Here is a 56,761-nt window from a genome sequence, read left to right on the forward strand (position 1 = left end):
TCTCCAGCGGGTCGGTGGAGTATTCGCGGGTGAGGTGCAGGCCGCGGCGGGCGATCTTCTCGGTGAGCACGGACCGCTTGAGCACCAGGGCGGACAGGGCGTAGGCGGCGGTGGCGGAGACCACGAGGGGGAGCAGAGCCCCCCAGGCGTGGGTGAGTTCGAGGGTGAAGATGACGCCGGTGAGCGGGGAGCGCATGACGCCGCCGACGACGGCGGCGAGGCCGAGGATGGCCCAGAAGCCGGGGATCGCGTGGGGGAAGAGCATGCCCTCCCAGGCGCCGAGTGCGCCGCCGATCATGAAGACGGGTGCGAGCACGCCGCCGGAAGTTCCGGAGCCGAGCGAGAGCGCCCAGATGAGCGTCTTGACGGTGAGGATGCCGATGATCAGGCCGAGTGTGGCGCGGCCGGTCAGCAGTTGGTCGATGACGTCATAGCCGACGCCGAGGGCGCGCGGCTCTATCAGGCCGCCGAGGCCGATGATCAGGCCGCCGATGGCGGGCCACCACATCCAGTGGAACGGCAGCTTCCCGAAGGCGTCCTCGGCGCGGTAGACCAGCCAGGTTGCGGTCACGGCGAGCGCGCCGCCGGTGAGGCCGACGACCGCGGCCAGCACGTCCAGGGTCGGGGTCAGGTGCAGGCCGGCGGCGCTGACCGGGAAGACGGGCGTGGTGCCGAGCAGGTAGCCGCGGCAGACGGTGGCCACGGCGACGGCCGCGACGACGGGGACGAAGCTGCGCGGGCGCCACTCGAAGAGCAGCAGCTCGACCGCGAGCAGGATCGCGGCCAGGGGTGAGTTGAAGGTGGCGGCCATGCCGGCGGCGGCGCCGGAGACGAGCAGCGTCTTGCGCTCGTTCGCGGTCAGGTGCAGCAGCTGGGCCAGGATCGAGCCGATCGCGCCGCCGGTCATGATGATCGGCCCCTCGGCGCCGAACGGTCCGCCGGTGCCGATGCTGATCGCGGCGGAGACGGGCTTGAGCACCGCGACCTTGGGCTGGACCCTGCTGCCGCCGGTCAGGATCGCCTCGATGGCCTCGGGCATGCCGTGCCCGCGTATCTTCTCCGACCCGTAGCGGGCCATGACGCCGACCACCAGGCCACCGAGGACGGGCGCCCCCAGCACCAGCCACCAGGGGTGGTGCACCGCGCCGGGGGCGATCAGGGCACTGTTGAAGCGCTGGTAGAAGACGAGGTTGGTGACCAGGCCGATCAGGCGCAGCAGGGCGAGTGCGGCGAGTGAGCCGAAGCCGCCGACGACGAGCGCGAGGGCGGTGATCAGCAGCATCCGGGGGCGGGCGGTGAAGTCACCGAGATGGACGGGCTTGGAGGCGTGCGCGGTACGCATGTTGCTCCGGTTCTTTTCAGGGGCAGGGGTGAGCTGGGCAACGTCGTGCGGTGGTCGACGTCGTGGGCCCGGCCGACTGGGGGTCGGGCGGGTCAAAGCGGGACGGGGCCGTGCAGGTCGGCCGCGTAGTCCTCGCCCACGACGTGGTGGAAGGCGTCCAGGCCGTCGGCGGTGGCGGCGCGGAGCTCTGCCGGGATCCGCGACAGGATCCGGGCGAGCTCCTCCTCCCGCCACCGCAGCACCTGGTCGACCAGGGTCTGCCCGAGCGGGCTGAGTTCAAGGGTGACGACGCTGCGGTGCTGCGGGTCCGAGCCGCGCAGCACATGGCCGGAGCCGACCAGGCGGTCCGCCAGTCGGGTGACCGACGACGCGCCGAGTCCGAGGGTTCGGGCCACGGCCGAGGAGGGGCAGCGCCCGAGGTCGTCGAGCGCGAGGACCATCCGCATCTGCGGCAGTGATATGCCGCCTCCGGCAGCCTCCAGGCTCCGGAGTGCGACGCCGATCAGATCGCGGGTCGCGCGCTGGAAGGCCTGGATCTCGTCCGCACTCGGGGTGGTCTGCGGAATTCGAGCCGTTGGAATCGCCATAGCAGAAGTATTGCATGCATCAAGAGTTGCTGAGAGGCAGACTTGTCTTAAGCAAGGACGATGCGGGAGGCGGTTCGCATGCTCCGGTCTTCTTCGACTCGGTCGCGACGCTGTCGCCGCGGGTATGACGCTCGGCGCCCTGCTGCGGGCGCTGCCGGGGATGGGCCCGATCACGGCCCACGAGAGGCAGCTTGCCGCGTGCGGCGTGGACCATCGCGATGGAGTGCTCGACGGTGACGAACCGGTCGACGCCGTCCTTGACGTCCCGTTCGGTGCGGCCCGGGCGCGGGAGCAGTAGCGCCTCGGCGCCGTGGCACGCGAGGTCGCCGTTGATCCGGGTGGGCAGGTGGCGGTCGGTCAGCTGGGTCCCGGGTCCGGCCAGACCGCAGACGTTCTGCGGGTTGTGGAAGCGTCCGAAGCCGGCCTCGGGCAGCGGGTTGACGGCGATGATCTTCGCGCCGCGGCGTTTGGCCTGCTCCAGGGCGGTGAGCATGCGCGGGTGGCAGGTGTCGGGGTTCTGGCCGACGATCATGATCAGGTCGGCGTGGTCGGCGTTGTCTTCAAGGGTGACCATGCCCTTGCCGACGCCGATCGTCTCGGACAGGGCGGCGCCGCTGGACTCGTGGCACATGTTGGAGCAGTCAGGCAGGTTGTTGGTGCCCAGGCGGCGCGCCAGCAGCTGGTAGACGAAGGCCGCCTCGTTGCTGGTCCGGCCGCTGGTGTCGAAGACGGCGCGGTTCGGGTCGGGCATCTCCAGTAGCCGGTCGGCGACGAGCGCGAGCGCGTCGTCCCAGGAGATCGGGGCGTAGTGCGTGGCGCCGGGGGCGAGGTGCAGAGGTGTCGGTGCCCAGGAAGTGGAAGTCGCCTCCGCCGCGGCCAAGCGTGCTGGACCCGCGACCAACTCTGCAGTGCGCCCTGGCGTTCAGTCGTCGCGGGGCGGTGGGGAGGTGAAGTCGCCGGAGGCGCCTGCCGAGCCGGAGACAACAGTTAAGTGAATGCCGAGCAGAATTTTCCGGGGTGGTCAAATTTCTTCTCCCTGACCAGACTTCCATCGATTCGTCAAGGAAGGATTCGCGATTTATCTCGGCAATCGTGGCAGGAAGTGCGAGATTGGTGGAGAACAGCACATCAGGGGGCTGGCCTGCTGCCCAGTGGCGGGGCGGTGTATCCTTTCAGGGCACACGAAATTGCCTCCCGGTTGGTAGTCCGGACCGCAGCTCGCCGGTTTTTCGATCTGCGTCAATGCCCTCCCCTTCAGGGGAGTCCTGGTGTGCTCCGAGTACGAGAAGAACTCTTCACTGGGAGTACTGTGTCTGGAATGCGTATCGTCATCGCCGGCGGCGGGCTCGCCGGGTTGACGGTGGCCCACTACCTGAACCGGAACGGCCTGGACGTGGCCGTCTACGAGCGCGACGCCGACGTGGCGGCACGCGAGGCCGGGTACCGAATCCACATCAACTCCACCGGCACCTCCGCGCTGCACGCCGCCCTGGAGCCGCGCCTGTGGGAGCTGTTCCTGGCGACCTGCGGCATGCCGAGCGAGGACATGCTGCTGTTCGACGAGCAGTTCAATCTCCGTCCCGGCCGGGACAAGTCGGCCACCGAGGGCACCGGTGTGCCCACCGACATCCCCGAGCACCTGGTGGTGTGCCGCTCGACCCTGCGTCGCATCCTCTACCTCGGCCTGGAAGACGTCGTGCACTTCGGCTCCCGAGTCACCGGCTACCGCACCCACCCCGACTCGACCATCACCGTGCTGCTGGAGGGCGGAGCCACGGCCGAGGCCGACGTGCTCATCGCCGCGGACGGCATCAACTCCTCAGTCCGCGCCCAGCGCCTGCCCCAGGTCCAGGTCGCCGATCTCGGCGCGCGACACATCGCCGCGAAGATCCACCTCACCGGCGAGACCAAGGCCAAGCTGCCGGCGCAGATGTTCAACGCCTTCTCGCTGGCCTACGACGCCGACTTCACCGGGCTGACCCTGGGCCCACTGGAGCGCACCGACCCCACCTCGCCGCTGATCGCCGAACAGGAGCCCAACTTCCAGCATGAGGCCACCGCCGACTACGCGCTGAGCATCTTCAACTCGCTCGCCGACCACATGCTCCCCGACGCCGAACTGTTCACTGCCGGCCCCGACAAGCTCAAGGCGTATGCCCTGCAGCGCGTCGCCACCTGGCACCCCTCCCTGGTCGACACGGTCCGACTGTGGGACACCTCCACCATCCAGGCCCTCAAGCTCCGCAGCTGCGTGCCCGTCGACGCCTGGGAACCCTCCAACGTCACCGTCATGGGCGACGCGATCCACGCCATGAGCCCCGCCCTGGGCATCGGCGCCAACACCGCGCTGCGTGACGCACACACCCTGGGCGACGAACTGCTCGCCGTCCACCACGGCGACAAGCCACTCCTCGACGGCATCAGCGCCTACGAGGACACCATGCGTGACTACGCCTACCACGCCCTACGGATGTCCGCGTTCGTCGGCCAGAAGGTGATCGGGCACCTCCCCCTGCCTGAATAGTCACCGCGCCGCTGCTCGGGCGGTGCATAGGACGTACCGCCCGAGCCCGCACAGCTCCCAGGTCGGCAGCCCCGCGATGACCTCACCGGACACTCTGCCCCGGGGTGTGGGGCACGTCATGGCTGACCTCCTACGGCATGGGCGGGGCATGGGTGGCCGCGGCGGTCTGGGCCGCAGTCGCAGCGGCGACGGTCCTTGGGGCGGCCCGCCGCAGGGTCGCTCCCGCCGACCCCGCGTCGTTAGCCCGGACGGTGCCCGACGGCGTCGGCCGGCCTCGCCGACGGACACGTGGCCCTGGCAGGCTGGTTTCGGCAGGCCGATCGGCGTCCCGGCGCCTTGTCGAAACTCGGGGTGAGAACGGCGTCGTGGCCGTGCCCGTCGTGGACTGCGCGTTCGGTTCGCCTTCCTGTTCGCGCTGGGTGTTGTCGAGTTCCGGCCGGTCGAGTTCTCACGGTCACGGCGGCGCCCCGAGCCGGTTCCTCACCGGCCGTCTGAACCCTACCCGCGTCATCGCAGCCGAGGGTTGGTGCCGGATGAGTTCGCGTCCTGCTGTTGCGGCGCGGGGGCGCCGTCCGGACGGGCCCGGATGGACAGACCCGGACGGCGGCGGTGGATGGTGAGGTAGGACAAGCCGTCCGGACCTGCGGCAAGGGCACGCCTCGAGCCTCGTGGGAGCCAGAACAAAGCTCCCACTGTCATCGCCTGGTCGCGGTCCGGGCTGGTGAGGGTCCCGTCGCCCGCCATGACGAGGAGGAGGACGTCCAGGTCCGGCTCCGCGTGCGCGTCCACGTGCCGTCCGGGCGTCAGGCGGATGAGGTTGGCATCGAGCTGGCGTCCGCGTTCGGCGAGCTTCCAGACAGCCCCGGTCGCCTCGGCTCCGCTCTCGACAAGGTCTTGGGTGTTGCACAGGAGCCGGGCCAGCGGCCCGTCGGACGCGAAGGCCATGGCTGATGCCTCATCGGACATGGGTTGCCACCCGGCCGATGCGCACGCGCCACCGCTCGGGGCCCGATTCGAGGTAATCCCAGGTGAACCCGTCTGGGTGGGCGGCCTCGAATTCGCGGCGCAGCGGCTTGGGGTCGTGGTTGTTGACCAGGGTGAAGGCCTCGCCTGGGGCGAGTCGTGCGTAGCGGGCGAAGATGCGTGGGTGGCGCTGGTCGTGCGGGATCCGGGCGACGTCGACGACATCGGGCCGATCGAGGTGGCCGCCGGCCTGCATGGTGCTCCAGGCTGCGGTCAAGGACTCCATGTCGGCGCCGCCTGGGAGGGCGGCGAGCGCCGGCAGCAGGACCGTCTGCTCCGCCTCGAGATGGGCGGCCGTCAGGGCTTCGATGCCGTGGGCCAGAGCGTCGACCGTGTCCGCATCGTCGGTGCGGGAGAGCGCCTCGATGCGCTCGTCGAGTGATCTCACCTGCAGTCGAAGGGCTCTGACCAGCAGGCGGGTCTCGGCCGCACCTGCGGCAGGCGCGTACAGGACCTGGTCGGAGGCGGCGAGATGGCGGCGCAGGTCTCCGACGCAGAACGCCACGAGCGCCGCCCACGCCTCTTCCAGGGCATCGTGGGCAAGGTCGAGTTCGGTCGACAAGGCGACCTTGGCTCTGAGGGTCGACAGGAGTCGGCGGCCGGCTTCCTCGATCGCTTCCCCGGCCTTGACGGCCGGGGCGGCCCCTGTCACTTGGATGTCGATCTCCGTGGACGGTGTCATGACCTCGCTCCTCTCGGGCAGCCCCTCCAGGTATAACCTATTTCTCCATGTAGGATTTGTAAAAACACTCGCGGTGGCAGATGTTGAGGAGGCCGTTGTGACCTACGTGATCGCGCAGCCGTGCGTGGACGTGAAGGACAAGGCGTGCATCGAGGAATGCCCGGTCGACTGCATCTACGAGGGGCGGCGCTCGCTGTACATCCACCCGGACGAGTGCGTGGACTGCGGCGCGTGCGAGCCTGTCTGCCCGGTGGAGGCGATCTTCTACGAGGACGACGTGCCTGCCGAGTGGCAGGCGTACACCCCGGCCAACGCGGAGTTCTTCGACGACCTGGGCTCTCCCGGCGGAGCGGCGAAGCTGGGACGGATCGACCACGACCACCCGCTGGTCGCGGAGCTGTCCTCGGCCGTGAACGAGGCCGCGCAGGAGGGCGTGTGATCGCGGTGGAGCGTTCGCGCCGACAGCAGATCCTGGACCTGCTCCGGGCGGTGGCCGAACCGCTGGGAGCGGCGGAGGTGGCCGAGCGGCTGGGCGTCCACGCCAACACCGCCCGCTTCCATCTCGACGCCCTGGTGTCGCAGGGCGTGGTCGAGCGTGGCTCGGAGGACCGGTCCGGTCCGGGACGTCCGCGCACCGTGTACTCCCCCCGCCAAGGCATGGACCGGGGCGGGGTGCGCAGCTACCGGCTGCTGGCGCAGATCCTCCTCAGCCAATTGGCGTCGTCCGGGCCGGACGCGGGCGAAGCAGTCCGTCAGGCAGGGCAGGACTGGGGCCGCTACCTGGTCGAGCCCCCGCCGCCGCACCGCGTGGCGACCGCCGAGGAGGCGGCAGCCCGGCTGATCGCGCTCCTGGGCGATCTCGGGTTCGACCCCGATCCGGGCGCACCCGGTCCCACCGTGCCGGGTGTGATCCGGCTGCGCCACTGCCCGTTCCTGGAGCTTGCCGAGGAGTACGGGCCCCTTGTGTGCCAGTCCCACCTGGGCCTGATGCAGGGCGCGTTGCACCAACTGCGGGCACCGGTCACCGCAGCCGGCCTGGTGCCGTTCGCCGAGCCGGGCGCCTGTCTGGCCCATCTGTCACCCGTCGCGGCCTGACCCCGATGCGACGCCAGGCCACCGGCAACGAGCCGTTCACGCCCTACCTGTAGGAGGCCTCTCATGCACATCGCCGACATCGGCGCCACGGCTCGCCGCCAGGCTCCGATCCAGGGCGGCCCCACCGCCGCCCTGCTCATCCCGTCCGGGACGTCCGACCAGGTGGCCGTCTTCCACCTGGAGATCCCGCCCGGCGGGGCCATGCCCGAACACGACCACGGCCCCTCGCAGATCGTCCTGGTCCCGCTCGCGGGCCTGGTCGAGGTTCACCACGACGGTCGGGCCACGACCCTGTCTCCCGGTATGACCGCCCACGTCGGAGTCGGCGAGCGCGTGCGTCTGGCCAATCCCGGCACCGAGCCCGCGTCCGTGGTCGTGGTGGCGAGCCCGGCCGCGTTCGCCGACCGCCTGGCCTCCTGGCCGGCCGTCTCGTGACCGCCGATGCCGCCGGCGCGCTGGTCTTCCTCTGGCTCGGCATGGTGCTGGCGATCTCCTTCCTGGAGGCGCCGCTGAAGTTCCGAGCGCCCGGCGTGACGATCCCGATCGGGCTCGGCATCGGGCGCCTGGTGTTCCGGGCCCTGAACCTCGTCGAGGTCGCGCTCGCCGTCACGGTTGTCGCGCTCGCGGTCCCCGGTGGTCCTCGGCCCGCTGCGACGGGGCTCGCCGCACTCGTCGTCGCGGTTCTCGCCGTGCAGCTCGGACTGGTGCGTCCGCGGCTGAACCGGCGTTCCGACCGGGTCCTCGCGGGTGCGCAGTTGCCGCGGTCCCGGGGTCATCTCGCCTACGTGGCACTGGAGCTCATCAAGGTGATCGCCCTGGTGGCTCTCGGGATCAGCCTGCTGACGCACTGAAACGGCCCTGCAGGTTCACTGTGGGCCCGGCCGGTCCCGGAGGCCGGCGAGGTCGGCTCCGCGGCGCAGAACGTCGCGGAGCATGGCGGGGGTGAGCGTGCGGGTGGACATGTTGCGCTGACTGGGGTGGTAGCCGCCGACGAGGTGGAGGGCGTGGCCGGTGGCCGGGTCCGCGATCGACGCCTCGGCGCCGTGCCCGAACGAGGGGCGCGGACGGGGCCGTTCCCAACCGGCCTGAGCCAGGACCGGCAGCAGCGCCTGCCAGGCGAAGCCGCCGAGGACGACGACGGCACGCAGCGTGGGGCGCAGCAGCTCCAGTTCGCGGGCGAGCCAGGGGCGACAGGTGTCGCGCTCGCCGGTGGTGGGTTTGTTGTCGGGCGGGGCGCAGTGCACGGGCACGGTGATGCGCACCCCGTACAGCTCAAGTCCGTCGCCTCGGTGTGTGGCGACCGGCTGGGAGGCCAGGCCGACGTCGTACAGGGCGGAGTAGAGAGCGTCGCCGGACGGGTCGCCGGTGAAGATCCGGCCGGTGCGGTTGCCGCCGTGTGCGGCCGGAGCCAGACCGACGATCGCCAGCGGCGCGTCCAGCGGACCGAACCCGGGCACCGGCCGGGCCCAGTACTCCCAGTCCCGGAACGCGCGCCGTTTGACCCGGGCGACCTCCTCCCGCCACGCGACCAGGCGCGGGCAGGCCCGGCAGGTGACCAGTGCGGCGTCCAGTTCCGGTACGTCCCGCGCGCCGGGTGCGGTCACCGCGGGGAAGCCCGCGGCGTCGGTCGCGGGCCGCGCTCGCCTGCGGACTGGTCGGATCTCGTCCATGCCCGGCTCCTCTCGTGCAGCCCCCGCGGTCGACCGCCGTGCACCGGCCCGGGAGCGCCGCCCTCGATACAATGAGCAGGTCCGCGGGCAGGCTCGGCATCGTCCCGGGCGAAGGCGGTCCCGGCCAGGCCGCGCGGGCCCTCGAACAGCACGTGTCGTGCCGTACGGTCCGGAAGGAGACGGCCATGGTCAACCAGGTCACCTGCCGCCGAGTCTACGAGGAGACCTCGCCGAAGGACGGCACGCGGGTCCTCGTCGACCGGGTCTGGCCTCGCGGCATGCGCAAGCAGGACGCACACATGGACGAGTGGCTGCGTGACGTGGCCCCCTCCACCGAGCTGCGCCACTGGTACGGCCATGAGCCGGACCGCTTCCCGGAGTTCCGGCGCCGCTACCTGTCCGAACTCGACGACCCGGCACACCGCCAGGCGGCGGAGCACCTGCGTGACCTCGCCGCCCACCAGAAGCTGACGCTGCTTACCGCCACCAAGGACCTCGATCACAGCCAGGCCGCGGTGCTCGCGCAGTGGCTCAACGGCACGCACTGAGCCGGGCCGGGCAGCCATGGCCTGCGCACCCAGGATCGTGATCGTGGGCGTCTGGCACGGCGGGATGCACGTCGCGCTACGGCTCAAGCGCCTGCTGCGGCCGGGGGAAGCAACGGTCACGGTCGTCGACGCCCACGCCTACATGACCTACCAGCCACTCCTCGCCGAGGCGGCGGCCGGCAGCCTGGAACCGCGCCACGTCGTGGTGCCGCTGCGCCAGGCCCTGCCCTGGGCACAGATCATCACCCGGCAGGTCCTCTCGCTCGACCACGCGCAGCGCACCGTCTACCTGCGCTCGACCGAGGGAAGCCCCTCTCCGCTGCGCTACGACCGGCTGGTCTGGGCCCCGGGCTCGGTCTCCCGACTGCTGCCCGTCCCCGGTCTGGCCGAGCACGGGAACGGCTTCAAGACCGTCGCCGAGGCCATCCACCTGCGCAACCAGGTGCTCGGCCGGCTCGACGCCGCCGCGGCCACCTCCTCCGCTGAACGCAGGGCGGCGGCCCTGACGTTCGTGTTCGTCGGCGGCGGCTTCGCGGGCGTCGAGGCGCTCGCCGAACTGCAGGACATGGCTCACGACGCGTGCGCCCGCTACCCGGAACTCGATCCCCGCGCGCAGCGCTGGATCCTGGTCGAGGCCGCCGACCGGATCCTGCCCGAGGTCGGCCAGCAACTGAGCCGCTACACCGCCGACCTGCTGCGCCGCCGCGGGATCGACGTCCGCCTCGGCACCCGGCTGCTGTCCGCGGAAGGCGTTCGCATCCGTCTGGACGACGGCACCGAGTTCGACGCCGACACCCTGGTGTGGACCGCCGGAGTGGCACCCAGCCCGCTGAACCGCCGCACCGACCTGCCGCTCGACGAACGCGGACGCGTCCGCACTACCGCGTTCCTATCCGTGGTGGACACCGAGGACGCCTGGGCCGTGGGTGACTGCGCCGCTGTCCCGGATCTGGCGGCGGGGCAGGGGGAGCTGTGCCCGCCGAGCGCGCAGCACGCGGTCCGGCAGGCCCGCGTCACGGCCCGCAACGTGGTGGCGTCACTGCGCAGCGGCGAACCCGTGGCCTACCGACACGCGTCGGTCGGCACCGTCGCCAGCCTCGGCCTGTACCAGGGAGCCGCCGAGATCCGCGGTGTGCGTCTGCGAGGCTTCCCCGCCTGGTTCGCGCACCGCAGTTACCACCTGTCCCAACTGCCCTCCGCCAACCGGCGCCTACGGGTGGTCGCGGACTGGACGCTCGCCCTGTTCTTCCCACGCGAGATCGTCTCCCTCGCCTCCCTGGAGCACACCCACGACGACTTCGCCAGCGCCGCCGACCAGGCGAGACCGCCGGAACCCTGAGCCGGCCGCGCCAGGCTCCCGGCACCACGCACAGGCGCATTGTCACGCGCTCGGAACCGGGCACGGGCAGCACTGGTCATCACTACGGCTGCCCGCCTTGAGCATGCGCCGGGGCGCCGGTCAGGCGGCGGGCGGCTCCGAGGGGTCGTCGCCGTCACCGTGGCGTTCGTGGTGAGCGTCAGGGCACGGCCGGTTCCAGCAGGGACGCGGCACGCGGCTCCGGCGTGTCGGTCCAGGGCGCCGGAAGGCGGTCACAACGCGTAGATCCGGGAGATGATCCGGGTGCGCGCGACCTGATCCGGTCCGGGATGGGTCACAACCACCGTCACACCGCTCGGGTCGCGGCCCTGGACCCAGACGAACCCGTCGGCCTCCTCTTGGGTGTCGGTGTGCGCGTGCCGATCCTTGAGCACCTGCTCGCAGTGCCGCAGTTCCGCGGGGCTCGGGGCCGTCCAGAGCACGCAATGGACGCCGATTCCGCCCGTTTCATGGCTGGCGTGGCCGCTGAGCGACCGCAGGTAGAGCTGCGAGCCGTCGGCACTGACCAGCAACGCGGCGGTACTGGTGTCGGCGGATACCTCCAGGCCCAGGAGTTCGCGGTAGAAACTCACCGCCTCCTGGAGGTCGAAGACGTTCAACACGACCGACGCCAGCCGCATGCCGTTCCCGCTTTCCTCCGGAATGGCGCCGTCGGCGCTGGGTCGCGGCGGTCGTCCACCGGAAGCTGCCGGAGTCGTCTCGGATCCCACGTGGGCCTCCCTGGGTGGGCCGCCGCCGGGCGACCCGTCGACGCCCAACTGCGCAGCGACCCGAGGCTGCGGGTGGGCCGGATCGATGAGTGGCCGGAAGTGGACGTCCACGCCGCGCTCCCCGGAGGATCGGTTCGCCGACGTCAACCGGCAACTAGGGATGAGTCTGGCATATCGGACATGAGAGCGTGGGTATCCCGCCACGAGTTTCTGGATGCCGCGGTCGCGGGTCACGTGAGCGACCGGGCGGCCGGTCGAGCGGACCTCGCGCACGGCGCGCTCACGCAGTTCTTGGGGGTACTTGAGTTCTTCCCACGCGAGATCGTCTCCCTCGCCTCCATGGAGCACACCCACGACGACCTCGCCCGCGCCGCCGACCAGATGGAACCGCCCGAGCCTTGAGCCGCCCGCGCCAAGCCCGCCGGTCGCGTGGCATCGTCACGCTGCCACGCGATCCCGGAACCTGGCACGGGAGCCGGAACCGATTACGGCTGGTGCCCGGCGAGTGGCGCCTCTGCCACAACTTTGACGAGGCTTCCGATCTCGGGAAGCGTCGTCAGACCGGCTTCGCGACCGTCAGCAGCGCGGCAGCGTCCTCGATCGCTTCCAGGCTGTGCCGGGCTGCGGGCACGATGAGGAGGTCGCCGGTCATGCCCTCCCAGGTGGTGTCGCCGCTGTGCAGGCGTACCCGCCCGTGCAGCACCAGCACTGTTGCCTCACCGGGGCTTTCGTGCTCGGCCAGCGACGAGCCGGCGCGCAATGCGATGAGGGTCTGCCGCAGGGTGTGTTCGTGGCCGCCATAGACGGTCTCGGCGCTGCGGCCGGTGGAGGAAGTCGTCGCGCGTGCCAAGTTCTCGCGTACCCGGGCGTCGAGGGAGAGCTTCTGCATGGAGGTTGTCCTGCCTTTCTGTGTCAGTAACGGACGCTGGTGCGGCGCCAGAGCTATCAGTCCCGGCGGCGTCCGCCGCGTCGACGGTCACGCCGTCCGCCCCGGGCACGTGCCGCTCGCACGTACGACCGGCCGCCCGCCGTAAGCGTCCATGGGGTGGATGTGGCCGTGCCGACCGTGGAAGCGTCGTTCAGGTTCTTGCTCGGCGTGGCTGTGGACCGTGCTCTGCACGGCTTGGACCTTGTCCAGACGCACGCGGTCGGTCGTGTGGCGCCTTGCTCCCGGTGGGCGGATCTGGCCGTTTCAGCGCTCACCCGGTCGCCCCGCTGTGTGTGCCGGTGGCCGTATGCGCGGCGCGCAGCAGGTGGCGTGCCATCGCGGCGAAGGTGACGAACCAGGCTGCGAGGGCCGCCCAACTCTCGGCGTCGCCGAGGGCTTTGACGATCGGCAGGTGGTCGGCTTGGCCGAGGTAGCTTCCCGCCACGGCATACATGCCGAGGGGGAAGACGATGCTCCATAGGGTCGGGTCGTAGCGCAACGGCACGCGGTGCACGAGGTGTCGCCAGATCCCGGCGGCGATCAGGGGCGGGATCAGCCAACTGCCGAAGGCCCAGAACAGTACGGAGGATCCGGCGATCAGACCGCGGGTGGCGGCGATCATCGGAGCGTCGGCCATCTCGATGATGCGAGCTCCGGCGACGACCGTGATCGCGGTCGCTCCCATGGCGACCCAGTAGGGCGGGGTGAGATCTTCGGGCCCGAAGCTGTACAGCAGCATGCGGGCGGTCACGAGCACGCCGTTGCCGGCGTAGAGGAAGACTCCGACGGACCAGGAGAAGACGGCGAGCAGTGCCAGTTCCCGCCGTCCCTGGCTGATGGCGGGTTCGAGGGCGGCGGCGAGCACGGCGACGGACTGGCTGGCGACCACCCAGATGAACCAGGTGCCGTTGGCTTCGGAGAGTACTGGCCTGCGCACGTGGCGCAGTACCGCGGTCCACGGCACGACGTAGCCGAGCACCAGCCAGGCGGCCCAGCCGAGCGCGAGCAGTGCGAAGCCGGCTGTGTGGTGGCCGTCGACGGCAAGGCGGGTGCCCAGGACGTCGGTGCCGGCGACGAGGGTGAAGGTGCCGAAGGCGCGGCGAGGGTCGGTCAGGTCCTTCGCCAGTGCGGGCCGGTAGCGGGCCAGGCGCCACACGGTGAGCAGCGCGAGCACGGCGTATTCGATGCCGGCGAGCCATAGCAGCGCCACGGATAGGGGGTACGCGTGCTGGTTGCGCATCGCGATCGAGACGATGCCCGTGGCCATCACCAGTGCGAAGTAGCCGGGGTGCAGTGTGCGCACGCCTTCACGTACCAGGGCGGCGCGCGTCATGCCGTCGGGTTCGCGGTCGGCGTCGGAGCCGCCGGGCGGCGGTTCCTCGCACCCGCCGGGCTCAGTAGGGGACACCGATCTTGCGCCACTTGCGTCCGCCGGTTCCCGGCTCGTTCGGGTGGGTGGCCTTGCGGCTGCGGAAGACGATGTAGGGTCGCCACAGATACCAAAGCGGGTAACTCCACGCGTGCACGAGCCGGCTGAAGGGCCAGACGCCCCAGACCATCCACGCGGCGGTGGCGTGGATCTGGTAGATCAGTGGGGCGTGCGCGATCGCCTGGATATCGGGGGAGCCCGAGAAAAGGCCGCGGAACCAGGGGGCGACGGTCGCGCGGTAGTCGTAACCGTGGCCGAGCAGATTGACCCCGATGGTGGGCGCGATGCCGGTGAGCACGACAATCAGCAGCAGGACGAGTGCGACGTAGTCGATGCCGGCGGTGGTCGCGCGCACCCGGGGGACGAACAGGCGGCGAGTGGCGAGCACGGTGATCCCGCCGATCACCAGGACCGCGGCGAGGGTGCCCGCGCCGGCGGAGAACCAGCGGTAGACCGGTTCGGGGATGCCGACAGCGTGCGTCCAGCGTTCGGGGATCAACACCCCGATCACGTGCCCGGCGATCGCGGCGAACGTGCCGTAGTGGAAGATCGGCGCGCCCCATTTCAACAGCCTGCGTTCCTGGAGCTGGGTGGAGCGGCTGGTCCAGCCGAACTGGTCGTAGCGCCAGCGCCAGACGTGCCCGACCACGAAGACGCCGAGTGTGAGGTAGGGCAGGGCCACCCACCAGAAGATCTGCGCGGTAGTCGCGTTCGTCATCGTCCTCCGCTCCTCGCGTGACCGTCGGATGTGAGCACGGCGGGAGCGGCGACGTGCACGGGCACGCGCCCGATCCCGGGTGTGCCGTATCCGGTGAGGTACTCGGGAGGTGCGAACGGCTCGACCCCGACCTGCTCCCGCGGCGGCCCGTCATCCCACGCCTTGGACACGAGCCCGATATCGCGGCGGGAAAGCCTCGGCAGGTGCGCGCACACGGCCCCGACGACATCCGTGTACGGCGAACCGGCCTTGTCCAGGGCGCGCCTGAGCAGCTCCAGGTCGGCTCGATGACCCCGGATCAACCTGAGGCCACGGTCACTCAAGGACGCGAACTCCAAGACCATCGGCACATAGTCGGGCAGTTCCCGGTCGCTGGGGGTGAAGCCGGCGGCACGATAGGCGGTCTTGAACTCGAGCATGGCCATGCCGCGCTTGCGGGTGTCGCCGTACCGGTAGTAGGTCAGGTACAGGGCACAGCGGCGGCGCAGGTCGAAGGTCTCCACGTAGTGCTGCGCGACGGTGGTCGGGTCGGTGTCCCGCAGCCAGGCAAGGAACCGTGCGAACGCCTCTCGGGAGGGTTTCGGGCCGGTGCCGGCGGCGTACGCCTGGAGTTCGTCGAGGCCTGTGAACAGTGCCGTCGTGGGGTACTGCAGCAGCACCGAGGCGAGTTTGAACTCGCGGCCGGTCACGAGGCCTCCCCTTCGGGGAACAGGCCCGGTGCGGGACTGCGACCGTCCCAGCCGAGCAGGTTGAAGCGGGTGCGCCCGTCCTCGGCCGCGAAGGTCTGCCCGGCACCCGGGGTGCCGGTGGGCCGGTAGGAGCGGATGCCGTGCCCACCGGGACCCTCTCCTCCCATTCCCGGGCCGCCTTCCGTATCGAGACTGCAGAACAGTTGCTCGTGCTGGCCCATCAGCCGACCGGCCTCCTCGGCGTGGGCCGGGGGGATGACGTAGCGGTCCTCGTACTTCGCGATGGCCAGCAGCCGGAACAGGTCGTCGAGCTCGTCCGCGGAGGCACCGACGGAGGCGGGCAGATCCTCGTCCAGGTCCAGGCCGAGCTGTCCGGCCCGCTGGATCGCCCGGACAGCGGCAAGCTTGCGCAGCACCCGCCGGATCGGCGCCGGGTCCCCTGCGGTGAACAGGTTCGCCAGGTACTCGACCGGGATGCGCAGCGCGTCGATGGTGGCAAACACGGCGTCCGGCCTGTCCGGGTCGTAGCCGGCGGCGTCGACGACGTCGGAGACCGGGGAGAGCGGCGGGATGTACCAGACCATCGGCAGTGTGCGGTATTCCGGATGCAGCGGCAGCGCGACCTTGTGGCGGACCGCGAGCTCATAGACCGGGGAACGCTTGGCGGCCTCGATCCAGTCGTGCGGGATCCCCGCCTGAGCGGCCGCGGCCTGCACGGCCGGATCGTGCGGGTCGAGGAACACCGAAAGCTGCGCCTCGTAAAGACCCTGCGCGTCGGGGGTGGCTGCGGCGTCGAGCACCTTGTCGGCGTCGTAGAGGAACAGGCCCAGGTAGCGAAGCCGCCCGACGCAGGTCTCCGAGCACACGGTCGGCTGCCCGGCCTCGATCCGCGGGAAGCAGAACGTGCACTTCTCCGCCTTGCCCGTGCGGTGGTTGAAATACACCTTCTTGTACGGACAGCCCGAGACGCACATGCGCCAGCCGCGACAGCGGTCCTGGTCGACCAGGACGATGCCGTCCTCGGCGCGCTTGTACATCGCCCCGGAGGGACACGAGGCGACACACGAGGGGTTGAGGCAGTGCTCGCAGATGCGCGGCAGGTAGAACATGAAAACCTGCTCGAACTCCATCCGCACGCGCTCCTGCAGCCCGGCGAGGTTCGGATCGCCCGCGGCGTGCTCGGGCGCGCCGGCCAGGTCGTCCTCGAAGTTGCTGCCCCAGGTGACCTTCATGTCCTTACCCGTCAGGGCGGAGATCGAGTGGGCGCTCGGGTTGCGGGTGCCCAGCGGCGCCTCGATGAGGGTCTGGTAGTCGTAGGTCCACGGGTCGCCGTAGTCGTCGATCGTGGGCAGGTCCGGGTTGTAGAAGATCGTCAGGAGTTTGCGCAGCCGCCCGCCGGCCTTGAGCTGGAGTCGGCCCTTCTTGTCCAGGGCCCAGCCGCCGTGCCATTGCTCCTGGTCCTCGTACCGCTTCGGATAGCCGACGCCGGGCTTGGTCTCGACGTTGTTGAAGTACACGTACTCGGTGCCCGGCCGGTTGGTCCACACCTGCTTGCAGGTGACCGAACACGTGTGACAGCCGATGCACTTGTCCAGGTTCATCACCATCGCCACGTTCGCCATGACGCGCATGTCAGAACTCCACCTCCTGGGCGCGGCGGCGGATGACCGTGACCTCGTCGCGCTGGTTACCGGTCGGGCCGTAGTAGTTGAACCCGTACGAGAACTGGCCGTAGCCGCCGATCATGTGGGTGGGTTTGACCACCAGGCGGGTCAGGGAGTTGTCTCCACCGCCGTGCCAGCCGGAGACCTCGGACTTCGGGGTCATCAGGTGCCGGTCCTGCGCGTGGTACATGTACACCGTGCCCTGCGGCATCCGGTGGGTGACCACGGCCCGCGCGGTGACCACACCGTTGCGGTTGAACGCCTCGATCCAGTCGTTGTCCGCCACCTTGATCTTCGCCGCGTCTTGCGGGCTCATCCAGATCACCGGTCCGCCGCGGAACAGCCGGAGCATGTGCAGGTTGTCCTGGTATTCCGAATGGATCGACCACTTCGAATGCGGGGTCAGGTAGCGGACCATGATCTCCGGACGGCCCGCCTCGCCCAGGCCCTGGTCACCGTAGTGCCGCGGATAGTCCAGCGGCGGACGGTAGGCCGGCAACTGTTCGCCGTACTCGGCCATCCACTCGTGGTCCAGGAAGAAGTGCATCCGACCGGTCAGGGTGTGCCAGGGCTTCTTCCGCTCGACGTTGACCACGAACGCCGAATAACGTCGCCCCCCGGTCTCGCTGCCCGACCACTCCGGCGAGGTGATCACTGCTCGCGGCTGGACCTGCGTGTCGGCGAACGAGATCCGCTCACCGGCGCGCTCCTCAGCCAGATCCGCCAGCTTCACCCCGGTGCGCTCCTCCAGCGCGTGCCACCCCTGGAGTGCGACCTCACCGTTGGTGGTGCCGGACAGCGCGAGGATCGCCTCGGCCATGTGCACGTCCCGCACCAGCTTCGGCCGCCCGTCCGCCACGCCGCCGCGCACCCGCCCGTTGACCCGCCCGAGCAGGTCGACCGCCGCCACCGGTTTCCAGGAGATGCCCTTGACGGCAGTGCCCGCGCTCTCCACGAGCGGGCCGAGCGCGGCCATCTTCGCCGCCACCGCCGCGTAGTCGCGCTCGACGGTGACCAGCTTCGGCATCGTCACCCCGGGGACCGGTTCGCACTCACCGCGCCGCCAGTCACGCGCCACACCACCGGGCTGCGCGAGCTCGTCCGGGCTGTCGTGCATCAGCGGGACGGTCAGGACGTCGGTGCGCGTGCCCAGATGCTGCGCGGCCAGCTTCGAGAACGCCTCCCCGATCGTCTTGAACACCTCGAAGTCGGTGCGCGTCTCCCACGGCGGGGCGATGGCCGGGTTGAACGAGTGCACGAACGGGTGCATGTCGGTGGTGGAGATGTCGTGCTTCTCGTACCAGGTGGCCGCCGGCAGCACGATGTCCGAGTACGTACACGTACTGGTCATCCGGAAGTCGATGGTCGTGACGAGGTCGAGCTTGCCCCGCGGCGCCTCCTCACGCCAGGCCACCTCCGCGGGCCGCAGATGCTCCGGGGACTCGGCGGCGCGCACCGCGTCCTCGACCCCGAGCAGGTGGCGCATGAAGTACTCCATGCCTTTGCCGGAGGAGCCGAGCAGGTTCGCTCGCCACACCGTCATCACCCGCGGGAAGTTCGCCGGATCGTCCGGATCCTCGCCCGCGAAACGCAGCCGGCCAGCCTGCAGTTCCTCGACCACGTACGCGTTCACGTCCTTGCCGGCCGCGGCCGCCGCATCCGCCAAATCCAGCGGGTTGCGGTCGAACGCCGGATGCGACGGGGTCCAGCCCATCCGCGAGGCCTGAGCGAGCGCATCGACGAACGCCCGCTTGGTGAACAGCCCCCGCCCGAGCGGACTGGAGAACTGCGCGGCGTCGAAGTGCTCGTAACGCCACTGGTCAGTGTGCAGATAGAAGAACGACGTCCCGGTCATGTGCCGGGTCGGGCGCTGCCAGTCCAGGCCGAAAGCCACCTGCTGGAACCCGGTGAGCGGACGCACTTTCTCCTGCCCGACATAGTGCGCCCACCCGCCGCCGTTCACCCCCTGACACCCGCACAGCATCGTGAGGGTGAAAAACGACCGGTAGATCTGGTCCGAGTGGAACCAGTGGTTCGTCCCCGCGCCCATCGCGATCATCGACCGGCCGCGGGAGAGCTCCGCGTTGCGCGCGAACTCACGCGCCACCCGCGCCGCCGCGGCCGCCGGCACCGAGGTGATCGCCTCCTGCCACGCCGGGGTGTACGGGCTCGACGCATCCTCGTAACCCGTCGGCCAGGTGCCCGGCAGACCCTCACGCCCCACCCCGTACTGCGCCATCAGCAGATCGAACACCGTGGTCACCAGGCGATCGCCGAGCCGGCGCACCGGCACGCCGCGCCGGATGACCCCGCCGCCCTCCGTCTGCCCCACGTCGAAACGCGGCAGATCCACCGCCACCGACTCCGCGTCCGCCGTATAGAGGCTCAGCAGCGGATCCACGCCGCCGAGATCCAGGTTCCACCGGCCCGCCCCGGAGGCGGAGAAGCGGCTGGCAAGGGTGCCGTTCGGGAACACCGGCTCGCCACTCACGGCATCCAGCAGCACCGTCTGATGCGCCGCGGCCTCCCGGCTCGCGCCGAGGTCCGCGGCCGTCAGGAACCGGTCCGGCACGAAGCCGTCGCCGCGCTCACGCAGGGTGACCAGGAACGGCAGGTCCGTGTAGGTCTTGACGTAGTCGGTGAAGTACGGGACCTGCCGGTCCCGGAAGAATTCGGTCAGCACCACGTGGCCCATCGACATCGCCAGCGCGGCGTCCTTGCCAGGGGCGCACGCCAGCCAGTCGTCGGCGAACTTCGTGTGATCCGAATAGTCCGGGCTGACTACCACCACCTTCTGCCCCTTGTATCGCGCCTCCGTCATGAAGTGCGCGTCCGGGGTCCGGGTGATCGGCAGGTTCGTGCCCCAGATCATCAGGTAGGACGAGTTCCACCAGTCACCCGACTCCGGCACGTCGGTCTGGTCCCCGAACACCTGCGGCGAGGCGATCGGCATGTCGGCGTACCAGTCGTAGAACGACAGGATCGTCCCGCCGATCATCGACAGGAACCGGGTGCCCGCACTGTAGGAGACCTGCGACATCGCCGGGATCGGCGAGAAACCCACCACCCGGTCCGGACCGTACCGCTTGACCGTGTGCACGTGCGCCGCGGCGATCAGCTCACTGACCTCGTCCCAGCCCGCCCGCACGAACCCGCCCTTGCCCCGGGCGCCCTTGTATCGTGCGGTGCGCTCCGGATCCCGGGTGATCTCCGCCCAGGCCGCGACCGCGTCACCGAGCCGTGAGCGCGCCTCGCGCCACATCTGGAGCAGCGGACCGCGAACGTACGGGTAGCGCACCCGGGAGGGCGAGTAGGTGTACCAGGAGAACGACGCCCCGCGCGGGCAGCCACGTGGCTCGTACTCCGGGGAATCGGGCCCGACCGAGGGATAATCGGTCTGCTGGGTCTCCCACGTGATGATCCCGTCCTTGACGTACACCTTCCACGAGCACGACCCGGTGCAGTTCACCCCATGGGTCGACCGCACTTCCTTGTCGTGCCGCCAGCGCTCCCGGTAGAACTCCTCCGCCCCTCGCCCACCGCGCCGGTGCACCTCGCGATAGTCGGCAGTGGGATCGCCTGGAGTGAAGAACTGCGCCGCGCGCAGCAGCGACTCCACCGGCTCCCCGCCCGGCACAAGCGGCGCCAGGCTTCCGCCTGGCGCGTCCTCGCCGCCGTGTCCGCCGACATCCCGCTCTGCTCGCCTCACGCTCACACCTCGGCAGTCGCGCTCAAGCCCAGGGCCAAGATCCAGCCCACGCATCACCGGTGAGCGGTTCCGCAACCTCCGAGCACTTGACCATCCACCAGCACCCAACAGTAACTTGGCACTCAACTCAACCCATCGGACGACGCGCCACCGGACGCTGCCCGGTCCCAGACGGAACGTCATCTCCGACACCATCACCTGCGAACGCCAGAAGGCACCGACACCCCACACGCTGACTCCGCGGGCCTCCCGAGGTGTGCGCGGAGATGTCCCCGCGGTTCACTCCCGTAGTGGCCGCGACGCGCCCTCGGCCCGCAACCGGCGACCGTGCGATGCGGAGCGCGTGAGCGACCTGATGTCCGGTCACACTGGTTCCCAAGCCTTCCTCTTGGACGGGCGCCGACCACCACCGTCGAAAGGGCCAGCGAGCCGTGTCCCAAGCCCACTCCCAGCAGGCGCGCGCGGTGCCGTGGCAGCCGGTGCTGGTCGGCTATGACGGTTCCACCTCCAGCGGACGCGCTCTGGCCTGGGCCGCAGGGCTGGCGCGACGGATCCACCAGCCGCTGCTCGTCGCCTACATCAGTGCGGCCCCGACTCCCTACGTTGCCGCAATGGTCGACCCGGTCGGCCAGGAGGCTGCCTTGCTCGATTGGGTGCGCAAGGAAATGGCCGAGGCCCTGCCCGTCACCGTACTGGCCGGGGGTCGACATGCACGTCATCTGTCGGACCGGCGACACCGGATACGAGCTGGCCCGCCTGGCGGATGAGCACCACGCGGAGGCGCTGGTCCTCGGCGCGCCCGAGCACAAGGTGCACCAGTTGTTCGGCTCGGTGTCCACGCGGCTGGCCCGGCACGCACACTGCCCCGTGGTCGTCGTGCCCTGAGACGTTGAAGCCCGATCCGGGGGATGGTGCCGCCGGCTCTGCCTGCGGTCCCACCGGCACCCAGCGCACACTGGAGAAACGGCGACCGAACCACCCGGATCGGCCTGCGAGGAGACCGGGGGAGGAGGCAGGACATGGCCGAGGAGCACGCTTCAGCCCGGCACAGCCACGGCGCCCCCGATCCGTACGCGGCCGAGCAGCTTCGCCGCCTGCGGAAGAGCGACACCCTTGACGCACTGGACGAGCAGGTACGCGAGGTCGCCCTCGGCTACCGGCGGCTGCGCCGCCTGCTCGACGCCGTCGTGACCATCAGCACGGACCTGGACGGCCGCGTCGTGCTCAAACGCATCGTGGACGCGGCCTGCGACCTGGTCGACGCCCGCTACGGCGCCATCGAAGTGCTCGGTCCCACCGGCGGCAAGGCCGACCTGATCACCGCCGGCGTCGACGAGCAGCACCTGCGACAAGCGTTCGGGATCCCCGAGCGCCACGGCCTGCTGGACACCCTGGCGACCGACCCCAGACCACTGCGCGTCGCCGACCTGGCCTCCCATCCCGGTGCCTCCGGCTTCCCGCCCGGCCACCCGGTCATGACCACACTGCTCGCTGTTCCCCTGATGGTGCGCGGCACCATGTACGGCTACCTCTACCTCGCCGACAAGAGGGACGGCACGCCGTTCACCGACGGCGACGAGACCCTGCTGACCGCGCTGGCCAGCGGTGCGAGCGTCAGCATCGAGAACGCCCGCCTCTACCAGGGCCTCAAGCACGCGGCCGAGCAGTTCCAACTGCGCATGCTCCCCACCCTGCCGGATCTCGGCCCCCTGGAGATCGACGTCCGCTACGAGCCCGCCTCCGAGGTGACGCGGCTCGGCGGGGACTGGTACGACGCCCTGACCCTGCCCGACGGCGCGACCTGCGTGGTGGTCGGGGACGTCACCGGCCACGACGTGGAGGCCGCGCCGCTCATGGGGCAGATCCGCAACATGCTGCGCGCCCTGGTCTACGACCACGGCGGACCGACCAGCCTGGTCCTCTCCAAGTTGGACCACGCTCTGACGATGTTCCCCGAGCCGCCCACCGCCACCCTGGTGCTCGGCCGCATCGAAGAGGCCGACGGCGCGTACACCCTTCATTGGAGCAACGCCGGACACCCCCCGCCGCTGCTGGTCGGCGCGGACGGAAGCACGCGCTACCTCGCCCCGTCCCACCACGGGATCCCGGTGGGGATCGACCCCGCCGTCCCCCGCTACGACCACGCCCACCCACTCCCCGCAGGAAGCACGCTGTTGCTGTTCACCGACGGGCTGGTGGAGCGCCGCGGCGAGGACATCGACGTGGGCCTGACTGCCCTGGCGGGCCACGCCGGTCGCCTCGCCAGGGCCCCACTGCGGGAGGTCTGCTCGGAGCTTGTCGCGGGGCCCGGCCCGGCACGTGACGACGACGTCGCCGTGCTCGCCCTGCGCACTCCGAATCGCCGGCGTGGGTGAAGCGGGCGCGGTCACGCGTTCGTGTGCTCCCGGCGGGGCCGGCGACGCGGGTCGGTCGTCCGCTCAGTTCCCGAGGTGCCGCGCGCGCCGCATGTCCACCCGACCGTCCCGCATCGGTGTCCCCTCGGCTCGCAGAAGTTCGGTCGCCCGCCCGCCGTGGCAGGAGGCGGGCGTTCCGTCGGCATGCACCACACGCCACCAGGGCACCCCCTCCTCGAGCTGGCTCATCGCCTGTCCCACCTGTCGTGGTCCCGCCGCAATCCGCTCGCCGATCTCGCCGTAGGAGGCGACGTGGCCGGCCGGGATGGCCAGGACCTGTTCGCGGACCTCCTCGACCAGGCTCCCGCCCGTCACTTCGGGCTGAGCCGGGTAGACCAGGTGACCGTCCCGGACCTCGGCGTGCTCGTTCAGGACTGCGGGCGTCACCTTGGCGGCCGAGATGATGTGCCAGACCTGTCGGCCGGCAACGAGCAGAGCGTCGGTGATCAGCCTACGGTGGCACCGCCACGGCACCGCCTCGCTGCACATGATCGCGGGCCGCCCGTTGTCGGCGAGCGCCAGGAGTTCGGCTAGTCCGGCGGCGAAGTCGGGGGTGGCCATGTAGTCGGCGTAGTCACGGAACGCCTTGACCCGCCAGGCCCCGTTCACGCTCGACACGTCCTTGGAAGTGTGGCGGCGTCCGCCCAGCTTCGCGATCCACCGGTAGGAGATGTCCGCGGGGAGCGCGTCGATGACGGCCTGCTGGTTCCACTGCGGAAACTTCCTCGACGACGGGAACGAGCGGACGTCGACCAGGTGCGTGACCTCGTTCGCGCGCAGCAGGGCCAGCACGTCGTTGAAGTCGCGCGTCGAGTGCCCCACCGTGAAGATGCGCTCGCCCATGCCTGCCTCATCCCGCGGTGCCCGGCTCGCCCGAGGTCGCCGGGCGGGAGTGGCTAGCCGGTGGCTAGCCACTCTTCGGGATCTTCGTCAGCGCCCCGCCCTTGTGCAGGGCGATGTGGTCACTCTTGTCGCTCTTGATCTCGTACTGCGGGTCCTCCTCGGTGCAGTGGTGCACGTGGCCCTTCCAGTCCAGGTCGCGGGTGTGCTTCTTCACAACGACGCCTTCGACGAAGCCAGCCTCGGAGTTCCACCGGACATGGTCACCCACCGAGAACCGCGTCACCGTCCGTCGCCTCCTCTCGCGCCCGCGCCGACCCGGTTGCCCGTCAGGCCGGCACGGACCGCACGAACAGGCGGCCGTCGTCGGCCCTGACCTCCCAGCGTGGTGCGGCCACCGACGCGGGTCCCCGCACCACGGAGCCGTCGGCGAGCCGGAAGACGCTGCCGTGCCAAGGGCAGCGCAGACAGCCTTCGCCTTCAAGTGTGCCCTCGTCGAGCGGGCCGCCGGCGTGGGTGCAGGTCGCCGAGAGCGCGTACAGCGAATCGTTTTCGCGGACGAGTACCACCGGCACACCGCCTGCGGTGACGCGCAAGGGCGTGCCGTCGCCAAGATCGGTCACGGCCGCGACGTCGGTCCAGTCGCCGACCGTGTCCTGGAACGCGGCGTGGTTGACCCCGACCCCCCTGACGAAGGACAGGTGCCCGCCCAGATAGGCGGCTGCCAAGGTCAGACCCAGCCCCGCGCCGCTCAGCGCCATCCCCGTCGCGTGCTGTCCGCGTCGGCGGGCCGCCCAGGATCCCGCCTGCAGCACGGTCGCAGTCGCGTTGCTCACGGCGTGCACGAACCCGGCCCGCTGCTCCGGACCGTAGCTGTCGGACCAGTCGGACGCTCCTGCGGCGGCGGTCGGCAGCGCCGCGATCAGACCCGCGCCGACGAGGCGACGCGACGCGGCGGCCCCGGCCGGGCCGCAGGTCACGTCGACCAGGGTGGCCATGGCCCAGGCGCCGATGGGCAGGTCCGTCAGCGCTGGGTGCAGCGGATGGCCCAGCCAGTTGCCCGACAACGCGTTCTTGACCGCGCGGGGACGGGTGGCCCGGGCCACCCAGGCGGCCGTCGCGTGGCAGGCGCTGTCCAGCTGGTGCAGGCCTTCGATCCGCTGGACCAATTGCTGCAGCATCATGGTCACTCCTCACCGCGGCGGGTGCTCGTCACTGCCCCGGCCGCTTGCTCACGATCGCACCACGCCGGGGCGACGGCGAGCCGACCGGGCCAACCGGGTTCACAGACCCCGCGGTCGCGGGGAGTTGCGCGCCCCCCGGGACCCCGGCGCACTGACACGTCCTTCCGCAAGCCCCGGGGGCGGGCGCCCGGGATGTGTCGGAATGGACCCAGGCGTGACTCACAACGATCCGTGAGGCGGTTGCTCATGCTGGGAGCAGGGTGCGCAGGGCGTAGGGCAGGATGCCGCCGTGCCGGTAGTAGTCGGCCTCGGTGGGAGTGTCGATCCGCACCTGGGCTGTGAACTCGAGTGGGGCCGTGCCTGGACGGTTCACGGTGACGGTGACTTCGCGGGGCAGTGGTCCGTCCGTGCCTGCCAGGCCGTGGATGGCGTATGTCTCCTCGCCGCTCAGGCCGAGGGACTCCCTGCTCTGGCCTGGGGCGAACTGCAGGGGCAGGACGCCCAAGCCGATGAGGTTGGAGCGGTGGATGCGTTCGAACGACTCGGCGAGCACGGCCTTCACGCCCAGCAGAGCGGTGCCTTTGGCGGCCCAGTCGCGCGAGGAGCCGGAGCCGTACTCCTTGCCGGCGATGACGAGCAGAGGGGTGCCCTCGTCGGCATAGCGCGTGGCGGCGTCGAAGATGGTGGTCTGGTCGCCGTCGGGCAGGTGGCGGGTGACGCCGCCTTCGGTGCCGGGGGCGAGGAGGTTGCGCAGGCGGATGTTGGCGAAGGTGCCGCGGATCATCACCTCGTGGTTCCCGCGGCGGGAGCCGTAGGAGTTGAAGTCGCGCCGCTCGACGCCGTGGGCGGCGAGGTACTGCCCGGCCGGTGAGTCGTGTTTGATGGCGCCCGCGGGGGAGATGTGGTCGGTGGTCACCGAGTCGCCGAGCAGGACGAGCACCCGGGCGTTCTCGATGTCGCGGAGCGGCTGCGGGGTGCGGGTGAGGTCCTCGAAGTACGGGGGCCGGCGCACGTAGGTGGAGTCGGGGTCCCAAGCGAACAGCTCCTGGTGCGGGGTGGGCAGGTCGCTCCAGCGCTGGTCGCCGGTGAAGACGTCGGCGTAGTCGCGGGTGAACATCTGCGGGTTCAGGCTGGCGGCGATGACGTCGCGGATCTCGCGCTGGCTGGGCCAGATGTCGCGCAGGTAGACCGGCCTGCCGTCGTTTCCGGTGCCGAGCGGGTCGCGGGTGAGGTCGACGGTCATCGACCCGGCCAGGGCGTAGGCGATGACCAGGGGCGGGGAGGCGAGGTAGTTCAGTTTCGTCTGAGGGTGGATGCGGCCCTCGAAGTTCCGGTTGCCGGAGAGCACCGACGCCACCGTCAGATCCTGGTCGGCCACGGCGCGGCCGACTTCCTCGATCAGGGGGCCGGAGTTGCCGATGCAGGTGGTGCAGCCGAAGCCGACCAGGTCGAAGCCGAGTGCGTCCAGGTACGGGACCAGGCCGGCGCGTTCGAAGTAGTCCATGACGACCTTCGAGCCGGGGGCGAGGGTGGTCTTCACCCACGGCTTGGGCTTCAGACCCCGCTCGCAGGCCTTCTTGGCCAGCAGTGCGGCGCCGACCATGACCTCGGGGTTGGAGGTGTTGGTGCAGGAGGTGATGGCGGCGATCACCACCGCGCCGTGGCCGATCTCGGCCGTGCTGCCGTCGCTGAAGGTCACCGGGGTGGCGTTCAGCGGCCGGGCCTCCACGGCCCGGCTGGTGTCGAAGTTCGTGGGCGCGTCGCCCGCGTGGTTGCCGGTGACAGAGACAGGATCGGAGGCGGGAAAGGATTCCGCGCTGCTCTCGTCGAGCCCGACCGGGGCCGGGTCGCAGGAGACGTAGCCTCCGAGCACGGCGCGGAAGGCGCGCGGTGCGTCGGACAGGACGATGCGGTCCTGGGGGCGCTTGGGACCCGCGATCGAGGGCACGATGGCCGAGAGGTCGATCTCCAGAGTCGCGGAGTAGGCGGGCTCGTGGTCGGGGTCGTGCCACAGCCCCTGCTCCTTGGCGTACGCCTCCACCAAAGCGATGTGGTCCCGGTCTCGGCCCGTGAGCCGCAAGTAGGACAGGGTCTCGTCGTCGACGGGGAAGATCGCGCAGGTGGCGCCGTATTCGGGGCTCATGTTGCCGATCGTGGCCCGGTTGGCGAGAGGCACGTTGGCGACGCCGGGTCCGTAGAACTCCACGAAAGAGCCGACCACACCGCGTGCGCGGAGCTTCTCGGCGATGGTGAGGACCAGGTCGGTGGCGGTGCTGCCCTCGGGCAGGGCCCCGGTGAGCTTCACGCCGACCACGCGCGGGATGAGCATGCTGAGCGGCAGGCCGAGCATGGCCGCTTCGGCTTCGATGCCGCCGACGCCCCAGCCCAGGACGCCGAGCCCGTTGACCATGGGGGTGTGCGAGTCGGTGCCGACCAGGGTGTCGGGAAACGCCGTGCCGTCTTCCGCGAACACGACGCGGGCGAGGTGTTCGAGGTTGACCTGGTGGCAGATGCCGGTTCCGGGCGGGACGACCCGAAGGCTGTCGAAGGCGGTCTGTCCCCAGCGCAGGAACTGGTAGCGCTCGGCGTTGCGGTGGAACTCCAGCTCGACGTTGCGGTCGAACGCCTGGGGGGTGCCGTAGTAGTCGGCGATCACGGAATGGTCGATGATCAGGTCGACCGGGCGCAGCGGGTCGATGCGCCGTACGTCGCCACCGAGGGCGGCCATCGCCTCGCGCATGGCGACGAGGTCGACGATGCACGGCACGCCGGTGAAGTCCTGCATCAGCACCCGAGCCGGGGTGAACTGGATCTCGGTGGCCGGCTCGGCTCCCGGGTCCCAGGCCGCCAGCGCGTTGATCTGGTCGGCGGTGACCGTGCGACCGTCCTCGTTGCGCAGCAGGTTCTCCAACAGCACCTTCAGGCTGTACGGGAGGCGGGCGGCGCGGTCGAGCGCGTCGAGCCGGTAGATGGCGAAGGTGGATCCGGCGGCGTCCAGGCGCCCCTTGGCGGCGAAGCTGTCGATCGGCACGGCGGGCATGCTCCTCATCCTTGTGGTGGGTCGGCGGGGGCGGGTGGGTTCGCAGGCAGGTCGAGGCCGTCAAGAGAGGTGAGCGGGGTGCGCAGGCCAACGGCGAGCCGGTTCCAGCCGTTGATCGCCACGATGCCGAAGGTGAGTGCGGCGACCTCTTCGGGGGTGAAGGCGGCGGCAACCGCGGCGTAGTCGGCGTCCGGGGCGCCGCTCGAGGGCAGGTCGGTGAGTGCCTCGCACCACGTGAGCGCGGCGCGTTCACGGTCGGTGAACAGCGGCGCCTCGCGCCAGGCCGCGACGACGTCCAGGCGTGTCTGGTGCTCGCCGTGGGCTCGGGCGTCGCGGTTGTGCATGGCCAGGCAGTAGGCGCAGCCGTTGATCTGGGAGGCCCGGATCCGGACGAGTTCCAGCAGTTCCGGCCCCAGCGTGCTTCGCCGTACTGCCTGTTCCAATTCCTGGAGCGCTTTGACGCCGCCGGGCAAGGTGGTGCGGTAGTCGACGCGCATCGCCTGCGCCCTCCTCGTGGATGCTTCGGGATCAGTCGCCGGCCGGCCCCGAGGCCAAGTTGCCGCCGGTCTGGTCCTCCGGCGGTCCTTCCTGCTGCTCGCCATGGTGGAACAGCGCGGTGACGACATCGCGGTGGCACCGCGAGATGACCTCCAGCTGGATGTCTTTGGGGCACACCGCCGTGCACTCACCGATCTGGCTGCAGCCGCCGAAGCCCTCGGCGTCGTGCCGGGCGATCATGGCGAGGGCACGACTGTCGCGTTCCGGCTGCCCCTGCGGCAGCAGGCCGAGGTGGGTGATCTTCGCGCCGAGGAACAGCGCCGCCGATCCGTTGGGGCACGCCGCGACACAGGCACCGCAGCCGATGCAGGTCGCGGCGTCGAAGGCGTCCTCGGCGTCGTCCTTGGGGACCAGGATGCTGTGGGCCTCGGGGGCGGAGCCGGTGGGGATGCTGATGTAGCCGCCGGCCTGGATGATCCGGTCGAGTGCGCTCCGGTCGACGACGAGGTCTTTCAGCACCGGGAACGGGCCAGCGCGCCAGGGTTCGACGTCGATCACGTCGCCGTCGGCGAAGCTGCGCATGTGGAGCTGACAGGTGGTGACGCTGGCCTGCGGCCCGTGCGCGATGCCGTTGATCACCAGGCCGCACATGCCGCAGATGCCCTCGCGGCAGTCGCTGTCGAACGCGACCGGGTCCTCGCCCGCGGCGGTGAGCCGCTGGTTCAGGACGTCCAGCACCTCCAGGAACGACATGTCGGGGGAGATGTCGTCGACGCGGTGGGTGACCATGTGTCCGGGCCGGCCGGGCCCGGGCTGCCGCCAGATGCGGAGGGTGATGTTCACTTGTAGCTCCGCGCTTTGAGTTCGACGTACTCGTAGGCGAGTTGCTCCTTGTGCAGGACCGGGGGTCCGCCGGTGTGCTCCCAGGCTGCGACGTAGGCGAAGTGCTCGTCGTCGCGCAGTGCCTCGCCGTCGGGGGTCTGGTGTTCGGCGCGGAAGTGGCAGCCGCAGGATTCGTCGCGGTGCAGGGCGTCGATGCACATCAGTTCCCCGAGTTCGAGGAAGTCGGCGACGCGGCCGGCGCGTTCCAGTGACTGGTTGAGTTCCTCGCCGCTGCCTGGGACGGTGACGTCGCGCCAGAACTCCTCCCGCAGAGCGCGCACGGCCGCGATGGCTTGTGTCAGGCCCTCGCGGGTGCGTTCCATGCCGCAGTGGTCCCACAGGATCGTGCCGAGTTCCTTGTGGAAGGAGTCGACGGTGCGGCGGCCGCCGACCGCCAGCAGCCGGGTGATGCGCTCACGGACCGCTGCGAGCGTCTCGCGGGTGGCGGGGTGGGTCTCGTCGACGGAGGGGTAGGGGCCGGCCGCGAGGTAGTGGGCCAGGGTGCTGGGCAGGACGAAGTAGCCGTCGGCGAGCCCCTGCATCAGGGCACTCGCGCCGAGGCGGTTGGCGCCGTGGTCTGAGAAGTTGGCCTCGCCGATGACGAACAGGCCGGGGATGGTGCTCTGCAGGTCGTAGTCGACCCACAGGCCGCCCATCGTGTAGTGCACGGCCGGGTAGATCCGCATCGGCGCCCGGTAGGGGTCCTCGCTGGTGATCTGCCGGTACATGTCGAACAGGTTGCCGTAACGCTCGGCGATGACCGGCCGCCCCAGGCGGGCGATGGCGTCGGCGAAGTCCAGGTAGACCCCGAGCCCGCCGGGGCCGACCCCGCGTCCCTCGTCGCAGACGTTCTTGGCCGCGCGCGAGGCCACGTCGCGCGGGACGAGGTTCCCGAAGGCCGGGTAGCGGCGCTCGAGGAAGTAGTCCCGCTCCCGTTCGGGGATGTCTGCGGGCGCACGCCCGTCACCGGCCAGCTTGGGCACCCAGATCCGGCCGTCGTTGCGCAGCGACTCGCTCATCAGCGTCAGCTTGGACTGGTGCTCGCCGCTGACCGGGATGCAGGTGGGGTGGATCTGGGTGAAGCACGGGTTCGCGAACAGCGCGCCGCGGCGGTGCGCACGCCAGATCGCCGTGGCGTTGCAGCCCACCGCGTTGGTGGACAGGTAGAAGGCGTTGCCGTAGCCGCCGGTGGCCAGCACCACCGCGTCCGCGAACTGCGCAGAGACCTCCCCGGTGACCAGGTTCCGCACAACCACCCCCCGCGCCCGGCCGTCCACCACGATCAGGTCGAGCATCTCGTGCCGCGCGTGCACCCGCACCGTGCCGGCCGCGACCTGACGCTCCAACGCCTGGTAGGCACCCAGCAGCAGCTGTTGCCCGGTCTGGCCCCGGGCGTAGAAGGTCCGCGAGACCTGCACGCCGCCGAAGGAGCGGTTGTCGAGCAGCCCGCCATACTCGCGCGCGAACGGGACACCCTGGGCCACGCACTGGTCAATGATGTCGACGCTGACCTGCGCCAGCCGGTGGACGTTCGACTCGCGGGCGCGGAAGTCGCCGCCCTTGACCGTGTCGTAGAACAGCCGCATCACGCTGTCGCCGTCGTTGCGGTAGTTCTTGGCCGCGTTGATGCCGCCCTGCGCCGCGATGCTGTGCGCGCGCCGCGGGGTGTCCTGGAAGCAGAACACCTCGACCCGGTAGCCGCCCTCCCCGAGGGTGGCGGCCGCCGAGCCGCCAGCCAGCCCGGTGCCGATGACGATCACCGACAGGCGGCGCCGGTTCGCAGGGTTGACCAGCCGGGCGTTGAAGCGGCGGACGTCCCACCGCTCGCCGATCGGGCCCGGGGGCGCCTTGGTGTCGGCGATCGGGGCACCCACCGAGAACAGTCCCGACTCCGGGGGCATCGCGGTCTCGCTCACGCTGTGATCCCTCCGAACAGCACCGTGTAGGGCGGGACCAGGAACCCGACCGTGATCACCACCGCGACGGCCACCGCCAAGGCGTTCAGATGGCGACGCCGCCGCCGCGAGGTATTGGCCCCCAGCGACGCCAACGCCGCCCAGAAGCCGTGCCGCAGATGGAAGCCGATCGCGATCAGCGCCACGGTGTAGCTCAGCACGACCCACCAGATCTCGAACCCGTTCACCGTCCGCACGTACGCGCTGGACGAGACCCCGCCGGGGTGGATGGTGTCGGTCGTCAGGTGCAGCAGGTGGTAGACCACGAACAGCGCGATCGTCACACCGCCCCAGCGCATCGTGAACGAGGAGTAGCTGCGCTGCACGCCACGCCGCGCGCGGGTGCTCTGGTACCGTCCACCGCCCCGGCCTCCGGTCGCCCGGCGCGAGCGAGCCCACAACGTGAACGCCGAAGCGATGTGGGTGAGCACGCTGACCAGCAGCACCACCCGGATGATCCACAGCCCTCCGGAGTAGGGCAGGTACGGCTGGCCCATGGTGCGCAGATGGTATGCGTAGTCGTCGAACTCGGCCTGGCCGTAGAAGAGCTTGAGGTTGCCGTACATGTGGACCAGCAGGAACAGCACCATGATCAGGCCGGTCACCGCCATGGCCGCCTTCAGCGCCACCGTGGAGCGCGCGACTGTCGGATTCCTGGTGCGCACGGAAGAGTCGGTAGCCACCGTGCCATGATTCGCCGCGAACCGGCAGACCCTTGCCGTGACACACCGGGGCTCTCGGCCCGGGAGCCCCGAATCACCCGTCCGCAGCGTTCTGCGCGCGCCGGTCGACCGCTACGACGTTCGCCCCCTTTCGACGGCGACTTCAAGAGCAGTCGGTGTGGGACGAGCTCGCCGAGATCACTTCTCTTGCGTCGAAGTTCCGTGGCGAAGTCCGCGAAGAGCCGGCGTAGCGGGCAACCGCATCCTTCGGCGCACCTTCTGGCCTTTGCCACGCGTCTGCAGGCACCTCGCCCAGCCACGTCCACCTGCCGGGATGCCGTCGCGGTGATAGGACGGGAGGAGGGGGTCCTGTGCGCGCTTGGAAGGGACGTCTTTGATGCCGAAGGTCGCCATCAACGGGCTCGGACGTATCGGACGTGCCGCGCTGAAGATCCTGTGGGATGTGGAGGGCGTCGAGGTCGCCGCGGTCAACGACCTCATCGCAGCGGACAACCTCGCCTATCTGCTGGCCCACGACAGCGTCTACGGCCGCTACCCGAAGAACGTCAGCACAGCTGATGGCGCCCTGGTCATCGACGGGCGGTCGGTGCCGGTCCATGCGGTGCGCGACCCGGCCGGACTGCCGTGGCGGGAGCTGGGCATCGACCTGGTCCTGGAGTGCACCGGGGTGTTCCGGCGCGAGGGGGAGTTGCAGCGCCACCTCCAAGCCGGCGCCCGGTTCGTGATCCTCTCCGCGCCGGCCCGCACGGAGACGGTGGCCACAGTGGTGCACGGCGTCAACCGCACCCCGGACGGCCCGCAGGTGATCTCCTGCGCCAGCTGCACCACCAACTGCATCACCCCGGTGGTGGAGGTACTGGAACGGCGGATCGGGGTCCAGCGGGCGGTCATGACCACCGTCCACGCCTACACCGCCAGCCAGCAGCTGATCGACGGCCCGAGCCGGGACTTCCGGCGCGGCCGCGCCGCAGCGGTCAACATGGTCCCCGCGACCACGGGAGCGGCGCTCGCGACCGCCAGGGCGCTTCCCGCGCTCGCCGGGCGCTTCGACGGGGTCGCGATCAGGGTCCCGGTTCCCGTCGGGTCGATCGCGGACATCGTCGCCGTCACCAGCCAACCGACCAGCGCCGACGAGGTCAACGCCGTCTTCCGCGAAGAGGCGGCGACGGACCGTTACCGCGGCGTCCTCGGCCTCGCCGAACAGCCGCTGGTCTCCACCGACATCATCGGCGATCCGAGGGCGTCGGTCATCGACGCCGCGATGACCCGCGTGGTGGACGGCACTCTGGTCAAGGTCATGAGCTGGTACGACAACGAATGGGGCTTCACCCACCAGATGATCCGCGAAGCCCTTTCGATGCTGGGCGTGCGCCGTGTGCTCTGAGACGCCCTGTCCCTGTCCGCGCCGGCCACGGGAGCCAGGATGAAGGCCAAGGAGATCATGACGTCGCCCGTGGTCACGGTCACCGAGGACACGCCAGTGCCGGAGGTCGCAGCCCTCCTGCGCGGCCGCCGGATCAGCGCCGTACCCGTGCTCGACGCCGCGGGTGCCGTGGTGGGACTGGTCAGCGAGTACGACCTGCTCGCCAGGGCGGGTGAAACCGCGGCCGAGGTGATGACCCGGGCGGTGATCAGTGTCACCGAGGACACCGACGTGGAGGAAGTGCGCCATCTGCTGATCGAGCGGCGCATCCGACGCGTTCCGGTCCTGGCAGCGGGGGCCCTGGTGGGGATCGTCAGCCGCTCCGATGTGGTGGCGCTGCTGACGAGTGAGTGGGTCTGCGGAGTGTGCGGCCAGAGTGCGCGCGGCGAGCACCCTCCGGCGCGGTGCCCCACCTGCCACGCCGACGCTGATCGCTTCACCGCCCAGGAGGCGCCGCCCGGCAGCTGAGCCCCCGCCCCCGCACCAACGCAGGAGACACCAGGCGATGACCTCGACGACCTCAGGAAGCCAGACCGGTCCGGACCGCGAGCACGCGGACCGGATCCCGGCCGCCGACGACACCTCCGGCCCGGAGGCGGAGGCACTGCGCGACTACTTCCGCCAGATGACCTTGATCAGGGCCTTCGAGCTGCGCGCCGCGGAGATGTACACCCGGGCCAAAGTCGGCGGCTACTGCCACCTCAACCTCGGCGAGGAAGCCACCTGCGTCGGGCTCATGGCCGCGCTGCGCCCCACCGACTACCTGTTCACCACCTACCGAGAGCACGGCTACGCGCTCGCCCGCGGCGCCGAGCCAGGTCGGGTGATGGCGGAGCTGTTCGGCCGCACCACCGGCCTGTCCAAAGGGCGAGGCGGCTCCATGCACCTGTTCGACACGCGCCTGCGGCTGCTCGGCGGCTACGGCATCGTCGGCGGCCAACTGCCCCCTGCCACCGGAGCAGCCCTGGCCATCTCCTACCGCACGGCGCCGGGCCCGGACAGCGAAGCGGTGATGTGCCTGCTCGGAGACGCCACGACCAACATCGGCGCCTTCCACGAAGCCCTCAACCTCGCCGCCGTCTGGCACCTGCCCATCGTCTACGTCATCGTCAACAACCAGCTCGGCATGGCCACCCCGGTGGAAGCAGCAGCCGGAGAACCGGACCTGTTCAAGCGCGGCTGCTCCTACCGCATCCCCGGAACGCGCGTGGACGGCGGCGACGTGCTCGCGGTCCGTGGCGCCGCACGAGCCGCGCTGGAGCACGCCCGGGGTAGACACCGGCCCGTGCTGCTGGAAACGGTCAGCTACCGGCTCCGCGGCCACTCCGTGGTCGACCCGGCCCGCTACCGCTCCGCGGAGGAGACCCAGCGGCTGCGCGAGAAGGACCCACTGCCGCGCTTCCGCGCCCGCCTGATCGACGACGGCGTCCTCACCGAGGAGCAGGCAGCCCGCATCGACGCGGAGACCGAGCAGGAGGTCATCGCCGCGGTGGAGTTCGCCGATGCCAGTCCACCCCCGGCCCTCGAGATCCTCTTCGACCACGTCTACGCCACGCAGACGGCCAACACCCCCTATGGTCTCCCGGGTGATCCGCTGCCCTGCGATCAGCCCGCACCTCCTGCTCCGGGCGGGCGGTGAACCGTGGCCGAGAACATCACCTACCGTCAGGCCCTGCACGACACGCTCCGCGCCGAACTGCTGCGGGACGAAAACGTGCTGCTCATCGGCGAGGAGATCGGCGCCTTCGAGGGCTCCTACAAGATCACCGCCGGGCTGCTGGACGAGTTCGGCCCGCGCCGCGTGCGCGACACACCGATCTGCGAGGAGGGCTTCACCGGCGCCGCGATCGGCGCCGCCATGCTCGGCCTACGCCCGGTCGTGGAGATCATGACCATCAACTTCAGCCTGCTGGCCATCGACCAGATCATCAACCACGCCGCCAAGATGCACGCGATGTTCGGCGGCCAGGTCCGCGTGCCCCTGGTGATCCGCACCCCGGGCGGCGGCGGACAGCAGCTCGCCGCCACCCACTCGCAGAACCTCGAGGTCTTCTACGCCCACATCCCCGGCCTCAAGGTCGTCGCCCCCTCGACCCCAGCCGATGCCAAGGGCCTGCTCGCCACGGCCGTGCGCGACGACGACCCGGTGATCTTCCTGGAGAACCTGGCGCTGTACAACACCCGCGGCGAGGTGCCCGACGACGACCACACCGTGCCCATCGGCACCGCCGCTGTCACCAAACCCGGGCGCGACCTGACTATCGTCGCCTACTCCCGCGCCGCCGTCATCGCCCTCGAGGTCGCCCACCGCCTCGAGGAGGAGGGCATCAGCGCCGAGGTCGTCGACCTGCGCAGCCTGCGCCCCCTGGACCGACCCACCGTGTGCGCGTCGGTCCGCAGGACCCACCGCGCGGTCGTCCTGGAGGACGACTGGCTCAGCTACGGCATCGGCGCCGAGATCGCCGCCACCATCCAAGAAGGCGCGTTCGACTACCTCGACGCCCCCGTGCGGCGTGTCGCAGCCGCCGAAGTCCCCCTCCCGTACGCCAAACCGCTGGAGACGGCCGCGCTGCCGAACGCCGCCGCGCTGACCCGCGTGATCCGCGAAGTCCTCGACGCCACCGGCTTCACACCCCGGCCCACTCCGGGCCGGACACGGTTAGGAGACCCGTGATGCCACAGATCCTCATGCCCCGCCTGTCCGACACCATGGAGCAAGGCACCCTCAGCCGGTGGCTCAAGCACGAAGGCGACCAGATCCACAAAGGCGACGCCATCGCCGAGATCGAGACCGACAAAGCCGTCATGGAACTGGAGGCCTACGACGAGGGCCAACTGACCCGCACCCTCGTGACCGAAGGCACCACCGTCCCAATCGGTACCCCGGTCGCCCTCATCGGCGAAGACGTCGCCACAGAATCGACCCCAACCCCGAACGTGACGGCAGCCGGAACCGCGTCCCTGGCAGAGGCCGCCGCACCGGCAGCACCTCCAGCCCCACCCATACCCGAACCCCCGTACGAAGCCACCGCCCCACAGGCCGACTCACAAGGCGAGGTACGGGCCTCCCCACTGGCTCGACGCCTCGCCCGCGAGCACGGCCTCGACATCGAAGCCATTCCCGGCAGCGGCCCCGGCGGCCGCGTCGTGCACGCCGACGTCGAACAGGCCATCGCCGACCGCGGCGCTCCACCCGCCGCAGCGCCATGGCCCGCCGCCCCGGGGCCGGCCGCCCTGTCGCCCTCCGCACCGCTGCGGAGGCGCCCGCCCGCACCGACCCCGGCGGTAGGCGAAGAGGTCGACGAGATCCCGATCAGCAGGATCCGCCTCCTGACCGCCGAGCGGCTGATCCACAGCGTCCGGCAAGCCCCGCACTTCTACCTGACCTCGGTCGTCGACGCCGAACCGCTGCTCGCCTTCCGTGCCGAGACCAACGCGTACCTCGGCGAACACGCAGACCACATCAGCGTCAACGACCTGATCGTCAAGGCGTGCGCCACCGTGCTGCGGTCTCATCCGGAGCTGAACGCCTCCTGGGGCTGCACCAGCATCCAGCGCTACCGGCGGATCCACATCGGGATCGCCGTTGCCCTGGACGACGGCCTGACCGTGCCCGTGATCCACGACGCCGACCGCAAACCCCTCACCGAGATCGCCCGGGAAGCCCACTCCCTCGCCGAGAAGGCCGGCACCGGACACCTGAGCATCGACGAGATCACCGGCGGCACCTTCACCGTCAGCAACCTCGGGCCCTACGGGATCGACCACTTCACCGCCGTCATCAACCCCCCGCAGGCGGCCATCCTCGCGGTCGGTGCCGCGCACCCCGAACCCGTCGTCCGCGACGGCCAAGTCGTCGCCGGGACGGTCATGGCGCTGACCTTGTCCATCGACCACCGCGTCCTCGACGGCGCGACCGGCGCCGTGTTCCTGGCCGACCTCAAAAGCCTGCTCGAACAACCCCTGCGCATCGTCGTGTAGGAGACGCATCCCATGACCCAGGCGACCGCCGCCCCGCCACTGGACATCGGCGAACTCACCCGGCTGCGAGACCTGGCCGCGCAGCTGCGCGTCGACAGCATCCGCTGCAGCACCGCCGCCGCCTCGGGCCACCCCACCTCAGCGATGTCGGCTGCCGCCCTGCGGTCCCGCCACCTGCGCTGCAACTGGGAAAATCCCGAAGCCCCGACCAACGACCACCTGGTCTTCTCCAAGGGCCACGCCTCACCGCTGATGTACGCCATCGGCGGGGCGAAGAAGCCGCGCGTCACCGACACCGAGCAGGTCGCCCTCCTCGGGGCCGGGGTGACCGTCCATCTCTGCCTGCAGGCCGCCGACGACCTCGCGGCCGAAGGCATCTACACCCGAGTCCTTGACCTGTACTTGATCAAGCCGATCGACACCGCGACTCTGATCTCCGCAGTGCACGCCACGACCGGACGGTTCGTGGTCGTGGAAGACCACCATCCCCAGGCGGTCTCGGCGCAGCAGTGCTGGAAGCCCTGGCCGACCAGCCCCAGCCGCCTCGCGTCGCGCATCTCGCTGTACGGCGCCTCCCCGGTTCGGGCACGCTCGAAGAGGTCATGGGCGCCGCCGAAATCCCCGCACCGCACATCACCGCCGCAGCCCGCGCCCTGCTCACCTCGGCGCCACGCACAGCATCCCGCCGACCGCGACACCCGCGAGAGGCCACCATTCAAGACCCGGTCTACCACCCGGCGCCCCCGTAGATCGGCGCCCGCCGGGCCCAGCTGACCCCGGCCGTCAACGAGGCCTTGGAGAACCTCAGCCGTGCCGCCTCCGCCGACGGCGCCTTGCCGGAGGTGACCGAACAGCTCATCGCCGTGGCCCTTGCCCACGTCACCCAGTGCCCCTACTGCTTCCAGGGCCACACTCGCCTCGCCCGGCGCAAGGGCAACAGCCCCGAGGAGATCACGGAGGCGACCTGGGTCGCCGCGGAGATGCGCGCCGACGGCGCCCACGCGCATTCCACCCTCGCGCTGCACGCCATGGGCGAGACCGAACCACGCCATTGAGCACCGGCCGCCGATCACCCTGGCGCGGTGCACCGCCGCGACCGCGCCCCAGGCCGGGGCGTTCGACGGGGCCGAACGGTACCCGCCATCACGCGGAGGGCTGCGCCGATCAGCCCCCGCCCGTGTCCCTTGTGGCCCAGGGCGTCCCGGACGTCCGCCGGGACGATTGAGGCGGCGGCAGCCATCCGCTGCCCTGCGGTTTCGGAGGTGGACCCGATGACACGATCAGTGATCGCCGGGGTCGACGGCTCGCCCGAGAGCGTCGCCGCGGCCCGCTGGGCGGCCGGCGCGGCCGCAAGGCTGCGGACCGACCTGCTGCTCCTGCACGTGGGCGACTGGCCCGTGCACGTCGCCCACGGTGCCACCTTCGAGGTGCACCAGGGTCGGATCCGTGACCTTCTGCGCTCCGCCGCCGCCGAGGCCGGAAGGGACCACCCGGGTCTCGCGGTCCGCACCGCGACCACCGCGGGCGACCCGATCGTGTGCCTGGTCGAGGCAGGGACCCAGGTCGAGCTGCTGGTCCTCGGGTCGCGCGGGCAGGGGGCCTTCCAAGGGCTGCTGGTCGGCTCGACCGCGCTGGCCGTCGCGGCTCGCAGCCGCTGCCCCGTCGTCCTAGTGCGCGCCGACCAGCCCTTCGGCAGCGCGGTGTCGGTCCCGGAGGTCGTGGTGGGGGTCGATTCGAAGGACAGCAGTGCGGTGCTGCTGGAGTTCGCGATCGAGGCGGCGGCGCGGATGAAGACCGGCGTCCGGGTCGTGCACGCCTGGAGCCCGCCACCGCACTGGTTCGGCGGCGGTACCGCGGACGCCGACGCCGAGCACGCACAGGCGCAGCACGCGGAGGTGGACCGGCTCGAGGAGATCCTTGAGCCGTGGCGGAGCGCTCACCCGGGCGTCGAGTTGATCCCGGCCACCCGTGTCGGTAGCGCCGCGGAGATCCTGACCGAGGAGGCCAGGCGGGCCTCGCTCGTGGTGGTCGGCCGGCACGACCGCCGGCACGGCGGCATCGGCCGTCTCGGCGCGGTCGCGCACGCGGTCATTCACTACGCACGCTGCCCTGTCGCGGTCGTCCCACGTGACTGACCCGGGAGAACTAGGAACCACACAATCCCTCGACAAGCGCCGGGAGGCGGCCGTGAACCTGATCGTCTACGCGGATTTCAACCGCCCCATGTGCTGTCTTGCCAGTCAGCGCGTCGACCGCCTGCTGGCTCGCGGTCTGGATGTGCAGTGGCGCGCGGTCGAACACGATCGACGGTTGTCCATGATGGGAACGCCGTCGGCCGCGCTCCACGCCGCAGAGAACCTGGACGCCGCCAGGCTGCTGCTGATGCCGGGAGATTGGCTCCCGGTTACAGCCCCGGACCAGGTCAGCAACACCAGGGCCGCGGTCGCCGGCTACGCCGAAGCGGTCAGCGACGGGCTGCAGAACGAGATGCGCCGCAGCATCTTCGACGCCATCTGGGTACACGGACGCCATCTGAGCGATGCCTACGAGGTGCGCCGGCTCATCGCCGATCTGATGTGGCCGCCCGTGCCGTCGATGCTGTACCGCCTGTGCGACCTGCCCACCCCGCTGGCCCGGGAAACAGATCTGACGCGGGCCATGCGCCGCTCCGGCGGGACTGTCATCCCCGGCGGCGGGCCGCTGACCACCATCGCCTGGCGGCGCATCCGCGCCTGGCGCGAAGAGTGGCGACAACTGCCGACACGGGAACTGCCGACGCTCGTCGGCCCGGACGGCCGCGTCAGCCAGGGCATCGCGGCACTCGACGCGCTGGCCGCCCTGGACACAGGCGCACCCGGCACGCTCACGGCGGCTGCGGGGTTGGACGCCTCGGCGTACGGCGCCCAACAACCCGCGCGGCAGCGTCCCGGCCCGATGCCGGATGCCATCAGCGCGGCACTGACGACATCGGCGCCGATGGGCCGGAGAGTGTCGCGGTGGTAGTCCGGCTCAGGGCCTGATTGCGGCGCGTACGGCCGCGTTCACTTCACTCCCGAGGGGCGCGCACGACGACGACCGGGCAGGCGGCGTGGTGGACGCAGTGCTGGCAGACCGAGCCGAGGAGGGCCCGGGTGAAGGTGCCGAGCCCCCGGTCGCCGACGACCAGAAGAGCCGCGTCCTGCGCCTGGTCGAGCAGCACGGCGGCCGGATGCCCCTCGATGGTCCTGGCGTCAATCCTGACCTGCGGTGGGACGCCCTCCAGCGCGTGGGTGACGGCACGGTCGAGGCTCTTGCGTGCGAGGCCCTCGAAGTCGTACACGCCGACACCGGCGGGAGCCCACCCGTACCAGCCAGTCGGTCGTTCCCAGGCCATCACGGCCTCCACGGTTGCGCCGGTCGCCTCGGCCTGACGGATCGCCCACCGTAGTGCCGCCTTCGACGCGTCGGAGGTGTCGACGCCCACGACGATGCGCGGGGCCGGTCGCTCGACGGTGTCCATCACATGTCTCCTACGGGTGCTCCACGTCTCCACACCGGACGTCGCCCGACGGTCACGAAGGTGCCTGTCGTCATGGCTTCGCGTCCTCCTCCCGTTGTCCGGATGCCGGTCGGTCGCTGGCGTCCAGCCGGGTCGCGAGCTTCTCGCCGAGGTCGTTCCAGCTGCCCTCGAACGCGGCGACTCCCGCGTCCTCCAGACGCTGGACGACGTCCGCGTAGTCGATGCCGAGTTCGGCGAGGTCCTTCAGCACCCTGTGCGCCTTGCGGTAACCGCCGCGCAGGTCGGTGACGGGGACGACGCCGTGGTCGGCGACCGCGTCCAGGGTGGCCTGCGGCATGGTGTTGACCACGTTCGGGGCCACCAGGCCGGTCACGTAGCGGGTGTCGTCGTAGGCCGGGTCCTTGACTCCGGTGGAGGCCCACAGCAGCCGCTGTGGCCGCGCTCCCGCGTCGGCCAGCCGCTGCCACCGGTCGCTCGTGAACGTGCGCTCGTAGTGCTCGTAGGCGATCCGGGCGTTGGCGATGCCGGCCCAGCCGCGCAGCGCCGCCGCGCGTTCGCTGCCCAGCGCGTCCAGGCGGCGGTCGATCTCGGTGTCCACCCGGGAGACGAAGAACGACGCGACCGACGCGATCCGGGACAGGTCCAGCCCCGCATCGCGGGCGCGTTCCATGCCGCCCAGGAACGCCTCCACGACCTCGTCGTAGCGGTCGAGGGAGAACAGCAGCGTGACGTTGATGCTGATGCCCTCCGCGAGGCAGGCACTGATCGCGTCCAGGCTCTGCCGGGCGGCGGGGATCTTCACGAACAGGTTGGGCTGATCGACCAGCCACCACAGCGCCCGGGCCTCGGCGACCGTTCGGGCGGTGTCGTAGGCGAGCCGCGGGTCGACCTCGATCGACACCCGCCCGTCCACCCCGTCGGTCGCGTCGTGGACCGGCCGCAGGACGTCGCAGGCCCAGCGCACGTCATAGGTGGTCAGTGTCCGCAGCGCCTCGGCTACGCCGACTTCTCGCAGCGCCAGGTCCTCGATCTGCAGGGCGTACAGGTCACCGCCCTCGATCGCACGCGCGAAGATCGTCGGGTTGGTGGTCACGCCTACGACGTGCCGCTTGCTCACCAGCTGGGCGAGGCTGCCGTTGGCCAGGCGCTCGCGGCTCAGGTCGTCCAGCCAGATCGACACCCCGGCCTCGGAAAGCCGGGCGAGAGCATCGCTCCCCATGCGGTCCTCCTCTGACGGTGAACATCGCCCCGGGCAGGGGTGCTCCTTCCAGGCTCACCCTTGACCGGCTTCCACGCAGGTGGAACGCCCAGCACCTGGTCAGGCGACCGCCCCCGTGATCGGCTCATGCCTGAGCCACGGCGCTCGAAGGCACACTGCTCGAGGGCATCCGGAAGGGGCCGTCCTGTTGCGGGACCGGCGAGGGGAGAGACGCTGGGAGAACCTCCACCTTCGTCCAGCGCCCGGGACTGCACTCGGTGAACTGCACGCGGGGAGGTGCCGGCCGACTGCGGAGAAGGTTCAGATGTCCGTCACCGACGCGCTGCTGAAGAACAACGAAGAGTACGCGGCCCAGCCGCCCGAGGCACTGCCGGGGCAGCCGTCCATGAAGGTCGCGGTCGTGGCCTGTATGGACTCCCGGATGGACATGTACGCCCTCCTCGGCCTCCACCCCGGCGAGGCCAACGTGATCCGCAACGCGGGCGGCGTCATCACCGACGACGTGATCCGCTCGCTCGCGATCAGCCAGCGGCAGCTCGGCACCCGCGAGATCATCCTGATCCACCACACCGACTGCCCGCTGCTCGACATCGTCGACGACGCCTTCAAGAAGCAACTCCAGGCCGAGGCCGGCATAAAGCCGTACTGGCCCGTGGAGTCCTTCCGCGACCTGGCTGTCGACGTCCACTGGTCGATCTACAAGGTCAGGGAGAGCCGGTTCCTCACCCACCGCGACGCGGTGCGCGGATTCATCTATGACGTGATCACCGGGCGGCTCACCGAAGTGACCTGAGCGGAACGGTACGCCGCGACCACCCGGCCGGGCGGGACAGCCGCAGGAAGGAAGACGCGCCACATGGCAGCTGACATCCGGATCGAGTCCCTGGGCGATCACGAATACCTGGTCCGCTTCCCCTCGGGCAGCGAAACAGTCGAGTCACTGATGCGGGCGACACCGGACACCGTGGACCACATCGGTGTCCCAGGAACCGACGAGAGACGGATCGTCGCCGAGACCGCGGCGTTCCTGGCCGAGCGCCAGCCTGTGATCGACATCCCGCCGATGATCGACCTCGACGACCTCGAGGCCCACTACGGCGACGAGTACCTGCAGGAACTCATCCGCCGCCTCCACACAGCCCCGTGACCGCCTCCACCCGCGACATTGCCGCCGACCGGCGCAGGGCCGGCAGGACCGGCGGCCACGTGCCGCTGCGTGACTACGCCGTGATCGGCGACGGCCGCACCGCGGCGCTCGTGGCAGCCGACGGGTCGGTGGACTGGCTCACCATCCCGTACCTGGACTCTCCCAGCGTGTTCGCCGCAGTGCTGGATCCACGCGACGGCGGCTGCTTCCAACTGGAACCCACCCTTTCCTACACCGTGGAACGCCGCTACCTCCCCGGAACGAACCTGCTGGAGACCACGTACCGCACCGCGCACGGCGCCGTGCGGCTCACCGACGCGCTCACCCTGCCAGACAGTCCGCCTCTCGCCCCCGGCGGTGAACTCGTGCGCCGCTTGGAAGGTCTCGCCGGTTCGGTCCCGATGCACTGGAGCGTGCGTCCGCGCTTCGACTACGGCCGGCATCCGGCCCGGTTCAGCCTCCGCGCGGGCGTACCCGTCGCGGCACACGGCCGGAACGCACTGGCAGTCAGCAGCTGGGGTGCGGGCCCGCCGATCGTGTCCGATGACGCGGTCAGCGCCGACGTCACCCTCAGCTCGGGCGAGAGCGCGCTCATCGCCGTGCCGTTCGCCCACCAGGAACCCCTCGTACTGCCCGCCCGCTCCGACTGCGAGCAGCGACTGGTCCGCACCCGCGACCGGTGGCGCTCCTGGGCCGGGGCCCGTACCTACGAAGGGCGCTGGCGGGAGGCCGTGCAGCGCAGCGCCCTTGTGCTCAAGCTGCTCGTGTTCGCGCCGTCCGGGGCGATCGCCGCCGCGGCGACCACCTCCCTGCCGGAGTGGCCCGGCGGGGAGCGCAACTGGGACTACCGCTACTCGTGGGTGCGCGACTCCGCGTTCACACTCCAGGTGTTCCTGCACCTGGACTGCCTGGCGGAGGCACACGCGTACTTCTGGTGGCTGATGCAGGCCTCCCAGCTCACCCACCCGCGATTGCGAGTGCTGTACCGGCTTGACGGCGGGCCACACGCCCGCGAGCGGGTACTGCCCCTGAGCGGCTACCTGGACTCGCGGCCAGTCCGCGTCGGCAACGCCGCCGTCGACCAGGTCCAGCTCGACACCTACGGCGAACTGCTCCAGACCGCCTGGCTCTACGCGAAGGACGCAGCCACCCTCGACCGCGACCTGGCCCGCCGTCTGGCCGAGATCGCCGACTTCGTCTGCGCCGCCTGGCGGCGGCCAGACTCGGGCATCTGGGAAGTCCGCAGCGCACCCGCGCATTTCACCCAGTCCAAGATGATGTGCTGGCTCGCCCTGGACCGCGCGCTCGACCTCGCCGAACACGGCATCATCCCCGCCCGCCACGCCGCTCGATGGCGGCAGGAACGCGCCGCCGCACGGACGTTCATCGAAACCCGCTGCTTCTCCGCCCGCCTCGGCAGCTACACCCGCGCCGCCGGCAGCGAGGACCTTGACGCCGCCGTCCTGCTCGGCGTCCTGTACGACTACGGCGGACCCGATAACCCGCGGCTGCGCGGCACCGTCGACGCCATCAGTGCCGGGCTGCGCCACGGCCCGTACGTCGCCAGGTACTCCGGTGAGGACGGGCTCGCCGGGCCCGAGGGTGCCTTCCTGGCCTGCTCGTTCTGGCTTGCCGAGGCCGTCGCCCGCACCGGCCGGGTAGAGGAGGCGACCGAGTTGATGAACGAACTCGTGGACCTGGCCAACGACGTGGGCCTCTACAGTGAGGAGACCGACCCGGCGACGGGGGCATTCCTGGGTAACCTGCCACAGGCCCTGAGCCACCTCGCACTGATCAGGGCCGCCCTGGCCATCTCCACCGCCACGCCGGAGGCGAGCCCGTGAATCCGGCAGCCGTCGCTGCCGGCGGCTTCCTCGGCACCCTCGTGCTCACCACCACGCTGAGGGCCGCAAGCGAGCTCGGACTCACACGCATGGACCTCCCTTTCCTGCTCGGCACCGCCCTCACCACCGACCGCGCCCGCGCCAAGGCCCTCGGCTACCTCCTGCACTTCGTCAACGGCCAGGTCTTCGCGTTCGTCTACTTCGCCGTCTTCGTCGCCATCCATCACTTCGGCTGGTGGCTCGGCGCCCTGTTCGGCCTGGCCCAGGGCGTCTTCGCCACCACTGCCCTGGTGAACATCCTGCTGCCGATCATCCACCCCCGTATGGGCACACCACTCACCGCGGCGCCCGACGTCGCGCTCGTCGAACCCCCCGGTTTCCTGATGCGCAACTACGGCCCCGCCACGCCAGTGGTCACCCTCGCCGCCCACATCGCCTACGGTGCCCTCGTCGGTGGCTTCGCGGCAATCGGCGCCTGACGCCGATGCCTGCCCGCTGGGGCCGAACCGGTGCGGTTCACTCCATGATGTACCGGATCCTGCGTGAGCGGGGGCAGTCCGGTGAGCGCCGTCGCCAGGGCACCCACCCGGCCAAGACGGTGCCCGAACTGGTCGCCGACGGCTCCTCTCAGGTGCTCACCTGGGACATCACCAAGGCGGCCGGCCCGCACCGTGCTCGACACAGCGCTGTGCCCGGTGGCGGTGGTCAGGGCGCCGGGATCGTCGTGAACCGGTGTTCCGGGGCAAAACTCCAGGGCCGCGTACCCGTGACCGGCACACCGGTGCTGACGGACGGCGCGGCCGAGAAGTGAGCGCATCTCCCGAGCGGCCGCAGCGGGCGCCGGGGCCGCCAAGAGCAGAAGGAGTGGACATGAATGCCGTAGTAGGAGACAGGTTGCGGTTCCTCGGACACAAGGTGGGCGACCACGACCGCGTGGGCCGCGTTGTGGAGGTGCTCGGCTCGGACGGGGGACCGCCCTACCTGGTGGAGTTCGAGGACGGTCACCGCGGGGAGGCTTTCCCCGGCTCGGACTGCGAGATCGAACACGGCGGAGAGCGCGAGCCCGAGCGCAGCACCTCCAGGCCCAGCCGGCCCCCACGAGCAATATCGGCATCAAGCCCCAGTCCGGTTTCCACCACTGACGGTGCTAGCCATTCTGGGAGCAGCACAACCATCAGGGTGCCGGACCGGTCTCCGGTCCTCCCCTTGGCGTGCTCCGCCCGGGGCAGGCCGAACGCCCGCTCCAGCCGTGACCGGCCCTTCCGCGCGCAGCCAGCACCTTCTCCTGCCCGCCGCGCGGGAAGCGGCGGACCGCCGGACGCGCGTCCGCCGACTTCCTGCGCCAGCTGCACCGGGATCCTGTGCGCCTCTCGCTGCAGTCCTGACCGTGGACTCCGGGAACACTGAGAGGCTCAGCGATGATTTTGGGCGGGCGGTTGCAGGGTGCCCTGGGCAGCTCGGGGTATGCGCCGGTCCGCCACCGTCCGCGCAGAACGCAGGCAGCAGCGACGGCGGCGAACCGACCGGCAATGGGTGCGGTGAGGTAGATCCACAGGTCCTGCAGGTCCGCTGACTTCGGCGGGTCCCGGCGAACGCGCTGGATTCATGGACACGCCGCTGACTGGGCTGGCCCCGCTGGCACGAAGTAGGCGCCGACCGCGGACACGGCCCGAGGCCTATGCGCTGCAGGCTGTATCCAGGATCCTGCTGACCAGTCCAAGGCCGAGGACCGCGAGGACGGAACCCGGCAAGCTCCGTAGATACGGCGTAGCGCCTGGACCAGGCGTTTACTGAAGCTATACGACGTATGTCCATTTCTTGGAGCACGTCATGATCATTATTCTCGGACTCATCATCCTGATCGCCGCGGCCGTCGTGGCCGTGGCCGGAATTTTCACCAACACCGGCAGCGCCCACGCCGTCAACGGAGCGTTCTCGGTGTTCGGCCACCACATGACCGGCTCGACGGGCACGCTCTTCCTCTTCGGCATCATCGTCGGCGCGGCCGCCATGCTGGGCCTGGGCCTGCTCCTCGTCGGCGCACGCCGCACCTCGCGCCGGGGCATCGAGGCGCGTCACGCGCTGCGGCATTCCCGCCGTGAGACTGTCGCCGCCGGCAAGGACCGGGACGATCTGATCGAGCAACGCGACTCGGCCCGCGCCGAGAGCGCCTCCGCCGGCCGGGAACGCGACGACCTTGCCCAGCAGCGGGACGACCTCGCGGAACAGCGCGACGACCTGATCACCGGGCAAAAGCCCCTCACCACCCCGGTGCCACAAGACACCGAGACGCCCGGCACCGAAGCTGTGCCAACAGACGGAACCCATCGCGGGCTGCACCTGTTCGGGCACCGCCCCGCCCACCGATAGGCGGCCATCCCGCCTGAAGCGAGTGGGCCAAAGTCGCCACAGCCAGTGCCCGGCGACGGGCACGCCCGGCACTGCTTCTTGCCAGTGCCCACCCCTCATCTCTCGGGCCGTCGGCAGCGCACATAAGGAGGCGCCACCGTGGGATCAACGCCGACTTCAGTACCGTCTGGTGCCCCTTCGCCGGGGCAGTGCCCTGACAGCGGCACTACGGCCGCAGTGGGGTACCGCCTGGCATCGGTGGTGCTGAACGTGTTCGATCTCGCCGGGAGGCGGAGGGTCTACCGGCCGTGGGTGACCGAGCCGGGGCTCTGGCTCCAATACGACTTCGGCGACGGGCCGGTGATCAAGGGCCGCAAGACGACGCTGTTCTGCGCATGGCTGGCCTGGTCCCGCTTCCGCGTCGTCATCCCGATCTGGGACAAGACGCTCCCGACGGTGACCGCCTGCCTGGACACCACGTTCCGCCGGATCGGCGGCGTCCCGGCCTACGTGCTGACCGACAACGAGAAGACGGTCACCACCGACCACATCGCCGGGATCGCGGTCCGCAACCCGGACGTCGTGGAGGTCGCCCGCCACTACGGCACGACCATCCGCACCTGCGTCCCGGCGGATCCGGAGACGAAGGGCGGCTCGGAGTCCACGGTGAAGATCGCGAAAGGCGATCTCGTGCCGAAAGACGTCAACCTGCGCGAGCACTACCAGACCTTCGGCGAGCTGGAAGCGGCCTGCCGCCAGTTCGGCGAGGAGGTCAACTCCCGCGTCCACACCGCGACCCGGCGCAAGCCCGTCGAGCGGCTCGCCGAGGAACAGCAGCGGCTGCACCCGCTGCCCAAGAGCCCGTTCACCGCGGCGTTCGGCACCACCCGAAGGGTCGCCTGGGACTCGACGATCTCCGTCGAGGCGGTCCGCTACTCGGTCCCGCACCAGCTGATCGACACCCGGGTCTGGGCCCGCTTCCACGGCGACGAGCTGATCGTCACCGCCGTCGACGAACACGGACCGGCTCGCGAGGTCGCCCGCCACCAGCGCGGACAGCCCGGTTCCCCGGTCCTGGACGACACCCACTACCCGCCCCGCCAGGACAAGACCGGCGACCGCGTCCCGCGCGCGACCAGCGCCGACGAGGCAGCGTTCCTCGCACTCGGGCCCGGGGCCGCCTCCTGGCTGGTCGAAGCCGCAGCGGCCGGCGTCCGCAGGATCAAGGCGAAGATGGCCGAGGCCGTCGCCCTGGCCAAGCTCCACTCCGCCCCGGACGTCGACCGGGCTCTTGGCACCGCCGCGGTCACGGGCCGGTTCGCCGACGCGGACCTGCTGTCCATCCTCGACTACCAGGCCAGTCACGAGCACACCGAGCCGACCCGCCGCAGCGAGGACCACTCGCTGCAGCCCGGCACCGGCGCCTGGTCCTCCTTCGGCCGCACCACGACCGACATCCCCGAGTTCGACGAAAGCGATCTGACCTGATGGCCGCCCCTCTCCGCACCGTTCCCGGCACCAACGGCGACCCGCTCGCCGAGGCCATCGAGTTCACCCGAAGGCTCAAACTCCCGCACATCCGACGGTCGTTGACCGACATCATCCCCACCGCGAAGGCCCAACGATGGGACCCGGCCGAGGTCGTCCGCGTCCTGCTCGCCGAGGAGGCCGCCGGCCGGGACCGGGCAAACCTGCACACCCGCCGCAAGCGGGCCGGGTTCCCGACGGGGAAGACCTTCGGCGACTGGGACGAGGGCAAGTCCTCGATCCCCAGGGCCACCCAGGACGCCCTCAAGACGCTGGAGTGGGTCGGCCGCCGGGAGTCGTTTTGCATCTGCGGCCCGTCGGGCACAGGAAAGAGCCACTTCACCGAAGCCCTCGGTCAGACCGCGGTCGAGGCCGGGCTGGCCGTCTCCTGGTTCACCATCGAGGACCTCGGGTCGCTGGTCCGCCGGCACCGCGCGGACGACTCCATCGCGCGGGCCCTGGCCAGGATCATCCGATCCGATTTGATCATCGTTGACGATATTGGCCTATTGCCCGTCTCCGAGGACGCCGCCGAAGGCTTCTACCGGCTGGTCGATGCCGCCTACGAGCGGCGCTCGATCGCGGTTTCGAGCAACCTTCACCCCTCGGGATTCGACGAGATCATGCCCAAGACGCTCGCCACGGCCACCGTCGACCGGCTCCTGCACCATGCCCACGTCGTCGTCACTCAGGGTGATTCGTTCAGGCTGACCGAGGCCACCACTGGGAAGGGCGTGAAGCCCTTCAGCTGATCCACACCGACCGAAGGTGGGGAGAATATCTGGCCGCAGGCGGGGCGCTCATGCCGTCCACCTGCGGGGATTCCTCTTGGCCGCCAGCGGGGCGGACTACAAGGCCGTTGACAACCGTCCAGATCGGCATGCCTACCCAGCACCGGCTGGTCTTCGTCCCCCTGAACGACGCGACCGTCGGACCGGGCTATCTCAAGGTCGCCTACGACAGGGCACTCGTGAGGGACTGCCCAGCCCTCGGCATGGATGACATCCTGCCCGCCGAGGACGAGGAAGCCGTCTTCCAGCACTACAGCCTGACCTACCAGAAGGGCGCCGGTGGCGAGCGGCAACTCGCCCGCCGCTGAACGCCCACACGCGACCAAGGAGGCGTGCAGTGGTCCTGATCCTGGCCCTGGCTATCGTCGCGATCGTGCTGGGCATCATCGGTTCCGTCGCCAACGGATGGTTCTTCCTGCTTGTCATCGCGATCGTTCTCTTCGTCGCCGACATGGCCTACGCCGGCATCCGTTGGTCCCAGCGCTCAGGCCGACGCCCAACACGCTGACATGCCGTCCTTCACGCGAGACCTCCGCTTCCGCCGAGCAGCCACGATCTGCAGTGTCTCGCAGTCACCATTGCGGGGGCGGGGCCGGGGAGCCCCCGCCGGGCGCGCGGCTGCAAGTCGCCCATGCAACGGAGGGCATCCACCATCCGCCTCACGGGGCGTAGCGGGCGCGGAGCTGCCGGTTCGGCCGGGGCTTTCGTAATCGTCCGTCTGAGTTGAGCTCTTGGATGGCGGACAAATGGAGCCGTCGGGTCGCTAGTTCGAAGCGCTACCCCCGCCGTACCCACGGCCTCTTGCCCTTGATCGTCGCGGAATCCTTGTCGGCCGAGTTCGCGGTCCATAGTGCAGCCCCGGCCGCCTCGATGAAGCCCAAGCCCTTCTCCGCGCTGAACCACTTCACGGTTCCCGTTGCCATGCTGCTCCCGGTTCCGGGCCTCGGGGTGCTGTCTGGCCAGTACCACTTGGGTGATCTTCCGGGTCCTTGGACTGCCAGTGAAGAGACTCAGAACGCGCGTTCGATCAGCACGATATCGGCGTGGTGATCATCTGGCTACGGATCACCCTCGTGTCGGAGGGGCCATCGGTGCGTGTCTGCGAGATCGATATGCACGGCCTGTGGGCGGCCCCGGTGGATATGGTCAGCGCGCCTGCGCGGGGGGCGATCCTCGGCGCATGGCTCTTGGCCACCGGACCTACGACATGTGTCCTGTCAGTTCAGTCCACTTCGTCCGTGTGCTCTATGACTCTCCCTAGCTACGCATGCGCGAATGGGCGCGGCGGCTCTTTGACCTGGGGTGATTAAAGAGCGCCGAGCGCTTCGATCGCTCGCGCGTCCAAGGAGATCACCTTCGTCGAGAACAACGACCGGCCTTCGGCATCGACCGCCACTGCCCAGTGGTGCCCCTTGCCGGCGTCGATGCCGACCCATATCCGCTTGTGCGGCGTGCTCACGCCTATCGCTCCGTTCAGCCATGACCAGAACCTTCATGGTCCGAAGAACGCTCCGCCGACAGGTCCTTAACCAGCGATGGCCGCAGCTCTCAATCAGCAAGCCGGACGCCTGTCGGCGTCGCCCCGAGGCCGGGAAAATCGGGGTGCGGGGTCCGGCTGACGTCGGGGCCACTTGGCGCTTTCGAGCCCGTCAATCAGCAGGACGCCGGGGACCCGCTCGACAGGCACCCGGAAGTGTTGCCTCGAGCACGCGTATCAGAGTCTTTCGCCTGCCGGGTCCCCGCCGGATCCCGCGCCCGTTCGGTCGCGGAGGGAGGGCAAGAGCCGTGGACGTGGTCTATGAGCGCTGCGCGGGGATCGACATCAGCAAGGCGGACGTGAAGGTGTGCGTCCGTATCCCGGGCGCGGGCAAGGGCAAGCGGCGGCATGTGGAGGTGCGCACGTTCCCGGCGCTGACCTCCGGCCTGCTGGCGATGCGGGACTGGCTCCTCGCCGAGGGCGTCACCGTGGTGGGGATGGAGGCCACCGGCTCGTACTGGAAGCCGGTGTTCTATCTCCTCGAGCACGACATGGAGTGCTGGTTGCTCAACGCCCGTCACATGAAGGCCGTGCCTGGGCGGAAGACGGACGTGAAGGACGCGGAGTGGATCGCGCAGCTGGTCGAGCACGGCCTGGTCCGCCCGAGCTTCGTGCCGCCACAGCCGATCCGGCAACTACGGGACCTGACCCGATACCGCACCGACGTGGTGCGCGAGCGGGCCCGGGAGGCCCAGCGGCTGCAGAACCTGCTGGAGGACTGCGGCATCAAGCTCACCTCCGTGGTCAGCGACTTCCTCGGCGTCTCCGGCCGCCGCATGCTCACCGCGCTCATCGCCGGGGAACGCGACCCCAAGGTCCTCGCCGAACTCGCGGTGGGCCGGCTTCGCGGTCGGCGCGAGGTTCTGGAGGAGGCGCCGACCGGCTACTTCACCACGCACCACGGCTTCCTCGCCCAGGCGATGCTGGACCGCATCGACCAGGCCACCGCCATGGAACAGCGCCTGAACACGCAGATCGGCGAGCATGTGGAGCCGTTCCTGCGGCAGATCGAGCTGCTGGCCACCATCCCTGGTGTCAGCGCCCACACCGCCCAGGTCATCCTCGCCGAGATCGGCGCCGACATCACCTGCTTCCCCAGTGCCGGTCACCTCGCCTCGTGGGCCGGCGTCTGTCCGGGCAACCACGAGTCCGCGGGCAAGCACACCTCCGGCCGCACCCGCGCCGGCGACCCATGGCTCAAGGGCGTCCTCGGACAGGCCGCCCTGTCCGCCTCCCGCACCAAGGACACCTACCTCGCCGCCCGCTACCGCCGCCTGATCGGACGCCGCGGCAAGAAGCGCGCCCTGGTCGCACTCCAGCACTCGATCCTCATCGCGATCTGGCACATGTTCACCCACGACGTCCCCTACGCCGATCTCGGAGGCGGCTACTTCATAGAACGCACCGGCAAGACCCGCGCCACCCGCCGCCTGGTCAGCCAGCTCAACCACCTCGGCTACCAGGTCTCCCTGCACCCCGTCGAGGCCACATGACCCCCGCAACCAGCACCGATGAGGGATTTTCGTATCAGTGGTCAGAGCATCCCGAAGGACCGGGCGGCCAGTCTCCGAGAGCCATCGAGGGCAACCAGTCGTAAGCCACACCCGGTCCTCCCGGACCGCCCAACATTCTTAAGGACCTGTCGTGACCCCCACCGACCGCAGCGCGCCCCTGCGCGCCCGCACCACCGACACGGCGGCCATCCGTTCCGACGCGACGTTCCCCATGGCGCCCACGGCCAGGCCGGCGGATCTGGTGATCACCAGCGAGCTGATCCCCGCCGCCGTCGACGGGCGGGGGAGCGGCCCGCTGAGCGAGGTCGAGCTCCACGACCTCGGCGTGTGCGAGCGCGCCGTGGAGAACCTCGCCACCGCCACCTGGCTCGCGGGCAAGGCCCTCCAGGCAATCCGGGATGGCAAGCTCTACCGCCACACCCACACCCGCTTCGAGGACTACATCACCGAACGCTGGGACATCAGCGAGCGCACCGCGTACCAGATGATCGAGGAGTGGCCCCTCGCTGAACGCCTCAACCAGGCCTACGGCAAACCGGTCACTGCCTCCCACATCCGCGCCCTCCTTCCGGTCACCACCCGCTTCGGCTTGGACGACGCCGTCGAGCTCTACCACCAGCTCCGAGCCCGCGCGCAGAAGGACGGGGTGCGCCTCACCGCTCAGATCACCGGCCAGATCGCCAAGGCGGTCCTCAGGCGTGCCGGCCAGGAAGCCGGGGGGATCGAGTTCACCCAAGCAGCTCGGCAGTTGATCACAGCCCAGCCCTCACTGACCGAGGCACGAGTGGAGCGACCGCGATCAGCAGTACCCCGGGACCGGCCGGGGGCGGCTGCCGCCGAACCAGACCTGCGAAATTTCGCAGGACATTACGGGGAGGTAACGGCTCTGCCTAACGGAGGGCAGCCCGGGCCCCTGACCGTGGACGGGCGGGGAACCGCTCCAGTCGGGGCGGAGGCTGGGAGCCCGGTGGCGATGGATGTCCGCGCGTCGACTGCAGAGATCGGTGAAGCGCACGAGAGGGAGCCGAGCTCAGGCGCGGCCAGGACCGCAGTCGGGCTCTACCGTGACATCGTCAGCCACATCCAGGCCATCGAGCGGCTTGCAGGCTCGCCGTGCCTCATACCCAACGGACCGAGCGAGGAAGCGGAGTTCGATCAGCTCCACGTGCAGATCACCACCCAGCTCACCCGGATCCTGCACTCGCTCACAGACGAGGGCTGAGCTCACGTTGCCTAGGTCCGCCAAGCGCGGACCTAGGCAAACCCCTGGTGGTCCCAGGGCCTCCGAGTTCGGGAGTTGAGGCGGCCACCCCCTCTCTGTCAGCCTTGGGTGAGACGTCCCGCTTTGTCGGGTTAGCCTGAGAGGGCCCGAGTAGGAGTTCCACCCCTGATGACCAGCACCAATTCGTCCGCCGCCGATCCGGCTCCCCGGCCAAAGCGCCGCACGTTCAGCCCCGAGTACAAGCTGCGGATCGTCGCCGAGTACGACGCCGCGCCCGAGGGCGAGAAGGGTGCCGTCCTGCGCCGCGAGCGCCTGTACCACTCCCACGTCACCGAGTGGCGGGCGGCGCGCGATGCCGGAGCGCTGGAGAACCTCGTCGACCGGCGCACGAGCCCGGCCCGGCCGAAGAAGTCCTCCGCCGAGGTCGAGAACGAGAAGCTGCGCCAGCAGGTGGAGAAGCTGGAGAAGGAACTCGCCCGGAACAAGGCCGCCCTGGAAGTCCTGGGAAAAGCTTCGGCGCTCTTGGAAATGATCTCCGAGAGCGCGGACTGACGCACGCCGCCGATCCCGTCGTGGACGAGGCGTTCACCGCCGTCGAACACGAACTGGGCACTACGGCCGCGTGTCGGCTGACCGGCCGCTCCCGGGCCACGCACTACCGCAGGCTGAAGCCGCCGCCGGTGCGTAAGCCCAGGTCGCCGCAGGTCCAGCCGTCGGCTCTGACGGTCGAAGATCGTGATGCGGTACTGGCGTTGATGAACAGCCCGCAGTACGCCGAACTGCCGCCCGCGCAGATCTGGGCCCGCGAGCTGGACAGCGGGCGCTACCACTGCTCGGTCTCCACGATGTACCGGATCCTGCGTGAGCGGGGGCAGTCCGGTGAGCGCCGCCGCCAGGCCACCCACCCGGCAAAGACGGTGCCCGAACTGGTCGCCGACGGCCCCTCCCAGGTGTTCACCTGGGACATCACCAAGGCGGCCGGCCCGCGCAAGGGCATCTGGTATCACGCCTACGTCATCATCGACATCTTCAGCCGCTACATCGTCGGCCACACCGTCGAGTTGGCCGAATCAGCCGAGCGGGCGGAGGAGTTGATCCGCGAAACCATCGCGCGCAACGGCATCGTCCCCGAGACCGTGCACGCCGACCGGGGCACGTCCATGACGTCCAAGAAGGTCTCCCAGCTTCTGATCGACCTCGGCGTCACCAGGAGCCACTCGCGCCCCAAGGTCTCAAACGACAACCCCTACAGTGAGGCCCAGTTCAAGACCACCAAGTACATGTCCGACTATCCCGAGCGGTTCGACTCCCTGGCTCACGCCCGAGAGTGGTTCGACGCCTTCATCTCGTACTACAACCACGAGCACCGCCATTCCGGCATCGGCCTGCACACCCCGGCCTCAGTGCACTTCGGCACCGCCGACCTGGTCCGCGAACAACGCGCCGCAACACTGGCCGAGGCCTACGCCCGCCACCCCGAACGCTTCGCCCGCCGCCCCCGACCACCCCGGATACCCGAGCAGGTCTGGATCAACGAACCCAAGACCGCAACGGAACCAGAACCACAGAACGCCTGAGATCAGACCGTCTCAGTTGACTTGACAACTTCGTGCGCCGTGGAAAGCGCTGTTTGACCGAGCGGAGGTGAAAGACCTGCGCCGCGAGCCCCGTCGCAGCGGGGCGAGCGTAGCTGACGGCAGCCTGAACCGAGAGGTGTCGGCGAGGGCGGGAGCAGCCGTGACAAAGCCGGGACGGCCCAGCACTGCCAGATGGGTCGGGTCCGGCGAGCGAGACGCAGAGGTGTACGCGAGGAACCGGCGTTTACGTCCCGTAATGAGTCACCGGCTCGAACCTGGCGGATCTGGGCCGGATGCGGCGCGCACCCACTCCCTCAACGGGGAGCGGGGAACTCTCGGGCAGGTCTGTTGGTGCAGGCCCGGGAGGCCCCGGTGAAGATCTGCGGCGTAACCGTGGCGATGCCGCCGGGGCAGAGTCGGGCACCTCCTGCGACGAACGGTCAGCAGTGAACACGGGAACCCTCCCGGATCTGCCCCGAGTCCGCGCCGCCAGCACGGAGTTCGAGGCTGGGCCCACCGTCGGTCGACCGGTGCGGGAGGGGGCGGAGCCGCCGTAGTACTCGGAGCCGGGGAAAGCCCGGCACAAGGGGAAGGGCGGCAGCAGTTCCATGAAGGGAAGGAGACTGCAATGCCGGAAGACGCACCGCCGAACGGCGGCGCTCTGGAAGGAGGCCCCTTGGTGGGGCCCTTCGGCCGGGTACTGGAGATGCAGGCCAAGCTTCACCGTTGGGCGGTGGCCGACCCTGGCCGCCGGTTCGACGACCTGTTCAACTTCGTTCACGACCCGGCGACGCTCGTCGTGGCGTTCGACCGGGTCGCGGGCAACCAGGGAGCCCGAACCGCCGGCGTGGACGGCCTGACCGTCACCGACGTCGAGCGGGACATCGGAGCTCCCGGGTTCCTGGACGGTCTGCGCTCGGACTTGAAGTCCGGCGCGTT

The 56,761-nt window shown here is 70.1% G+C and carries 53 protein-coding genes and 7 pseudogenes; 35 read left to right on the top strand and 25 right to left on the bottom strand.

Annotated elements, in window-relative coordinates:
* The 3 genes and pseudogenes from DN069_RS22605 to DN069_RS22615 all read right to left on the bottom strand — a co-directional run.
* Positions 1-1,342: chloride channel protein (locus tag DN069_RS22605; RefSeq protein WP_243639589.1), on the bottom strand; the 1,342-nt coding region annotated here is incomplete at its 3' end.
* A 92-nt stretch (positions 1,343-1,434) separates the two neighbouring features.
* Positions 1,435-1,929, bottom strand: a complete 495-nt coding sequence (locus tag DN069_RS22610) for a MarR family winged helix-turn-helix transcriptional regulator (protein WP_111503641.1) — start codon at positions 1,927-1,929, stop codon at positions 1,435-1,437.
* A gap of 268 nt (positions 1,930-2,197) precedes the next feature.
* Positions 2,198-2,767, bottom strand: a pseudogene (locus DN069_RS22615) (molybdopterin-dependent oxidoreductase); the annotation flags it as partial.
* Between the two features lie 480 nt (positions 2,768-3,247).
* Between DN069_RS22615 and DN069_RS22620 the strand changes: the two are divergent.
* Positions 3,248-4,453, top strand: a complete 1,206-nt coding sequence (locus DN069_RS22620; protein ID WP_111503643.1) for an FAD-dependent oxidoreductase — start codon at positions 3,248-3,250, stop codon at positions 4,451-4,453.
* A 507-nt stretch (positions 4,454-4,960) separates the two neighbouring features.
* Here DN069_RS22620 and DN069_RS22625 read toward each other — a convergent pair.
* Together DN069_RS22625 and DN069_RS22630 are read right to left on the bottom strand one after the other, a co-directional pair.
* Positions 4,961-5,398 carry a cupin domain-containing protein gene (locus DN069_RS22625; RefSeq protein ID WP_243639590.1) on the bottom strand — a complete coding sequence of 146 codons (438 nt, stop codon included), beginning with the start codon at positions 5,396-5,398 and terminating at the stop codon, positions 4,961-4,963.
* A 10-nt stretch (positions 5,399-5,408) separates the two neighbouring features.
* Positions 5,409-6,158 (bottom strand): DUF2249 domain-containing protein, encoded by a 750-nt coding sequence (locus DN069_RS22630; RefSeq protein WP_111503645.1) that lies wholly within the window; start codon positions 6,156-6,158, stop codon positions 5,409-5,411.
* A 97-nt stretch (positions 6,159-6,255) separates the two neighbouring features.
* Between DN069_RS22630 and fdxA the strand changes: the two genes are divergently transcribed.
* The 4 genes from fdxA to DN069_RS22650 all read left to right on the top strand — a co-directional run bounded on the left by fdxA (position 6,256) and on the right by DN069_RS22650 (position 8,104).
* Positions 6,256-6,597 carry a ferredoxin gene (fdxA, locus tag DN069_RS22635; protein ID WP_111503647.1) on the top strand — a complete coding sequence of 114 codons (342 nt, stop codon included), beginning with the start codon at positions 6,256-6,258 and terminating at the stop codon, positions 6,595-6,597.
* On the top strand, positions 6,594-7,253 hold the full coding sequence (locus tag DN069_RS22640; RefSeq protein ID WP_243639591.1) for a helix-turn-helix transcriptional regulator: 660 nt from the start codon (positions 6,594-6,596) through the stop codon (positions 7,251-7,253). Before fdxA ends, DN069_RS22640 begins: the two co-directional genes overlap by 4 nt.
* Positions 7,254-7,316: 63 nt before the next feature.
* Positions 7,317-7,688 (top strand): cupin domain-containing protein, encoded by a 372-nt coding sequence (locus DN069_RS22645; protein WP_111503649.1) that lies wholly within the window; start codon positions 7,317-7,319, stop codon positions 7,686-7,688.
* Between the two features lie 41 nt (positions 7,689-7,729).
* Complete coding sequence (locus tag DN069_RS22650) at positions 7,730-8,104, top strand: hypothetical protein (protein ID WP_111503736.1); 375 nt, start codon at positions 7,730-7,732, stop codon at positions 8,102-8,104.
* 15 nt (positions 8,105-8,119) lie between these two features.
* On the opposite strand, the gene DN069_RS22655 is transcribed toward DN069_RS22650, so the two are convergent.
* A complete protein-coding gene (locus DN069_RS22655; protein WP_111503651.1) occupies positions 8,120-8,923 on the bottom strand; it encodes a uracil-DNA glycosylase in 804 nt (267 codons plus the stop codon).
* Between the two features lie 185 nt (positions 8,924-9,108).
* On the opposite strand from DN069_RS22655, the gene DN069_RS22660 reads away from it, so the two are divergent.
* Complete coding sequence (locus tag DN069_RS22660; protein ID WP_111503653.1) at positions 9,109-9,471, top strand: DUF488 domain-containing protein; 363 nt, start codon at positions 9,109-9,111, stop codon at positions 9,469-9,471.
* A gap of 16 nt (positions 9,472-9,487) precedes the next feature.
* Positions 9,488-10,810 (top strand): NAD(P)/FAD-dependent oxidoreductase, encoded by a 1,323-nt coding sequence (locus tag DN069_RS22665; protein ID WP_111503655.1) that lies wholly within the window; start codon positions 9,488-9,490, stop codon positions 10,808-10,810.
* Positions 10,811-11,061: 251 nt separating this feature from the next.
* Here DN069_RS22665 and DN069_RS22670 read toward each other — a convergent pair whose 3' ends face one another.
* Positions 11,062-11,670: a VOC family protein gene (locus DN069_RS22670; RefSeq protein WP_133260016.1), complete on the bottom strand. Its 609-nt coding sequence runs from the start codon at positions 11,668-11,670 to the stop codon at positions 11,062-11,064.
* A 69-nt stretch (positions 11,671-11,739) separates the two neighbouring features.
* Between DN069_RS22670 and DN069_RS22675 the strand changes: the two genes are divergently transcribed.
* Positions 11,740-11,961, top strand: a complete 222-nt coding sequence (locus DN069_RS22675) for a hypothetical protein (RefSeq protein WP_111503659.1) — start codon at positions 11,740-11,742, stop codon at positions 11,959-11,961.
* A 154-nt stretch (positions 11,962-12,115) separates the two neighbouring features.
* Here the strand turns inward: DN069_RS22675 and DN069_RS22680 are convergent, their stop codons facing one another.
* From DN069_RS22680 to DN069_RS22705, 6 genes are all read right to left on the bottom strand, one after another.
* Positions 12,116-12,448, bottom strand: a complete 333-nt coding sequence (locus tag DN069_RS22680; RefSeq protein WP_111503661.1) for a cupin domain-containing protein — start codon at positions 12,446-12,448, stop codon at positions 12,116-12,118.
* Between the two features lie 310 nt (positions 12,449-12,758).
* Positions 12,759-13,895 (bottom strand): tellurite resistance/C4-dicarboxylate transporter family protein, encoded by a 1,137-nt coding sequence (locus tag DN069_RS22685; protein WP_207892233.1) that lies wholly within the window; start codon positions 13,893-13,895, stop codon positions 12,759-12,761.
* The gene (gene narI, locus DN069_RS22690) at positions 13,882-14,634 is read right to left on the bottom strand and encodes a respiratory nitrate reductase subunit gamma (protein ID WP_111503663.1); all 753 of its coding nucleotides are present in this window, start codon (positions 14,632-14,634) and stop codon (positions 13,882-13,884) included. Before narI ends, DN069_RS22685 begins: the two co-directional genes overlap by 14 nt.
* The gene (narJ, locus tag DN069_RS22695; protein ID WP_111503665.1) at positions 14,631-15,323 is read right to left on the bottom strand and encodes a nitrate reductase molybdenum cofactor assembly chaperone; all 693 of its coding nucleotides are present in this window, start codon (positions 15,321-15,323) and stop codon (positions 14,631-14,633) included. Before narJ ends, narI begins: the two co-directional genes overlap by 4 nt.
* Positions 15,320-16,954: a nitrate reductase subunit beta gene (narH, locus tag DN069_RS22700; RefSeq protein WP_111503667.1), complete on the bottom strand. Its 1,635-nt coding sequence runs from the start codon at positions 16,952-16,954 to the stop codon at positions 15,320-15,322. The genes narJ and narH overlap by 4 nt, the downstream gene beginning before the upstream one ends.
* A 1-nt stretch (position 16,955) precedes the next feature.
* Positions 16,956-20,606, bottom strand: a complete 3,651-nt coding sequence (locus tag DN069_RS22705; RefSeq protein WP_424556314.1) for a nitrate reductase subunit alpha — start codon at positions 20,604-20,606, stop codon at positions 16,956-16,958.
* 569 nt (positions 20,607-21,175) lie between these two features.
* Here DN069_RS22705 and DN069_RS42905 point away from each other — a divergent pair.
* From DN069_RS42905 to DN069_RS22720, 3 genes are all read left to right on the top strand, one after another.
* A complete protein-coding gene (locus DN069_RS42905; RefSeq protein WP_424556315.1) occupies positions 21,176-21,463 on the top strand; it encodes a universal stress protein in 288 nt (95 codons plus the stop codon).
* Complete coding sequence (locus DN069_RS42635) at positions 21,405-21,581, top strand: universal stress protein (RefSeq protein ID WP_111503673.1); 177 nt, start codon at positions 21,405-21,407, stop codon at positions 21,579-21,581. Before DN069_RS42905 ends, DN069_RS42635 begins: the two co-directional genes overlap by 59 nt.
* Positions 21,582-21,715: 134 nt before the next feature.
* Entirely contained in the window at positions 21,716-23,071 is a 1,356-nt protein-coding gene (locus DN069_RS22720) for a PP2C family protein-serine/threonine phosphatase (RefSeq protein ID WP_111503675.1), read from the top strand.
* A 63-nt stretch (positions 23,072-23,134) separates the two neighbouring features.
* On the opposite strand, the gene DN069_RS40230 is transcribed toward DN069_RS22720, so the two are convergent.
* The 9 genes and pseudogenes from DN069_RS40230 to DN069_RS22760 all read right to left on the bottom strand — a co-directional run bounded on the left by DN069_RS40230 (position 23,135) and on the right by DN069_RS22760 (position 32,192).
* Positions 23,135-23,425 carry an MGMT family protein gene (locus DN069_RS40230; protein WP_165845607.1) on the bottom strand — a complete coding sequence of 97 codons (291 nt, stop codon included), beginning with the start codon at positions 23,423-23,425 and terminating at the stop codon, positions 23,135-23,137.
* Between the two features lie 9 nt (positions 23,426-23,434).
* Positions 23,435-23,953: pseudogene (locus DN069_RS40235) on the bottom strand (DUF488 domain-containing protein); the annotation flags it as partial.
* Positions 23,954-24,017: 64 nt separating this feature from the next.
* Positions 24,018-24,236, bottom strand: coding sequence for a hypervirulence associated TUDOR domain-containing protein (locus tag DN069_RS22730; protein ID WP_111503679.1), 219 nt, complete (start codon positions 24,234-24,236; stop codon positions 24,018-24,020).
* A 43-nt stretch (positions 24,237-24,279) separates the two neighbouring features.
* Entirely contained in the window at positions 24,280-25,134 is an 855-nt protein-coding gene (locus tag DN069_RS22735; protein WP_111503681.1) for a Rieske (2Fe-2S) protein, read from the bottom strand.
* Positions 25,135-25,378: 244 nt separating this feature from the next.
* A complete protein-coding gene (locus DN069_RS22740; RefSeq protein WP_424556316.1) occupies positions 25,379-28,165 on the bottom strand; it encodes an aconitate hydratase in 2,787 nt (928 codons plus the stop codon).
* Between the two features lie 14 nt (positions 28,166-28,179).
* Positions 28,180-28,671 (bottom strand): carboxymuconolactone decarboxylase family protein, encoded by a 492-nt coding sequence (locus DN069_RS22745; RefSeq protein ID WP_111503685.1) that lies wholly within the window; start codon positions 28,669-28,671, stop codon positions 28,180-28,182.
* A gap of 31 nt (positions 28,672-28,702) precedes the next feature.
* Positions 28,703-29,515 (bottom strand): succinate dehydrogenase/fumarate reductase iron-sulfur subunit, encoded by an 813-nt coding sequence (locus tag DN069_RS22750; protein WP_111503687.1) that lies wholly within the window; start codon positions 29,513-29,515, stop codon positions 28,703-28,705.
* The gene (locus DN069_RS22755) at positions 29,512-31,455 is read right to left on the bottom strand and encodes a fumarate reductase/succinate dehydrogenase flavoprotein subunit (RefSeq protein ID WP_111503737.1); all 1,944 of its coding nucleotides are present in this window, start codon (positions 31,453-31,455) and stop codon (positions 29,512-29,514) included. Before DN069_RS22755 ends, DN069_RS22750 begins: the two co-directional genes overlap by 4 nt.
* 11 nt (positions 31,456-31,466) lie before the next feature.
* Entirely contained in the window at positions 31,467-32,192 is a 726-nt protein-coding gene (locus DN069_RS22760) for a succinate dehydrogenase cytochrome b subunit (RefSeq protein ID WP_243639593.1), read from the bottom strand.
* Between the two features lie 376 nt (positions 32,193-32,568).
* Here DN069_RS22760 and gap point away from each other — a divergent pair, with 376 nt between their 5' ends.
* From gap to DN069_RS22805, 9 genes are all read left to right on the top strand, one after another.
* Complete coding sequence (gene gap, locus DN069_RS22765; RefSeq protein WP_111503691.1) at positions 32,569-33,576, top strand: type I glyceraldehyde-3-phosphate dehydrogenase; 1,008 nt, start codon at positions 32,569-32,571, stop codon at positions 33,574-33,576.
* Between the two features lie 39 nt (positions 33,577-33,615).
* Positions 33,616-34,083 carry a CBS domain-containing protein gene (locus DN069_RS22770; protein ID WP_111503693.1) on the top strand — a complete coding sequence of 156 codons (468 nt, stop codon included), beginning with the start codon at positions 33,616-33,618 and terminating at the stop codon, positions 34,081-34,083.
* A 37-nt stretch (positions 34,084-34,120) separates the two neighbouring features.
* Complete coding sequence (pdhA, locus tag DN069_RS22775; protein ID WP_111503695.1) at positions 34,121-35,254, top strand: pyruvate dehydrogenase (acetyl-transferring) E1 component subunit alpha; 1,134 nt, start codon at positions 34,121-34,123, stop codon at positions 35,252-35,254.
* Between the two features lie 3 nt (positions 35,255-35,257).
* The gene (locus DN069_RS22780; RefSeq protein ID WP_207892234.1) at positions 35,258-36,289 is read left to right on the top strand and encodes an alpha-ketoacid dehydrogenase subunit beta; all 1,032 of its coding nucleotides are present in this window, start codon (positions 35,258-35,260) and stop codon (positions 36,287-36,289) included.
* A complete protein-coding gene (locus DN069_RS22785) occupies positions 36,289-37,596 on the top strand; it encodes a dihydrolipoamide acetyltransferase family protein (protein WP_165845601.1) in 1,308 nt (435 codons plus the stop codon). Before DN069_RS22780 ends, DN069_RS22785 begins: the two co-directional genes overlap by 1 nt.
* Positions 37,597-37,608: 12 nt before the next feature.
* Positions 37,609-38,370, top strand: coding sequence for a transketolase C-terminal domain-containing protein (locus DN069_RS22790; protein ID WP_111503697.1), 762 nt, complete (start codon positions 37,609-37,611; stop codon positions 38,368-38,370).
* Entirely contained in the window at positions 38,367-38,651 is a 285-nt protein-coding gene (locus DN069_RS22795; RefSeq protein WP_279387923.1) for a carboxymuconolactone decarboxylase family protein, read from the top strand. The genes DN069_RS22790 and DN069_RS22795 overlap by 4 nt, the downstream gene beginning before the upstream one ends.
* A gap of 216 nt (positions 38,652-38,867) precedes the next feature.
* Positions 38,868-39,731: a universal stress protein gene (locus DN069_RS22800; protein ID WP_111503701.1), complete on the top strand. Its 864-nt coding sequence runs from the start codon at positions 38,868-38,870 to the stop codon at positions 39,729-39,731.
* Positions 39,732-39,783: 52 nt separating this feature from the next.
* The gene (locus DN069_RS22805) at positions 39,784-40,599 is read left to right on the top strand and encodes a thioredoxin domain-containing protein (protein ID WP_111503703.1); all 816 of its coding nucleotides are present in this window, start codon (positions 39,784-39,786) and stop codon (positions 40,597-40,599) included.
* Between the two features lie 43 nt (positions 40,600-40,642).
* On the opposite strand, the gene DN069_RS22810 is transcribed toward DN069_RS22805, so the two are convergent.
* Entirely contained in the window at positions 40,643-41,095 is a 453-nt protein-coding gene (locus DN069_RS22810; protein WP_111503705.1) for a universal stress protein, read from the bottom strand.
* A gap of 70 nt (positions 41,096-41,165) precedes the next feature.
* Positions 41,166-42,314: a transaldolase gene (gene tal / locus DN069_RS22815; RefSeq protein WP_111503707.1), complete on the bottom strand. Its 1,149-nt coding sequence runs from the start codon at positions 42,312-42,314 to the stop codon at positions 41,166-41,168.
* A gap of 304 nt (positions 42,315-42,618) precedes the next feature.
* Between tal and DN069_RS22820 the strand changes: the two genes are divergently transcribed.
* From DN069_RS22820 to DN069_RS40240, 11 genes and pseudogenes are all read left to right on the top strand, one after another.
* A complete protein-coding gene (locus DN069_RS22820; protein WP_111503709.1) occupies positions 42,619-43,107 on the top strand; it encodes a beta-class carbonic anhydrase in 489 nt (162 codons plus the stop codon).
* A gap of 63 nt (positions 43,108-43,170) precedes the next feature.
* Positions 43,171-43,461, top strand: a complete 291-nt coding sequence (locus DN069_RS22825) for a hypothetical protein (RefSeq protein WP_111503711.1) — start codon at positions 43,171-43,173, stop codon at positions 43,459-43,461.
* A complete protein-coding gene (locus DN069_RS22830) occupies positions 43,458-45,305 on the top strand; it encodes a glycoside hydrolase family 15 protein (RefSeq protein WP_207892236.1) in 1,848 nt (615 codons plus the stop codon). Before DN069_RS22825 ends, DN069_RS22830 begins: the two co-directional genes overlap by 4 nt.
* Positions 45,302-45,784 (top strand): hypothetical protein, encoded by a 483-nt coding sequence (locus DN069_RS22835; RefSeq protein ID WP_111503713.1) that lies wholly within the window; start codon positions 45,302-45,304, stop codon positions 45,782-45,784. The genes DN069_RS22830 and DN069_RS22835 overlap by 4 nt, the downstream gene beginning before the upstream one ends.
* A gap of 41 nt (positions 45,785-45,825) precedes the next feature.
* Positions 45,826-45,972, top strand: a pseudogene (locus DN069_RS41800) (IS3-like element IS1141 family transposase); the annotation flags it as partial.
* A gap of 203 nt (positions 45,973-46,175) precedes the next feature.
* Positions 46,176-46,352: pseudogene (locus DN069_RS43045) on the top strand (DUF1918 domain-containing protein); the annotation flags it as partial.
* A gap of 771 nt (positions 46,353-47,123) precedes the next feature.
* The gene (locus DN069_RS22850) at positions 47,124-47,675 is read left to right on the top strand and encodes a hypothetical protein (protein WP_133260017.1); all 552 of its coding nucleotides are present in this window, start codon (positions 47,124-47,126) and stop codon (positions 47,673-47,675) included.
* Positions 47,676-47,936: 261 nt separating this feature from the next.
* Positions 47,937-49,142 (top strand): annotated as a pseudogene (locus DN069_RS22855) (Mu transposase domain-containing protein); the annotation flags it as partial.
* Positions 49,142-49,933: an IS21-like element helper ATPase IstB gene (istB, locus tag DN069_RS22860; protein ID WP_111503720.1), complete on the top strand. Its 792-nt coding sequence runs from the start codon at positions 49,142-49,144 to the stop codon at positions 49,931-49,933. The pseudogene DN069_RS22855 and the gene istB, both read left to right, overlap by 1 nt.
* A 107-nt stretch (positions 49,934-50,040) precedes the next feature.
* Positions 50,041-50,280 (top strand): annotated as a pseudogene (locus DN069_RS22865) (PRC-barrel domain containing protein); the annotation flags it as partial.
* Positions 50,281-50,309: 29 nt separating this feature from the next.
* On the top strand, positions 50,310-50,480 hold the full coding sequence (locus DN069_RS40240; RefSeq protein WP_165845602.1) for a hypothetical protein: 171 nt from the start codon (positions 50,310-50,312) through the stop codon (positions 50,478-50,480).
* 819 nt (positions 50,481-51,299) lie between these two features.
* Here the strand turns inward: DN069_RS40240 and DN069_RS22875 are convergent.
* Positions 51,300-51,431, bottom strand: a pseudogene (locus tag DN069_RS22875) (IS110 family transposase); the annotation flags it as partial.
* A gap of 326 nt (positions 51,432-51,757) precedes the next feature.
* On the opposite strand from DN069_RS22875, the gene DN069_RS22880 reads away from it, so the two are divergent.
* From DN069_RS22880 to DN069_RS22890, 4 genes are all read left to right on the top strand, one after another.
* Positions 51,758-53,002, top strand: a complete 1,245-nt coding sequence (locus DN069_RS22880; protein ID WP_111503723.1) for an IS110 family RNA-guided transposase — start codon at positions 51,758-51,760, stop codon at positions 53,000-53,002.
* Between the two features lie 151 nt (positions 53,003-53,153).
* A complete protein-coding gene (locus DN069_RS22885) occupies positions 53,154-54,245 on the top strand; it encodes a hypothetical protein (protein ID WP_111503724.1) in 1,092 nt (363 codons plus the stop codon).
* 168 nt (positions 54,246-54,413) lie between these two features.
* Complete coding sequence (locus tag DN069_RS40245; RefSeq protein WP_165845603.1) at positions 54,414-54,797, top strand: transposase; 384 nt, start codon at positions 54,414-54,416, stop codon at positions 54,795-54,797.
* A gap of 20 nt (positions 54,798-54,817) precedes the next feature.
* Positions 54,818-55,822 (top strand): IS3 family transposase, encoded by a 1,005-nt coding sequence (locus tag DN069_RS22890; RefSeq protein WP_165845604.1) that lies wholly within the window; start codon positions 54,818-54,820, stop codon positions 55,820-55,822.
* The last annotated feature ends 939 nt before the right edge of the window (positions 55,823-56,761 follow it).

It is taken from the genome of Streptacidiphilus pinicola (genome assembly GCF_003258295.1).
Lineage (GTDB): Bacteria > Actinomycetota > Actinomycetes > Streptomycetales > Streptomycetaceae > Streptacidiphilus > Streptacidiphilus pinicola.

What these genes read in the sequence shown, in the direction of transcription:
- DN069_RS22610 (WP_111503641.1), bottom strand. Translation starts at nt 1,929, where the DNA reads ATGGCGATTCCAACGGCTCGAATTCCGCAGACCACCCCGAGTGCGGAC.
- DN069_RS22620 (WP_111503643.1), top strand. Translation starts at nt 3,248, where the DNA reads ATGCGTATCGTCATCGCCGGCGGCGGGCTCGCCGGGTTGACGGTGGCC.
- DN069_RS22625 (WP_243639590.1), bottom strand. Translation starts at nt 5,398, where the DNA reads ATGGCCTTCGCGTCCGACGGGCCGCTGGCCCGGCTCCTGTGCAACACC.
- DN069_RS22630 (WP_111503645.1), bottom strand. Translation starts at nt 6,158, where the DNA reads ATGACACCGTCCACGGAGATCGACATCCAAGTGACAGGGGCCGCCCCG.
- DN069_RS22645 (WP_111503649.1), top strand. Translation starts at nt 7,317, where the DNA reads ATGCACATCGCCGACATCGGCGCCACGGCTCGCCGCCAGGCTCCGATC.
- DN069_RS22650 (WP_111503736.1), top strand. Translation starts at nt 7,730, where the DNA reads ATGGTGCTGGCGATCTCCTTCCTGGAGGCGCCGCTGAAGTTCCGAGCG.
- DN069_RS22655 (WP_111503651.1), bottom strand. Translation starts at nt 8,923, where the DNA reads ATGGACGAGATCCGACCAGTCCGCAGGCGAGCGCGGCCCGCGACCGAC.
- DN069_RS22660 (WP_111503653.1), top strand. Translation starts at nt 9,109, where the DNA reads ATGGTCAACCAGGTCACCTGCCGCCGAGTCTACGAGGAGACCTCGCCG.
- DN069_RS22665 (WP_111503655.1), top strand. Translation starts at nt 9,488, where the DNA reads ATGGCCTGCGCACCCAGGATCGTGATCGTGGGCGTCTGGCACGGCGGG.
- DN069_RS22675 (WP_111503659.1), top strand. Translation starts at nt 11,740, where the DNA reads ATGAGAGCGTGGGTATCCCGCCACGAGTTTCTGGATGCCGCGGTCGCG.
- DN069_RS22680 (WP_111503661.1), bottom strand. Translation starts at nt 12,448, where the DNA reads ATGCAGAAGCTCTCCCTCGACGCCCGGGTACGCGAGAACTTGGCACGC.
- narI (WP_111503663.1), bottom strand. Translation starts at nt 14,634, where the DNA reads ATGACGAACGCGACTACCGCGCAGATCTTCTGGTGGGTGGCCCTGCCC.
- narH (WP_111503667.1), bottom strand. Translation starts at nt 16,954, where the DNA reads ATGCGCGTCATGGCGAACGTGGCGATGGTGATGAACCTGGACAAGTGC.
- DN069_RS42635 (WP_111503673.1), top strand. Translation starts at nt 21,405, where the DNA reads ATGCACGTCATCTGTCGGACCGGCGACACCGGATACGAGCTGGCCCGC.
- DN069_RS22720 (WP_111503675.1), top strand. Translation starts at nt 21,716, where the DNA reads ATGGCCGAGGAGCACGCTTCAGCCCGGCACAGCCACGGCGCCCCCGAT.
- DN069_RS22735 (WP_111503681.1), bottom strand. Translation starts at nt 25,134, where the DNA reads ATGATGCTGCAGCAATTGGTCCAGCGGATCGAAGGCCTGCACCAGCTG.
- DN069_RS22745 (WP_111503685.1), bottom strand. Translation starts at nt 28,671, where the DNA reads ATGCGCGTCGACTACCGCACCACCTTGCCCGGCGGCGTCAAAGCGCTC.
- DN069_RS22755 (WP_111503737.1), bottom strand. Translation starts at nt 31,455, where the DNA reads ATGCCCCCGGAGTCGGGACTGTTCTCGGTGGGTGCCCCGATCGCCGAC.
- gap (WP_111503691.1), top strand. Translation starts at nt 32,569, where the DNA reads ATGCCGAAGGTCGCCATCAACGGGCTCGGACGTATCGGACGTGCCGCG.
- DN069_RS22770 (WP_111503693.1), top strand. Translation starts at nt 33,616, where the DNA reads ATGAAGGCCAAGGAGATCATGACGTCGCCCGTGGTCACGGTCACCGAG.
- pdhA (WP_111503695.1), top strand. Translation starts at nt 34,121, where the DNA reads ATGACCTCGACGACCTCAGGAAGCCAGACCGGTCCGGACCGCGAGCAC.
- DN069_RS22785 (WP_165845601.1), top strand. Translation starts at nt 36,289, where the DNA reads ATGCCACAGATCCTCATGCCCCGCCTGTCCGACACCATGGAGCAAGGC.
- DN069_RS22790 (WP_111503697.1), top strand. Translation starts at nt 37,609, where the DNA reads ATGACCCAGGCGACCGCCGCCCCGCCACTGGACATCGGCGAACTCACC.
- DN069_RS22800 (WP_111503701.1), top strand. Translation starts at nt 38,868, where the DNA reads ATGACACGATCAGTGATCGCCGGGGTCGACGGCTCGCCCGAGAGCGTC.
- DN069_RS22810 (WP_111503705.1), bottom strand. Translation starts at nt 41,095, where the DNA reads ATGGACACCGTCGAGCGACCGGCCCCGCGCATCGTCGTGGGCGTCGAC.
- tal (WP_111503707.1), bottom strand. Translation starts at nt 42,314, where the DNA reads ATGGGGAGCGATGCTCTCGCCCGGCTTTCCGAGGCCGGGGTGTCGATC.
- DN069_RS22820 (WP_111503709.1), top strand. Translation starts at nt 42,619, where the DNA reads ATGTCCGTCACCGACGCGCTGCTGAAGAACAACGAAGAGTACGCGGCC.
- DN069_RS22825 (WP_111503711.1), top strand. Translation starts at nt 43,171, where the DNA reads ATGGCAGCTGACATCCGGATCGAGTCCCTGGGCGATCACGAATACCTG.
- istB (WP_111503720.1), top strand. Translation starts at nt 49,142, where the DNA reads ATGGCCGCCCCTCTCCGCACCGTTCCCGGCACCAACGGCGACCCGCTC.
- DN069_RS40245 (WP_165845603.1), top strand. Translation starts at nt 54,414, where the DNA reads ATGACCAGCACCAATTCGTCCGCCGCCGATCCGGCTCCCCGGCCAAAG.